51 protein-coding genes and 1 tRNA gene (2 of these 52 only partly in view) are annotated in these 56,742 nt (G+C 68.0%); 31 read left to right on the top strand and 21 right to left on the bottom strand.

Features of this window, described 5'->3' with window-relative positions:
• Positions 1–1,423: the final stretch of a bifunctional [glutamine synthetase] adenylyltransferase/[glutamine synthetase]-adenylyl-L-tyrosine phosphorylase gene (locus tag EBE87_RS06975; protein WP_120639267.1), read on the top strand. 1,547 nt of this gene lie to the left of the window's left edge; only the last 1,423 of its 2,970 coding nucleotides appear in the window; its start codon lies off the left edge, out of view; the stop codon is at positions 1,421–1,423.
• Positions 1,420–1,887, top strand: coding sequence for a peroxiredoxin (locus tag EBE87_RS06970; RefSeq protein WP_120639268.1), 468 nt, complete (start codon positions 1,420–1,422; stop codon positions 1,885–1,887). Before EBE87_RS06975 ends, EBE87_RS06970 begins: the two co-directional genes overlap by 4 nt.
• Here the strand turns inward: EBE87_RS06970 and EBE87_RS06965 are convergent.
• From EBE87_RS06965 to EBE87_RS06955, 3 genes are all read right to left on the bottom strand, one after another.
• Positions 1,884–2,462, bottom strand: coding sequence for a YqaA family protein (locus EBE87_RS06965; protein WP_120639269.1), 579 nt, complete (start codon positions 2,460–2,462; stop codon positions 1,884–1,886). The two genes, EBE87_RS06970 and EBE87_RS06965, sit on opposite strands and share 4 nt — an antisense overlap.
• Before the next feature lie 70 nt (positions 2,463–2,532).
• Entirely contained in the window at positions 2,533–2,997 is a 465-nt protein-coding gene (locus EBE87_RS06960; protein ID WP_120639270.1) for a GlcG/HbpS family heme-binding protein, read from the bottom strand.
• Between the two features lie 14 nt (positions 2,998–3,011).
• Positions 3,012–5,360 (bottom strand): xanthine dehydrogenase family protein molybdopterin-binding subunit, encoded by a 2,349-nt coding sequence (locus EBE87_RS06955; RefSeq protein ID WP_120639271.1) that lies wholly within the window; start codon positions 5,358–5,360, stop codon positions 3,012–3,014.
• A 291-nt stretch (positions 5,361–5,651) separates the two neighbouring features.
• Between EBE87_RS06955 and cydD the strand changes: the two genes are divergently transcribed.
• The 5 genes from cydD to cydX all read left to right on the top strand — a co-directional run bounded on the left by cydD (position 5,652) and on the right by cydX (position 11,979).
• Positions 5,652–7,328, top strand: a complete 1,677-nt coding sequence (gene cydD, locus EBE87_RS06950) for a thiol reductant ABC exporter subunit CydD (RefSeq protein WP_120639272.1) — start codon at positions 5,652–5,654, stop codon at positions 7,326–7,328.
• Positions 7,328–9,019: a thiol reductant ABC exporter subunit CydC gene (cydC, locus tag EBE87_RS06945; RefSeq protein WP_122139941.1), complete on the top strand. Its 1,692-nt coding sequence runs from the start codon at positions 7,328–7,330 to the stop codon at positions 9,017–9,019. The genes cydD and cydC overlap by 1 nt, the downstream gene beginning before the upstream one ends.
• A 73-nt stretch (positions 9,020–9,092) precedes the next feature.
• A complete protein-coding gene (locus EBE87_RS06940; RefSeq protein ID WP_120637261.1) occupies positions 9,093–10,691 on the top strand; it encodes a cytochrome ubiquinol oxidase subunit I in 1,599 nt (532 codons plus the stop codon).
• Positions 10,692–10,697: 6 nt separating this feature from the next.
• Complete coding sequence (gene cydB, locus EBE87_RS06935) at positions 10,698–11,852, top strand: cytochrome d ubiquinol oxidase subunit II (protein ID WP_120637260.1); 1,155 nt, start codon at positions 10,698–10,700, stop codon at positions 11,850–11,852.
• Positions 11,853–11,868: 16 nt separating this feature from the next.
• A complete protein-coding gene (cydX, locus tag EBE87_RS06930) occupies positions 11,869–11,979 on the top strand; it encodes a cytochrome bd-I oxidase subunit CydX (RefSeq protein WP_120637259.1) in 111 nt (36 codons plus the stop codon).
• Between the two features lie 123 nt (positions 11,980–12,102).
• Here cydX and EBE87_RS06925 read toward each other — a convergent pair whose 3' ends face one another.
• Positions 12,103–12,507: a MarR family transcriptional regulator gene (locus EBE87_RS06925; RefSeq protein WP_120637258.1), complete on the bottom strand. Its 405-nt coding sequence runs from the start codon at positions 12,505–12,507 to the stop codon at positions 12,103–12,105.
• Positions 12,508–13,255: 748 nt separating this feature from the next.
• On the opposite strand from EBE87_RS06925, the gene recQ reads away from it, so the two are divergent.
• The 3 genes from recQ (at position 13,256) to bfr (ending at position 15,935) form a co-directional block, all read left to right on the top strand.
• On the top strand, positions 13,256–15,067 hold the full coding sequence (recQ, locus tag EBE87_RS06920) for a DNA helicase RecQ (protein WP_120637257.1): 1,812 nt from the start codon (positions 13,256–13,258) through the stop codon (positions 15,065–15,067).
• Between the two features lie 84 nt (positions 15,068–15,151).
• A complete protein-coding gene (locus EBE87_RS06915) occupies positions 15,152–15,343 on the top strand; it encodes a (2Fe-2S)-binding protein (RefSeq protein ID WP_120637256.1) in 192 nt (63 codons plus the stop codon).
• Between the two features lie 100 nt (positions 15,344–15,443).
• Positions 15,444–15,935 (top strand): bacterioferritin, encoded by a 492-nt coding sequence (gene bfr / locus EBE87_RS06910; RefSeq protein WP_120637255.1) that lies wholly within the window; start codon positions 15,444–15,446, stop codon positions 15,933–15,935.
• Positions 15,936–15,938: 3 nt separating this feature from the next.
• Here the strand turns inward: bfr and eutC are convergent, their stop codons facing one another.
• Both eutC and EBE87_RS06900 read right to left on the bottom strand, forming a co-directional pair.
• A complete protein-coding gene (gene eutC / locus EBE87_RS06905) occupies positions 15,939–16,739 on the bottom strand; it encodes an ethanolamine ammonia-lyase subunit EutC (RefSeq protein WP_120637254.1) in 801 nt (266 codons plus the stop codon).
• The gene (locus tag EBE87_RS06900) at positions 16,690–18,093 is read right to left on the bottom strand and encodes an ethanolamine ammonia-lyase subunit EutB (protein ID WP_120637253.1); all 1,404 of its coding nucleotides are present in this window, start codon (positions 18,091–18,093) and stop codon (positions 16,690–16,692) included. Before EBE87_RS06900 ends, eutC begins: the two co-directional genes overlap by 50 nt.
• 317 nt (positions 18,094–18,410) lie before the next feature.
• Here EBE87_RS06900 and EBE87_RS06895 point away from each other — a divergent pair, with 317 nt between their 5' ends.
• The 11 genes from EBE87_RS06895 (at position 18,411) to EBE87_RS06855 (ending at position 28,887) form a co-directional block, all read left to right on the top strand.
• Complete coding sequence (locus tag EBE87_RS06895) at positions 18,411–19,733, top strand: tyrosine-type recombinase/integrase (RefSeq protein WP_120637252.1); 1,323 nt, start codon at positions 18,411–18,413, stop codon at positions 19,731–19,733.
• Between the two features lie 993 nt (positions 19,734–20,726).
• A complete protein-coding gene (locus EBE87_RS28610) occupies positions 20,727–22,532 on the top strand; it encodes a hypothetical protein (protein WP_147425978.1) in 1,806 nt (601 codons plus the stop codon).
• 102 nt (positions 22,533–22,634) lie between these two features.
• Positions 22,635–22,934, top strand: a complete 300-nt coding sequence (locus EBE87_RS06890; RefSeq protein ID WP_199707186.1) for a helix-turn-helix transcriptional regulator — start codon at positions 22,635–22,637, stop codon at positions 22,932–22,934.
• Positions 22,934–23,227, top strand: coding sequence for a hypothetical protein (locus tag EBE87_RS06885; protein WP_147425976.1), 294 nt, complete (start codon positions 22,934–22,936; stop codon positions 23,225–23,227). The genes EBE87_RS06890 and EBE87_RS06885 overlap by 1 nt, the downstream gene beginning before the upstream one ends.
• A 562-nt stretch (positions 23,228–23,789) precedes the next feature.
• Positions 23,790–24,011 (top strand): hypothetical protein, encoded by a 222-nt coding sequence (locus EBE87_RS06880; RefSeq protein WP_120637250.1) that lies wholly within the window; start codon positions 23,790–23,792, stop codon positions 24,009–24,011.
• A 122-nt stretch (positions 24,012–24,133) separates the two neighbouring features.
• Entirely contained in the window at positions 24,134–24,763 is a 630-nt protein-coding gene (locus EBE87_RS06875) for a hypothetical protein (protein WP_147425974.1), read from the top strand.
• On the top strand, positions 24,763–25,290 hold the full coding sequence (locus EBE87_RS06870; RefSeq protein ID WP_120637248.1) for a hypothetical protein: 528 nt from the start codon (positions 24,763–24,765) through the stop codon (positions 25,288–25,290). The genes EBE87_RS06875 and EBE87_RS06870 overlap by 1 nt, the downstream gene beginning before the upstream one ends.
• Positions 25,287–25,571, top strand: a complete 285-nt coding sequence (locus EBE87_RS28605; protein ID WP_147425972.1) for a hypothetical protein — start codon at positions 25,287–25,289, stop codon at positions 25,569–25,571. Before EBE87_RS06870 ends, EBE87_RS28605 begins: the two co-directional genes overlap by 4 nt.
• Positions 25,568–26,494 (top strand): DUF7146 domain-containing protein, encoded by a 927-nt coding sequence (locus EBE87_RS06865; protein WP_120637247.1) that lies wholly within the window; start codon positions 25,568–25,570, stop codon positions 26,492–26,494. The genes EBE87_RS28605 and EBE87_RS06865 overlap by 4 nt, the downstream gene beginning before the upstream one ends.
• A complete protein-coding gene (locus tag EBE87_RS06860; RefSeq protein ID WP_120637246.1) occupies positions 26,487–28,181 on the top strand; it encodes a hypothetical protein in 1,695 nt (564 codons plus the stop codon). The genes EBE87_RS06865 and EBE87_RS06860 overlap by 8 nt, the downstream gene beginning before the upstream one ends.
• A 172-nt stretch (positions 28,182–28,353) precedes the next feature.
• Positions 28,354–28,887, top strand: a complete 534-nt coding sequence (locus tag EBE87_RS06855; protein ID WP_120637245.1) for a hypothetical protein — start codon at positions 28,354–28,356, stop codon at positions 28,885–28,887.
• Positions 28,888–28,926: 39 nt separating this feature from the next.
• Here the strand turns inward: EBE87_RS06855 and EBE87_RS06850 are convergent, their stop codons facing one another.
• From EBE87_RS06850 to gatC, 7 genes are all read right to left on the bottom strand, one after another.
• Complete coding sequence (locus tag EBE87_RS06850) at positions 28,927–30,630, bottom strand: ATP-binding protein (protein ID WP_120637244.1); 1,704 nt, start codon at positions 30,628–30,630, stop codon at positions 28,927–28,929.
• Positions 30,631–30,642: 12 nt separating this feature from the next.
• Positions 30,643–31,701 (bottom strand): SIR2 family protein, encoded by a 1,059-nt coding sequence (locus EBE87_RS06845; protein ID WP_120637243.1) that lies wholly within the window; start codon positions 31,699–31,701, stop codon positions 30,643–30,645.
• Positions 31,702–32,584: 883 nt separating this feature from the next.
• Positions 32,585–32,677 (bottom strand) — tRNA-Ser (locus EBE87_RS06840).
• Positions 32,678–32,758: 81 nt separating this feature from the next.
• Entirely contained in the window at positions 32,759–33,388 is a 630-nt protein-coding gene (locus EBE87_RS06835; RefSeq protein ID WP_120637242.1) for a glutathione S-transferase family protein, read from the bottom strand.
• Between the two features lie 58 nt (positions 33,389–33,446).
• Positions 33,447–34,898, bottom strand: a complete 1,452-nt coding sequence (gatB, locus tag EBE87_RS06830) for an Asp-tRNA(Asn)/Glu-tRNA(Gln) amidotransferase subunit GatB (protein ID WP_120637241.1) — start codon at positions 34,896–34,898, stop codon at positions 33,447–33,449.
• Entirely contained in the window at positions 34,895–36,376 is a 1,482-nt protein-coding gene (gene gatA, locus EBE87_RS06825) for an Asp-tRNA(Asn)/Glu-tRNA(Gln) amidotransferase subunit GatA (protein ID WP_120637240.1), read from the bottom strand. Before gatA ends, gatB begins: the two co-directional genes overlap by 4 nt.
• Positions 36,377–36,381: 5 nt before the next feature.
• Complete coding sequence (gene gatC / locus EBE87_RS06820; RefSeq protein ID WP_120637239.1) at positions 36,382–36,669, bottom strand: Asp-tRNA(Asn)/Glu-tRNA(Gln) amidotransferase subunit GatC; 288 nt, start codon at positions 36,667–36,669, stop codon at positions 36,382–36,384.
• A 73-nt stretch (positions 36,670–36,742) separates the two neighbouring features.
• On the opposite strand from gatC, the gene ruvX reads away from it, so the two are divergent.
• The 10 genes from ruvX (at position 36,743) to rpmG (ending at position 49,166) form a co-directional block, all read left to right on the top strand.
• Complete coding sequence (ruvX, locus tag EBE87_RS06815) at positions 36,743–37,216, top strand: Holliday junction resolvase RuvX (protein WP_120637238.1); 474 nt, start codon at positions 36,743–36,745, stop codon at positions 37,214–37,216.
• A 21-nt stretch (positions 37,217–37,237) separates the two neighbouring features.
• A complete protein-coding gene (locus tag EBE87_RS06810) occupies positions 37,238–38,380 on the top strand; it encodes a helix-turn-helix transcriptional regulator (RefSeq protein WP_147425971.1) in 1,143 nt (380 codons plus the stop codon).
• Between the two features lie 90 nt (positions 38,381–38,470).
• On the top strand, positions 38,471–39,415 hold the full coding sequence (locus EBE87_RS06805) for an aspartate carbamoyltransferase catalytic subunit (RefSeq protein WP_120637236.1): 945 nt from the start codon (positions 38,471–38,473) through the stop codon (positions 39,413–39,415).
• The gene (locus tag EBE87_RS06800; RefSeq protein ID WP_120637235.1) at positions 39,412–40,695 is read left to right on the top strand and encodes a dihydroorotase; all 1,284 of its coding nucleotides are present in this window, start codon (positions 39,412–39,414) and stop codon (positions 40,693–40,695) included. The genes EBE87_RS06805 and EBE87_RS06800 overlap by 4 nt, the downstream gene beginning before the upstream one ends.
• Positions 40,692–41,282: a glycerol-3-phosphate 1-O-acyltransferase PlsY gene (gene plsY / locus EBE87_RS06795; RefSeq protein WP_120637234.1), complete on the top strand. Its 591-nt coding sequence runs from the start codon at positions 40,692–40,694 to the stop codon at positions 41,280–41,282. The genes EBE87_RS06800 and plsY overlap by 4 nt, the downstream gene beginning before the upstream one ends.
• Positions 41,279–42,376 carry a DNA-processing protein DprA gene (dprA, locus tag EBE87_RS06790; protein WP_120637233.1) on the top strand — a complete coding sequence of 366 codons (1,098 nt, stop codon included), beginning with the start codon at positions 41,279–41,281 and terminating at the stop codon, positions 42,374–42,376. The genes plsY and dprA overlap by 4 nt, the downstream gene beginning before the upstream one ends.
• A gap of 64 nt (positions 42,377–42,440) precedes the next feature.
• Positions 42,441–45,119, top strand: a complete 2,679-nt coding sequence (gene topA / locus EBE87_RS06785; RefSeq protein WP_120637232.1) for a type I DNA topoisomerase — start codon at positions 42,441–42,443, stop codon at positions 45,117–45,119.
• Positions 45,116–47,269, top strand: a complete 2,154-nt coding sequence (gene rnr / locus EBE87_RS06780; protein WP_199707188.1) for a ribonuclease R — start codon at positions 45,116–45,118, stop codon at positions 47,267–47,269. The genes topA and rnr overlap by 4 nt, the downstream gene beginning before the upstream one ends.
• Positions 47,270–47,310: 41 nt before the next feature.
• Positions 47,311–48,846 (top strand): S41 family peptidase, encoded by a 1,536-nt coding sequence (locus EBE87_RS06775; RefSeq protein WP_120637230.1) that lies wholly within the window; start codon positions 47,311–47,313, stop codon positions 48,844–48,846.
• Positions 48,847–48,998: 152 nt separating this feature from the next.
• Complete coding sequence (gene rpmG, locus EBE87_RS06770; protein WP_120637229.1) at positions 48,999–49,166, top strand: 50S ribosomal protein L33; 168 nt, start codon at positions 48,999–49,001, stop codon at positions 49,164–49,166.
• Positions 49,167–49,260: 94 nt separating this feature from the next.
• Here the strand turns inward: rpmG and EBE87_RS06765 are convergent, their stop codons facing one another.
• From EBE87_RS06765 to yidC, 8 genes are all read right to left on the bottom strand, one after another.
• On the bottom strand, positions 49,261–50,640 hold the full coding sequence (locus EBE87_RS06765; RefSeq protein ID WP_120637228.1) for a PleD family two-component system response regulator: 1,380 nt from the start codon (positions 50,638–50,640) through the stop codon (positions 49,261–49,263).
• Between the two features lie 249 nt (positions 50,641–50,889).
• On the bottom strand, positions 50,890–51,588 hold the full coding sequence (locus EBE87_RS06760; RefSeq protein WP_120637227.1) for a glutathione binding-like protein: 699 nt from the start codon (positions 51,586–51,588) through the stop codon (positions 50,890–50,892).
• 55 nt (positions 51,589–51,643) lie between these two features.
• A complete protein-coding gene (locus EBE87_RS06755) occupies positions 51,644–52,183 on the bottom strand; it encodes a hypothetical protein (RefSeq protein ID WP_120637226.1) in 540 nt (179 codons plus the stop codon).
• A 35-nt stretch (positions 52,184–52,218) separates the two neighbouring features.
• Positions 52,219–53,346, bottom strand: a complete 1,128-nt coding sequence (gene dapE, locus EBE87_RS06750; protein WP_120637225.1) for a succinyl-diaminopimelate desuccinylase — start codon at positions 53,344–53,346, stop codon at positions 52,219–52,221.
• Between the two features lie 10 nt (positions 53,347–53,356).
• Complete coding sequence (gene dapD, locus EBE87_RS06745; protein WP_120637224.1) at positions 53,357–54,193, bottom strand: 2,3,4,5-tetrahydropyridine-2,6-dicarboxylate N-succinyltransferase; 837 nt, start codon at positions 54,191–54,193, stop codon at positions 53,357–53,359.
• Between the two features lie 93 nt (positions 54,194–54,286).
• Positions 54,287–55,171 (bottom strand): acetylglutamate kinase, encoded by an 885-nt coding sequence (gene argB, locus EBE87_RS06740; protein ID WP_120637223.1) that lies wholly within the window; start codon positions 55,169–55,171, stop codon positions 54,287–54,289.
• A gap of 94 nt (positions 55,172–55,265) precedes the next feature.
• Positions 55,266–55,940: a ribosome biogenesis GTP-binding protein YihA/YsxC gene (gene yihA, locus EBE87_RS06735; protein WP_120637222.1), complete on the bottom strand. Its 675-nt coding sequence runs from the start codon at positions 55,938–55,940 to the stop codon at positions 55,266–55,268.
• Positions 55,937–56,742, bottom strand: the 3' end of a protein-coding gene (gene yidC, locus EBE87_RS06730) for a membrane protein insertase YidC (RefSeq protein WP_120637221.1). The gene runs 955 nt beyond the window's last position; the window shows 806 of its 1,761 coding nt (coding positions 956–1,761); its start codon lies beyond the right edge, outside the window; the stop codon is at positions 55,937–55,939. Before yidC ends, yihA begins: the two co-directional genes overlap by 4 nt.

The raw sequence follows: 56,742 nt of genomic DNA, 5'->3' as shown, positions 1-56,742 counted from the left end.
GACCCGCGCGACGCGCAGCGAGCGGGCACGGGCGCTGTTGCGTGGCCTGACGCCGCCGATCCTGGCGGCCTTCGCCAGCCAGCGGGAACCGGACGTGGCCCTGGCCCGCTTCGATACGGTGCTGAGCCGGCTGCAGGCCGGCGTACAGGTGCTTTCGCTGTTCCAGCGCAACCCGGCCTTGCTGTCGCGCGTGGCTGGCATCCTGGGTGCGGCGCCGGCACTGGCGGATCATCTCGCGCTCAGCCCCGCCTCGCTGGAGGGGCTGCTCGCGGGCCAGATGCTGGACGGTGCCAGCACCAGCCTGCCCGCCCTGGTGAAAGATGCCCGCCACATGGAGGAAGCGCTCGAGGACGCCCGCCGCCTGGTTACCGAAGGCAAGTTCGAGATCGACGCCGCTGCCCTGGAAGGCCGGATCGATGCTGACGAGGCCGGCATAGCGCGCAGCGACCTGGCGGATGCCGCCATCGGCGCCCTGCTGCCGCATGTGGCCGGCGACTTCACCCGCCGCTTCGGCAAGCTACGCGGCGGCGCGCTGGCGGTGGTGGCGCTGGGCAAGCTGGGCGGGCGCGAGATGCTGCCCGGTTCGGACCTCGACCTCGTGCTGGTCTACGACCACCCGGAGGATGTCTCGGAAAGCACCGGCGGGCCGCGCGCGCTGCCCCCCAGCACCTATTTTGCGCGGCTGGCGCAGCAGATGGTGGCGGCCATCACCGCGCCAGGAGCGGAAGGCAAGCTCTACGAGGTGGACATGCGGCTGCGGCCCAGCGGCAGCAAAGGGCCGGTCGCCACCTCCCTTTCGGCCTTCGAGCGCTATCACGCCGAAAGCGCCTGGACCTGGGAGCGGATGGCGCTGACGCGGGCGCGATGCGTGGCGGGGCCGCCGGGATTGCGGCGGCGCATCGGCGCGGCGGTCAAGGCGGCGCTGATCGAACATGCCGGGCCGCAGGCCGTGGCGGATGCCGTGGCCATGCGCACCCGCATGCTGCGCGACCTGCCGCCCGAGGGCCCGCTGGACATCAAGGCCATGCCCGGCGGGCTGGTGGAGGTGGAGTTCATCGCCCAGGCGCTGCAACTGGCGCATGCCCGCATGAAGCCCGGCATCCTGGCGCCCACCACGCGTGTGGCCTTGCAGAACCTTGGGCGCGCCAAGATCCTGCCGCCCGAGGATGCCGAAGCCCTGATCGCCGCCGACCGCCTCTGGCGCACCACCCTGGGCCTGCTGCGGCTGACCGTCGGGCGCTGGAAGGGCGGCACCCTCCCCGCCGCCACCGCCATCGCCCTGCAACGCGCCACCGCCCCCTTGCTGGACCGCCCGGCGGTTGACCTCTCGGACTTCCAGGCACAGATGCAAGCGCGGGCGCAGCAGGTGCGCAGCTTGTTCGAGCGGCATCTGGGCCGCCTCGATTCCGGAGGAACAGCATGAGCATCGAGGAAGGTCTGCCGGCGCCGGCATTCGAACTGCCGGCCAGCGGTGGCCGCACCGTGTCACTGGCCGCCATGAAGGGCAGGCCCTTCGTGCTGTATTTCTACCCGAAGGCGGATACCTCCGGCTGCACCAAGGAAGCCTGCGACTTCCAGGAGGCGCTGCCGGCGCTGGGCGGGCTGGGGCTGGATGTCATCGGCATCTCGCCTGACCCGATGAAGCCGATCGAGAAATTCGCCGAGAAATACAGCCTGACCTTTCCGCTCGCCTCAGACGCGGAGAAGACGACCGCCGGGGCCTATGGCACCTGGGTCGAGAAATCGATGTACGGCCGCAAGTACATGGGCATGGAGCGCGCCACCTTCCTGATCGACGCGGAAGGCAAGGTGGCGCGCATCTGGCGCAAGGTGAAGGTGCCGGGCCACGCCGGCGAGGTGCTGAAGGCCGCGAAGGCGCTGGGCTAGAGGAAGCGCAGCGCCGCGAAGCCACCCACGATCGCCACCGCCACGACGGTGGTGATCAGGGTCAGGCGCTCCTCGATGAAGCCGCGCACCGGCTCCCCAAAGCGGCGCAGCATGGCTGCCACCAGGAAGAAGCGCGCCCCGCGCGTGATGATGCTGGTGAGCAGGAAGACCCAGGGATCGAAGGCCGCCGCGCCGGCGCCGATCGTGACGATCTTGAAGGGGATCGGCGTCAGGCCCTTGATCAGGATGACCGCCGCCCCCCAGCGGGCGAACCAGCCGCGGAAGCTCTCCAGCGCCTCGGCATGGCCATAAGCGGCGAGGATGGGCTGCGCGATCGCCTCGAACAGGAAGTAGCCGATCAGGTAGCCGAAGATGCCGCCCAGCACGGAGAAGACGGTGCACAGCGCCGCGTAGCGCCAGGCGCGCTCCGGCCGTGCCAGGCACATCGGCACCAGCATGGCGTCGGGCGGAATCGGGAAGAAGCTGCTTTCGGCGAAGGAGACCGCCGAGAGCCAGGCTCCCGCATGGCGATGCCCGGCGAGCCGGAGCACGTAGTCGTAAAGGGCGCGCAGCATTCACCGGCCATCCCATGCGTGGGGTAGCCCTGCAAGGGCCACCCCTGAGCGATTTGGTATAGGTGGAGAGTTATTCAGGATCGCCGGTATCCGCCACCAGCCCGGCGGCCTCGATCCCGGCCACGGCGCAGACCTCATCCTTGTCCGAGGCATCGCCCGAGACGCCGACGGCACCCAGGATGGTGCCGCTGGCATCGCGCACCAGCACGCCGCCCGGCACCGGGACGGCACGGCCGCCGCAGAGGTCGGAGAAGGCATTCATGAAGCCGGGCATCTTGGCCGAGCGCCGCGCCAGCTCCCGCCCGCCGAAGCCGAGGGCCATGGCACCAAAGGCCTTGCCCATGGCGATCTCCGGCCGCAGCAGGCTGGCGCCATCCTCCCGCAGCAGGGCCTTGGGCTGGGCGGCCTGGTCCAGCACCACCACGGTCAGGGGCGCCAGCCCCAGCTCGCGCCCCTTGGCCAGGGTGACCTCCGCGATGCGGCTGGCGGCGGCGAGCGTCAGGCCATGGGCGAAGCCGATGGGCGGGTTGGGCATAAGCGTATTCTCCTTCAGGCGGCCTGCTGGTGGATGGCGCGCCAGACCACTTCTGGCGTCGCCGGCATGTCGATGTGCTTCACGCCGTATTCGCTCAAAGCGTCCACCAGCGCGTTCATCACCGCGGGCAGCGAGCCGGCGCAACCGGCCTCGCCGCAGCCCTTGACGCCCAGCGGGTTGGTCTTGGCCGGGACGGCGTGGGAGATGAACTCGAAGCTCGGCACATCCACGGCGCGCGGCACCGCGTAGTCGGAATAGGAGCCCGACAGGAACTGGCCGTCCTCGCTGTAGTTGGTCCGCTCCATCAGCGCTTGGCCGATGCCCTGCACGATGCCGCCATGCGCCTGGCCCTCAACCATCAGCGGATTCACGATCACGCCGAAATCGTTGACCGTGACATAGCGGTCGAAGTGCACCACGCCGGTCTCAGGGTCCACCTCCAGTTCCACCACGTGGCAGCCGTTGGGGAAGGCGGAGGGCGCCTGGTCGAAGACATGGTCGACGTCCAGCGTATCCGGCACCTCCGGCGGCAGGTCCTTCGCTTCCCGCAGGCGGGCGGCGATGGTCATGATGTCCAGGCCACGATCGGTGCCGGCGATGGAGAAGCGCCCGCCGCCCTCGGCATGGGGGTCGAACTCGATATCCGCCTCGGCCGCCTCCAGCATATGGGCGGCGGCGATGCGCGCCTTGTCCACCACCTTGGCCGAGGCCTCCACGATGGCGGCGCCCGAGGCCATCAGCGACTTGGAGCCGCCGGTGCCGCCGCCGGCGATCAGCTTGTCGGAATCGCCCTGGACCAGCTTGATGCGGTCGAACGGAATGCCGAGCGTCTGGTGCAGCACCTGCGCGAAGGGCGTCCAGTGCCCCTGCCCGTAGTCCAGCGTGCCGGTGATGATGGTGACGCTGCCGTCCTCGCCGAAGCGCAGCCCGCCCATTTCCTTGGACGGCGGCGCGGTGGCCTCCAGGAAGTTGCCGATGCCGCGGCCGCGCAGCCTGCCGCGCGCCTTGCTCTCCGCCTTGCGGGCCTCGAAGCCATCCCAGTCGGCGGCGGCTAGCGCCTTGTCCAGCACCGCGTTGAACTCGCCGCCGTCATACTTGCTGCCGGAAGCGGCGGCATAGGGGAACTGGTCCGGCTTGATGTGGTTCCGCCGGCGCATCTCGATGGCGCTGATGCCCATCTCCTGCGCGGCGGCCTCGATCAGCCGCTCCATGAAGTAGTTGCCCTCGGGGCGGCCGGCGCCGCGATAGGCCGTCACCGGCGGCGTATTGGTGACAAGGCTCTTGGTGGAGACCTCGATCAACGGTGTCGTGTAGTTGCTCTGCACGTTCCGCCCGAAGCCGGCGGTGCCCATCAGCGGGCCGACATTGCTGAGATAGGCGCCCATATTGGCGAAGGAGGTCAGGCGCACCGCCAGGAACTTGCCCTCGGCATCCAGCGCCAGTTCCGCCGTCACCTCATGGTCGCGGCCGTGGTAGTCGGACAGGAAGGAGCCCGTGCGCTCATCCGTCCACTTCACGGGACGGCCGAGCACCTTCGCCGCGTGCAGCAGGCAGATGTATTCCGGGTATGCGCCGGCCTTCATGCCGAAGGAACCGCCGACATTGCCGGTCAGGACGCGCAGCTTGTCGTTCGGGACCTTCAGCAGTTCCTTGGCGATGGCATTGCGCATGCCGAAGACGCCCTGGCTGCCGACATGCAGCGTGTAGCGCCCGCTGGCAGCATCGTACTCGCCCACCGCGCTGCGCGGCTCCATGGCGCTGACAACGATGCGGTTGTTGCGCAGGTTCAGCCGGGTGACATGCGCGGCGCCCGCGAAGGCTTCCGCCACCTTGGTGGCATCGCCGGAATGGAAGTCCTGCACCAGGTTGCCGGGGACGTCATCGTAAAGCTGCGGCGCGCCAGGGGCGGCAGCGGCCGAGGCCTCGGTCACGACGGGCAGCGGGTCGATGTCGGGGAAGACGGCCTCGGCGCCGTCCTTGGCCGCTTCCTTGGTTTCAGCCACCACGAAGGCGATAGGGTCGCCCACGAAGCGCACCTTGTCGGAAGCCAGCACCGGGCGCTGGATATCCTGCAGCCCCGGCGAGGGCATCATGCAGTGCAGGGTGCCGTATTCGGCCATGTCGGCAGCGGTGAAGACGCCGACGACTCCAGGCACCTCCTTCGCCGCCGCCGTGTCGATGCCCTTCAGGATGCCATGGGCATAGGGGCTGCGGACGATCACGCACCAGAGCTGACCGGGGAGCTGCAGGTCATCGGTATAGCGGCCCCGGCCTTGCAGCAGGACAGGGTCCTCGTTGCGCGGGACCGGCTGGCCGATGCCGAACTTGAGGCGGCTCGGGTCAGGAAGCAGAGAATCCGGCATGAAGGGGCCTCTCCGTTGGCAGGCGGGGAACAAGGGTCGCGGTGAATCTAGGCCCAACCGGGCAGGGTGGCGACCCCCCTTCCCGCTGCGATGCGGCAAGGGCAGGCGCCTGGATGGCCACGATAGCGGCAACGCCGCGCCCTTCCTGGCTTGGGCTGGGGAATTGCGGCGCGGCCACCTCCCTTTGCGCCAGGTCAAAGACGCGCCCCCGGCCAGCCGCGAAAAGGAGTGCGGGCGCCAGCAGGGCGCCGAACCGCGCAGAGCTGCACAGAACCACTCCGGCCCAATGACATGACCGCGACTACGCCAAGGCTGGAAGCCCGCTTCCCCAGGGAGATGTCCCGTATCCGCCGTGCCGGCCTGCTCCAGGCCGTCGCCGGCCTGCTCTGGATTGCCCAGGCGGCGCTGCTGGCGCGGGCGGTAGGCGGCATCGCCGCGGAGGCCTCGGCAGACGAGGCACTGTGGCCTGCCATCGCCATCGGCGCCTTGGCGCTGCTTCGCGCCGGCCTGGACGCCCTGGCGGCGCGCGGTGCCTTCCGGGCAGCGCGGGCGATCCTGACAGGCCTGCGGCAGGCGGCGGCGGAAGCCCTGCCCGGTCTTTCACCCTTTGACCGGTCCCGCCCCGCCTCCGGCAGCATCGCCAGCAGCATGGCGGAACAGGCCGAAGCCCTGCTGCCCTGGCTGACCCGCTGGCATCCCGCGCGGCTGCGCATGTCCATCGTGCCGCCCGTCATTCTCCTGGTGATCGCCTGGACAAGCTGGGTGGCGGCGCTGGCGCTGCTGCTGGCGGCGCCGCTGATCCCGATCTTCATGGCTTTGATCGGGATCAAGGCGCGCGACGCCGCCGACCGGCAGATGTCGGCCATGAGCGGCATGAACGGCTTCCTGCTGGACCGGCTGCGTGGCCTGACCACGCTGCGGGCCTTTGACGCGGTGGATGGCACCGCCGGGCGCCTGCGCGGCGTCGCGGCGCAACTGCGCCGCCGCACCATGGCCGTGCTGCGCATCGCTTTCCTGTCCTCCGCCGTGCTGGAGCTCTTCGCCGCGCTGGGCGTGGCCATGGTGGCGACCTTCATCGGCTTCCATCTGCTTGGCCAGTTGCCCTTCGGCGCCTGGGGCGCGCGGCTGGATCTGGCGGCAGGCCTGTTCCTGCTGCTGCTGGCGCCGGAGTTCTTCCAGCCGCTGCGCGACTTCGCTGCCGCCTACCACGACCGCGCCTCCGGCGAGGCCGCGCTGGCCGGGCTGGCTCCGCTGCTCTCCGCACCGGCTGGCGCCGTACTGCTGCCCGCGAAGGGCCAGGCCGCCGCCCCGGCGCCCCGCACCGGCGCCGCCGGGCTGGCTTTCCGCGCCGTCAGCTTCCGCCACGCGGGCGCCACCGCCCCCGTGGTGGAAGGCTTCAGCCTGGAGATCGCCCCGGGCGAGAAGGTGGCGCTGCTTGGCCCCAGCGGCTCCGGCAAGTCCACGCTGCTGGCCCTGGCCGCCGGCCTGCTGCGGCCGGACCAGGGTGACATCTTCTTCGACGATGCCTTCCTCGACGCACAGAGCATCGCCACCGCCCGCGGACGCATGGCCTGGCTTGGCGCGGCGCCGCATTTCTTCGCCGGCTCCCTGCAATCCAACCTGCTGCTGGGGCGTGAACAGCCTGCGGCCGGGGCGATGGAAGGGGCGCTGCGGCTGGCCTCCGCCGACGAGATCGTCGCCCGCCGCCCCGGTGGCCTCCGCAGCCTGATGGCGGAAGGCGGCCTTGGGCTCTCCGGCGGCGAGGCCCGGCGGGTCGCCCTCGCCCGCGCGGCGCTGAACCCCAACGCCGGGCTGGTGCTGGCGGATGAGCCCACGGCGCATCTGGACCAGCACAGCGCCGCTGCCGTGACCGATGGCCTGTTGCGGCTGGCGCAGGGCAAGACCCTGCTGGTGGCCACCCACGACCCCGCTCTGGCGGCCCGCATGGACCGTGTGGTGACGCTGTGATGAAGCCCCTTTCCCCGATCATGGCCCTGTTCTGGCAGGAGCGGCGCTCCGCCCTGCTCGGTGGCGCCGCCATGATGGCCATGACGCTGCTGGCGGGCATCGCCCTGCTGGGCCTGTCCGGCTGGTTCATCACCGCGACTGCCCTGGCCGGTCTTACCAGCGCCGCCCTGGCCTTCGATGTCTTCATCCCGGGCGCGGGCATCCGGCTGCTGGCGCTTGTCCGCACCGGTGCCCGCTATGGCGAGCGTCTGGTGACGCATGACGCCACCCTGCGCGTGCTGGCTGGCCTGCGGGAGCGCCTGTTCCGTGGCCACGCCACCACCGAGGGCGCCGAGGCCCTGCAGCGCCGCCCTGCCCGCCTGCTGTTCCGCCTGACCTCTGAGGTCGATGCGCTGGACAGCCTTTACCTCCGCGTGCTGGCGCCGCTGACCGCTGCCCTTCTGGTGTCCCTGGCGGTGCTGGCCGGGCTGTGGCTGGCCGCGCCCGCGCTGGCCTGGCCGCTGCTGGTGCTGCTGCCGCTGGCCGGCGGCCTGCTGCCCTGGTGGATCGCCCGCGCGGCCCTGCGCCCCGGCCGCCGCCGCGCCGCTGCCATCGAGGCGCTGCGCTCGCGCGCCATTGATGCGGCCCAGGGGCAGGTGGATCTGCTGATGGCCGGCCGCACCAGTGCCCAGGCTGCTTCGATCATGGCCGCCGATACCCGCCTCGCGGCCGCCGAGGACACGCTGAACCGGCTGGAGACACGTGGCGCGGCACTGCTGTTCCTGGCGGGACAGGCGGCGCTGGTAGGAACCCTGCTGATCGCCGCGCCCCTTGCCGCGCAGGGCGTCATCTCGGCCCCCATTGCAGCCCTGGCGCTGCTGGCGGCCATGGCGGTGCTGGAAGCCTTCGCGCCGCTGCGGCGCGGGGCACTGGAACTCGGCCGCGCATTGCTGGCCGCCCGGCGCCTGGCACCGCGCCTGCGGGAACAGGCGGCGCCGGCCCAGCCGCTGCCGGTGGCACCCGCCGGGCTGGCGCTGCACCTGCGCCACCTGCGGCTGCGCTACCCCGGAGCCCGGCAGCCGGTGCTCGACGACTTCAGCCTGGATGTCGGCGCTGGTGAATGCGTCGCCCTTGTCGGCGAAAGCGGCGCGGGCAAGTCCACCCTCCTGTCCCTGCTCTCTGGCGAGATCGTGGCCGAAGGCGGCCATGCTTCCCTGGCCTCCGGGCAGCCTCGCACCGTCTGGATGAGCCAGCGCACCGAACTCTTCCAGGACAGCCTGCGCGGCAACCTGCTGCTGGCCGCCCCGCGCGCGACGGATGCCGAGCTGATGGAGGCGCTGGAGGCCGCAGGCCTCGGCCCCGTGGTGGCCGCGCTGCCGGATGGGTTAGCGACGCAGCTTGGCGAAGGCGGCTTCGGCCTTTCCTCCGGCCAGGCGCGGCGCCTGATGCTGGCGCGTGCCCTGCTGCGCCCCGCGCCGCTCTGGCTGCTGGACGAACCCACCGAAGGCCTGGACCGCGAAACCGCCCTTGCCCTGCTCGGGCGGCTGCGGCCGCGCCTTGCCGGCCACGGCACCCTGGTCGTCACGCATCTGCGGCGGGAAGCGGAGCTGGCCGACCGGCTGGTGCTGCTGCGCGGCGGGCGCGTGGCTGCCGAGGCCCGCCGTGGCACCCCCGATTACCTCGCCCTGCTGGAACAGCTCCGGCCGGATTGAGGCTCTGTCCCCGGCGTCGTCTCCCTGGCGGCGCCACAACACCGAAAGGACGCCGTAGCACGGCGCGGATCGGATGGAACTCGACGTCGTCTCACTCTCGCGATTCCAGTTCGCGATGACAGCTCTCTACCACTTCCTCTTCGTGCCACTGACGCTCGGCCTATCCGTCGTCCTGGCCATCATGGAGACAGTCTACGTCACCACCGGCCGCGCCATCTGGCGGCAGATGACGCAGTTCTGGGGCACGCTCTTCGGCATCAACTTCGTGCTCGGCGTCGCCACCGGCCTGACCATGGAATTCCAGTTCGGCATGAACTGGAGCTACTACAGCCACTATGTCGGGGACATCTTCGGCGCACCCCTGGCGCTCGAAGGTCTGATGGCCTTCTTCCTTGAGGCTACCTTCGTCGGCCTCTTCTTCTTCGGCTGGGACAAGCTCTCGAAGCTAGGGCATCTAGCGACGACCTGGGCGGTCGCGGCGGGCTCCAACTTCTCGGCGCTCTGGATCCTGATCGCCAATGGCTGGATGCAGAATCCGGTGGGCGCCGCCTTCAACCCGCAGACCATGCGGATGGAGATGACGGACTTCTGGGAAGTCATCTTCAACCCCGTGGCGCAGGCGAAGTTCGTCCATACCGCCTCGGCCGGCTATGTCTGCGCCGCCTTCTTCGTGCTGGGCGTCTCCGCCTGGTACCTGCTGAAGGGCCGCCACATCGCCCTGGCCAAGCGGTCCATGACCGTGGCCGCTGCCTTCGGCCTCGCCGCCTCCCTCTCCGCCGTCGTGCTGGGCGACGAGAGCGGCTACCTGGCCACCGAGCACCAGAAGATGAAGCTGGCCGCCATCGAGGGCATGTGGGAGACCGAGCCCGCGCCGGCGCCCTTCACCGCCTTCGGCTTCCCCGACCAGGAAGCGCGTGAGACGCATTACGCCATCCACATCCCCTTCGTGACCGGCCTGATCGCCACCCGCACGCTGAACACCGAGATCCCCGGCATCGTGGACCTGGTGAAGCTGGCGGAAGAGCGCATCCGTGAAGGCATCAAGGCCTATGACGCGCTGCAGGCCATCCGCGCGGCCGGCAGCAGCCAGGTGCCGCAGGCGGTGAGCGAGACCTTCGAGGCCAATGCCCGCCAGCTCGGCTATGCCTATCTGCTGCGCCGCTACGTGGATGACCCGCGCCAGGCCACGGACGCGCAGATCAGCCAGGCCGCCTGGGACACCGTGCCGCAGGTCGGGCCGCTGTTCTGGACCTTCCGCATCATGGTCGGCCTCGGCGTCTTCTTTATCCTGCTGACCGGCACCTTCTTCTACCTCTCGGCCCGGCGCCGGCTGGATGCCCATCCCTGGCTGCTGTGGGTGGCCGTCTTCGCCATCCCGCTGCCCTGGGTCGCCAGCGAATGCGGCTGGTTCGTCGCCGAATTCGGCCGCCAGCCCTGGATCATCGAAGGCGTGCTGCCCACCGCCGCCGCCGTGTCCGACCTCGGCATCACCCAGGTGCTGCTGACCATCATGGGCTTCGTGGTGATCTACACCGTGCTGGCCATCATAGAGATGGGCCTGATGCTCAAGGCCATCCGCAAGGGCCCGACCTTCGAGCCCGCAAATCCCCGCCCCAGCAGCAACGTGCCGCAGCCGGGCGCCGGCATTCCCGCGCCCCTCCCGGCGGAGTGACCTGTCATGATCCTGCACGAACTCCTCGACTACACCACGCTGCGCATCCTCTGGTGGGGGCTGCTGGGCGTGCTGTTGATCGGCTTCGCCGTGACCGATGGCTTTGACCTCGGCGTCGGCGCCCTGCTGCCCTTCGCCGCGCGCACCGATATGGAGCGCCGCGTGGCCATCAACACCATCGGCCCGGTCTGGGAAGGCAACCAGGTCTGGCTGATCCTCGGCGGCGGCGCCATCTTCGCTGCCTGGCCGCCGCTCTACGCCGTGTCCTTCTCCGGCTTCTACCTGGCGATGTTCGTGGTGCTGGCGGCGCTGATCCTGCGGCCGGTGGGCTTCAAGTACCGCAGCAAGCGGCCCGAGGCGCGCTGGCGCAATGGCTGGGACTGGGCGCTCTTCATCGGTGGCTTCGTGCCGGCGCTGATCTTCGGCGTTGCGGTCGGCAATGCCCTGCAGGGCGTGCCCTTCCGCTTCGAGGACACAATGTTCGCCCGCTACGAAGGCTCCTTCTTCGGGCTGCTGAATCCCTTCGCCCTGCTCTGTGGCCTGCTGTCGCTCAGCATGATGGTGATGCATGGCGGCGCCTGGCTGTCGCTGAAGGCCAGCGGCCCGGTGGCGGCGCGTGGCCGTGCCTATGGCAGCATCGCGGCGCTGGCGGTGGTGGTGCTCTTCGCGCTCGGCGGGCTGGCGCTGTGGCTCTTCGTGGATGGCTACCGCATCACCAGCCAGGTCGTTACCGACGGCCCCTCCAACCCACTGCTGAAGAGCGTGGTGCGCGAGGGCGGCGCATGGTTCGCCAATTACGCGGCGCATCCCTGGATGCTGGTGGCGCCCGCCTTCGGCTTCCTGGGTGCGCTGGGCGCCTTCCTGGGCATGCGCGGCCAGCGCGAGGTGCTGACCCTGCTGAGCAGTAAGCTCTCGGTCTTCGGGATCATCTCGACCGTCGGCCTGTCGATGTTCCCCTTCATCCTGCCGTCCTCGATCGACCCGCGCTCCAGCCTCACGGTCTGGGACAGCTCCTCCTCCCACCTGACGCTGTTCATCATGCTGGTGGGCGCCGTCGTCTTCATGCCGATCATCCTGGCCTACACCACCTGGGTCTACCGGGTGCTCTGGGGCAAGGTCGATGAGACGATGGTCCGCAGCAACAGCGAAACCGTCTACTGAGAAAGGATCGAAAGCGATGTGGTACTTCGCGTGGCTGCTGGGCCTTCCCCTCGCATACGCCTTCGCCGTTCTGAATGCGATGTGGTTCGAGCTGATGGAAAGCGGCGAACTGCGCCCCGAAGAATGAGGCAGCGTTCCGGCTCAGGCTGTGGCCGCTGAAAACAAAGACGGCTCCGGAACACCGGAGCCGTTTTTGGTACAAGAACTGTCGCGAGGACAGCCAGAGGTTGTAGAACTGAATCCCGCCGCTTCAGACGGCGCGGCGGGTCGCGCTCTCGGTATTGGCGGGCAGAGAAGGCGCCACCATGGTGCGGGCGGTGCTATCGGCTTCCACCATCACCGAGCGGATGTCGCGCAGGAAGGCAGAGCCCTTGGTGGTACGCTGCACCAGCACGCTGCGGCGGTCCTGGGGGTCCGTCTTGCGCTTGGCGAGGTCGAGTTCGCCGAGGCGGTCCAGGGCGCGGGTGATAGCCGGCTTCGACACGTTCAGTGCCGCTGCAAGACCACGCACGGTATGCGGCCCCTCACCCAGATAGACGGTCAGGAACACGCCGAGCTGCCGAGCCGAAAGGTCATGCCCGTCCCTGCGCACCAACGCCACCACTGTGTCACGCAGGATCCCGACCAGCTGGTCCGGGCTGTTTTGAACGGCCATCGCATATCATCCTTGTCGAAGGAGGTCGGCAGCTTTTGCCGGCAGAGAAATGAAAAAACAGGACTGCTGGTTGGCCCAGCAGAAGGTGTCGTCTTTTTTTTGAAACAAGTCTTAGTTCTGAATCGAAATTCCAGCCGGCGATGCGTCTGAAGCGATCGGGGACAGCGTTGGCTTGACAACTCTTACCACCGAAATCGGCCTTCCTCAGCATATTAGGCGTAGAACATACGGCGCTATGTAAGCCGTTACGTGGCTATTGCAACGCCACATGAGCCGGCTTGGTCCGGGCGGATTGCAAGAGCTTTACGGGGCTTTTGTCCAGCTTCAAATCGTAACAAACACAAATCATGACATCAGCAGCGGCAAGAGAGGATGCCGTTTCGATGCCGAACCTTAAACGAATTGCCGTGGAAACAGTCGCTTGTCAGTTTCGTTTAACGATATCCACCCATGGTTGCCCTGCTATTTCCAGCGTTGACTTCAGTAACACTCGGCTTGTCTGACTCGTGACTGAAACGCCGGGGAAATGTCCTGCCTGCCGCCGAATCGCAGAGATCAATGCCCGAAACCTGGTATTTTGCCGTTCCGATGCGCGTCCAGAACATGGCAATTATACCAACTTGGCTGGCCATAAAGCGGCTCGCCTGCGGCCACCGGCCACGGGCTGCATGACAGCATCCGGCCAGCCGCAGGGAAGCATCGAATTACGCGTGGGCGGCGACCTGCCGCCGCGCTAAAAGCCCTCGGCATGAGTGAATACGGCGAACCGCTCGACGTCCTGCATCGTGTCTTTGGCTATACCGGCTTCAGGGGCCTGCAGGAGGAGGTGGTTCGCCACGCCGTGGCTGGCGGCTCCGGACTGGTGCTGATGCCGACAGGTGGCGGCAAGAGCCTCTGCTTCCAGATCCCTGCCCTTTGCCGGCCCGGCCTCGGCGTCGTGGTCTCGCCTTTGATCGCCCTGATGGAAGACCAGGTGGCGGCGCTGCGGCAGCAGGACATCAAGGCCGCCGCCCTGCACTCCGAACTGCCGCCGGACGAAGCGCGCGCCGTGTGGCGCGACCTCGATAGCGGCGAGCTGAAGCTGCTCTATGTCTCGCCCGAGCGCCTGACCCTCGACAGCACGCTGGCGCGGCTGGATGAGATGCGCGTCGCCCTGTTTGCCATCGATGAGGCGCATTGCGTCAGCCAGTGGGGCCATCACTTCCGGCCGGAATACCGCGCCCTACCGGTGCTGGCGCAACGCTTTCCGCGCGTGCCGCGCCTGGCGCTGACCGCCACCGCTGACCCGCGCACCGTCACGGATATTCAACGGCAGCTGGGGCTGGAAGACAGCCCCCTGTTCCGCGCCAGCTTCGACCGGCCCAATATCGCCATCTCCGCCCAGCCGCGGGACCATGAGCGGGGGCAGCTACGGCGCTTCATCAAGACCGCCTCGGACGGCACGGGCGCCGGCCTGATCTATTGCGGCACCCGCCGCAAGGCGGAGCAGACGGCGGATTGGCTGAAGCAGGATGGTTATGACAGCCTGGTCTTCCATGCTGGCCTGGAGCCTTCCGCCAAGCGGGAGGCGCACCGGCGCTTCGCGCGCGGCGATGCGGTGGTGATGGCGGCAACCATCGCCTTCGGCATGGGCATCGACCGCCCGGATGTCCGCTACGTCGCCCATACCGACCTGCCCCGCAGCCCGGAGAGCTGGTACCAGGAGATTGGCCGCGCCGGGCGCGACGGTCTGCCAGCCCAGGCGCAGCTTCTCTACGGCGCCGGCGACATCGCCCTGGCCCGCCACCGCATCATGGAAAGCGGCGCGAGCGACGAGCAGAAGCGGGTGGAGCGGCAGCGGCTGGAAGCCATGGTCGGCATCGCCGAGGCTTCCACCTGCCGCCGCCAGATCCTGCTGCGCTGCTTCGGGGAGGATGCGCCGGAGCCCTGCGGGGCCTGCGATATCTGCCTGACGCCACCGAGGCTCTTCGATGGCACCGTGGCGGCGCAGAAGATGCTGTCCGCCGTGCTGCGAACCGGGCGGCGCTTCGGCCTTGGGCATGTGGTGGATGTGCTGCTGGGCAAGGCGACCCAGAAGGTCACCCAGTTCGGCCACGACCAGTTGCCCACCTTCGGCGTCGGGCGAGACCTGACCGAAGCCGCCTGGCGCGGCGTCGCGCGGCAGCTGGTGGCTCAGGGGGCGCTGGACGTGGCGGTGGAGAACCATGGCGAGCTGGTGCCCACCGACGCCGCCCGCCCGATCCTGAAGGGTGAGCAACCGGTGATGCTGCGGGAAGAGCTGGTGACACAGCCTGCCCGCGGCAGCCTGCGCGCGCGCGGCAGCATCGAGGCGCCCTCCGACCCCCGCTTCGCCGCCCTGCGGGAATGGCGTAAGCGCACCGCCCTGGCGCAGGGCGTGCCCGCCTATGTGATTTTCCAGGACCGCACCTTGGTGGAGATTGCAGCGGAGCAGCCTGAAACACTGGACCAGCTCGGCACCATTCCCGGCGTCGGAAACACGAAGCTGGAGCGCTACGGCAAGGACGTGCTGCGCGTGCTGCGGGAACACGCCGCGGCCTGAAAGCCCGTCTTTCTATTGAGAGTGAGTTGCATCTGGCATTGCGAGCAGTTATCAGTCGCAGCAGACCAGCAAGCGGTTCACGACATGTATGTCTGCATCTGCAATGCCCTGACCGATACCCAGATCCGCGACGCGATCGCCGGCGGGGCACAGCGGCCCAAGGAAGTCTATGCGGCCTGCAATTGCGCGGCACAGTGCGGGTGCTGCACCGGCACCATGCTCTCCATCATCCGGGAGCAGCCGCCGGGGGCTGATCAGGCGATGGCCGGCGACTGAAAGCGTCTCGCAGTCGCATTTTCACGCAAAAACAATGGCTTGACGTGTTCACCCTGTTTCCGCAAGGTCTGGCGCAGATCCGGATGGAGAACAGGCCACCATGCTGCGCGACCCCAAGGTCATCGAATACCTGAACACCCAGCTCACCAATGAGCTGACGGCCATCAACCAGTACTTCCTGCATGCCCGCATGCTGGACGACTGGGGCGTGACCAAGCTGGGCAAGCACGAATACGCCGAGTCCATCGAGGAGATGAAGCATGCGGATGACCTGATCACCCGCATCCTTTTCCTTGGCGGCCTGCCCAACGTGCAGCGGCTGAACCAGATCCTCATCGGCCAGAATGTCGAAGAGGTGCTGAAGTGCGACCAGAAGATCGAGGAAAAGGCGATCCTCGACCTGCGTGACGGCATCGCCCATTGCGAGAGCGTGCGCGACTTCGTTTCCCGCGACCTGCTGATGCGCATCCTGGCGGATGAGGAAAAGCACGCCGACTTCCTCGACACGCAGTTCAAGCTGATCGAGCAGATCGGCGTTTCCGACTACATCCGCCTCAACAGCGACGCGGCGCCGGACCAGAACAAGGGCTGAGGTTCAGCCCTCGATCACCGGAGGGGCGGCGGCATCCAAGGCGGGTGCGTCGTCCTTCAGCTCCACGCCGGTCAGGCGGCGGTGGCGGGCCTCGGTCATCAGCCAGGCCAGCTTCGCCGCGGCAGCCTCCGGCGACAGGCCGCCGGCGGGATGGATGTTGGAGATGCAGTTGCGCTCCGAATCCCGCCGCCCCGGCCGGGGCTCATAGGTTAGGTAGACACCGAGGCTGTCGGCCACGCTCAGCCCTGGCCGTTCACCGATCAGCACCGCGCAGAGATTGGCGCCCAGCGCGCCGCCGATCTCATCGCCCAAGGCCACGCGCCCCTGGGTGGCAATGACCACCGGCGCCACCTTCCAGCCGGAGAGCTTCGGCATGAGGGCCCGCAGCAGTTTTGGTGCATGCTGCTGCACAGCCCGGGCGGAAAGCCCATCGGCCAGGACCAGGACCAGGTCCCAGTCGCCTGCCGGCAGTTGCTCCAGGCCATCAGGGTCCAAGCTGCGCCCCAGGTCGGGCCGGCGCAGATAGGTGGCGCGGTCCGGCGCCAAGCTGCGGACGGTGACCTGCGGCAGGCCGTCCAGCGCAGACTTCAAGGCTTCCACATCCAGTGGCGTATGCACCGCGTCCCGCGCGCGGGCATGGGCCAGCTGAAAATCCAGCATGGCGCTCACCGGCGGCGCATCGCCGACACGGCCAAGGCCGATACGTGCCGGCGTTGCCTGCCGCAGCCGGCCCCAGGGATCGCGGGTCGGGGGATCAGCCGCCACCGCCGACGCCCCCTGCCAGCAAGCGGCGCATGGCCCCATCTTGCGGCGCCAGTTCCTTGATGCGCCCTTGCCGGTCCAGCATGTCCATCCGCTCCAGCCAGGCCTCGAACTCGGGCGCGGCGCGGAGGCCGAAGGTGGAGCGCAGGTAAAGCGCGTCGTGGAAGGAGCCGCTCTGGTAATTCAGCATCACGTCGTCGGCCCCCGGCACCGTGATGAGAAAGGACGTGCCGGCCGCGGCCAGCAGCGTCATCAACGTGTCCATGTCGTCCTGATCGGCCTCGGCATGGTTGGTGTAGCAAACATCCACGCCCATCGGCACGCCCAGCAGCTTGGCGCAGCAGTGATCCTCCAGCCCCGCGCGGATGATCTGCTTGCCGTCGTACAGGTATTCCGGCCCGATGAAGCCCACCACCGTATTCACCAGCAGGGGTGAGAAGGCGCGGGCCACGGCATAAGCGCGGGTTTCCACGGTCTGCTGGTCCAGTCCGTGATGCGCATTGGCGGAGAGTGCCGCCCCCTGCCCCGTTTCGAAATACATGACATTGTTGCCGACGGTACCGCGCTTCAGTGCCAGCGCGGCGTCCTGCGCCTCCCGCAGCACGGAAAGGCTGACGCCGAAGCCGGCATTGGCCGCCTCCGTCCCCGCGATGGATTGGAAGACCAGGTCCACCGGTGCGCCGCGCTCGATGATGCGGATGGCATTGGTCACATGCGTCAGCACGCAGGTCTGGGTCGGGATCTCGTGGCGTTCACGCAGCCCGTCCAGCATCTCCAGCAGCGCGATGCAGTTCGGCACGTTGTCGGTGGCGGGATTGATGCCGATCACCGCGTCGCCGCAGCCGTAGAGCAGCCCATCGAGCGTGGCGGCGGCAATGCCGCGCAGGTCATCCGCCGGGTGGTTCGGCTGCAACCGGGTGCCGAGCCGCCCTTCCAGCCCGATCGTGTTGCGGAAGGCGGTCACCACCCGGCAGCGGCGCGCCACCGAGATCAGATCCTGGTTGCGCATCAGCTTGGACACGGCGGCCACCATTTCCGGCGTCAGGCCAGGGGCCAGGGCCGCCAGGGCCTGTGGTGTCGCGGCATAGGATAGCAGCCAGTCCCGCATCCCGCCCACGGTCAGATGGCGGACAGGCGCAAAGGCGGCGTCGTCGTGGCTGTCCATGATCAGCCGCGTCACCTCGTCCGCCTCATAGGGGATCAGCGGTTCCTCCAGGAACCGGGTCAGCGGCAGATCGGCCAGGGCGGCGCGGGCGGCGACGCGCTGGGCATCGCTTTCCGCCGCCAGCCCCGCCAGTTCGTCGCCGGAGCGCGCGGGCGAAGCCTTGGCCAGCAGATCAGCCAGGTCGCGGAACACGTGACGCTCACCGCGGAAGTCGCTGGCATACCGGCTCATCGGCTTCCTTTCCGCCACGCTACCCGAGGGCGCATGGCAGCAGCATCGCTGCCGGCTGGCAACAGGAAAGCCTTGATGGGGAAAGGGAAACTGGCGGAGGGGATGACCGCCATTGCCGAATCTCCCCGGCTATCAGAGCGTGTCACGGCGTGTCGGAAACACCTTACTACTCAGAGCCTTATCATCTCCTCTAATCTCAGACCGTGCCATTGAGTGTCAGGCAAGCCCATGTCCAAATGGGGGTAGAGATGGGGGTAGGTTCGGCCTACCCCCATCTCTACCCCCATCTGGGGCGGCAGTTGAGTGGAGGCGGTACCATGGGAAACCTGACGGCGCGGGCGGTGGCGGCGGCGCGTCACTCCGGCAAGAGCAAGAGGCCTGAGCGAGTCGGGGATGGCGAAGGGCTCTATCTTCAGATCAGCCCGGCCGGCGGGAAGTCTTGGCTCTTCCGCTATGCCCTGCGGGACCGAAGCCGGGAGATGGGCCTCGGCACCGCCGATCCGGACGGCCGCAGCGGCGGCGTCACCCTGGCAGAAGCACGCGACAAAGCCGCCACTGCCCGCCGGCTGCTGCGGGATGGGATTGATCCGCTGGCCAACCGCCGAGCCATGGAAGAGGCCGCCAGGGCAGCCGAGGAAGCTGCGCAGCGCACCGTGCGCCGCACCTTCCAGGAAGTGGCCGAAGCCCTGCTGGTGGAGCGGGAGAGCGGATGGAGCAACCCGAAGCACCGCGCCCAGTGGGAGGCCACCCTCAAGGCCCATGCCTTCCCTCACATCGGCGCGGCGGCGGTGGCGGAGGTCAGCACGGATGACGTGCTGGACGTACTGCGGCCGATCTGGAACCTGACGCCGGAGACGGCATCCCGCGTCCGGGGGCGCATAGAGGCGGTGCTGGACTTCGCCAGGGCGCGCGGCTGGCGCGAAGGCGAGAACCCGGCCCGCTGGCGCGGCCACTTGGCAGAAGTCCTGCCGGCACCGCAGCGGGTGCAGCGGACCCAGCACCATCCTTCCCTTCCCTGGCGTGAGGTGCCGGCCTTCATGGCGGCGCTGCGGAAGCGGGAGGGCGTGGCCGCCCACGCGCTGGCCTTCGCCATCCTGTGCGCCGCCCGCACGGGCGAGGTGCGCCTGGCCCGCTGGCGCGAGGTGGATCTGGACCATGCCGTGTGGACGGTGCCGGCCGAGCGCATGAAGGCGCGGCGGCGCCACCGCGTACCCCTGTCGGCCGAGGCGGTGGCGGTGCTGCGGGAGATGGAGGCAATGGGGCGCGGCCCAAGCAGCCTGATCTTCCCCAGCACGGCGCGCAGCTCGGCGGCGCTGTCGGACATGACCATCTCCGCCGTCATCCGCCGCATGAACGAGGGCGAGGGCCTGCCCCCCTGGTGCGACGGCGAGGGCCGCCCTGTGGTGCCGCACGGCTTCCGATCCAGCTTCCGCGATTGGGCGGGCGAGACTCGGCCAGAGGGGCGCGAGGTAGCCGAGGCCGCCCTGGCGCATGTGGTGCGGGATAAGGTGGAGGCGGCTTACGCCCGTTCCGATCTGCTGGACCGGCGGCGTGGGCTGATGGACGCCTGGGGGCAATGGTGCAGCAAGCGGCCTGCCGAACTAGTGCAGCTACCCAGCCGGAGTCAGGGGACCGGCTGAGCCGCCACCGCCGCCGGCCTACTTCCTGATCGACCCCCTCCCCGTGCCCCTCCCCTGGTACGCCTTCGGCTGATCCAGAAAAGGTGGAGTGGCAATCTCGCGTGCCGGCGCGGGTGGAGGCGCGCCCTTATCCTCTCTTTCTTCTTTATGCCTAAAGAGAAGGAACAGCGTTCCAGCGTTCCCAGCGTTCCCCCACAGGATAACCAACTGAAAAGACACAACCTTCCGGGAACGCTAAATTCCTTGTTAGCGTTCCCAGCGTTCCCGCCAGCGTTCCGCTCACTCGGCCTATCCAGCTAACAGACTGAAATCGTTGGGGTAGTTCTTGTCCCTGGTAGGGGTATGGGGGGTGCAATCTCTGGCGGCCGATGAGGCATGGACCGTGTGGAGGGCATCCGCACGCCGCCGCGATATCGGAGATTCTTTTTTCGTGGTCCCGCCTCGGCCGGGCGGAGGTGCCGCCTCTCCGGCAGCGGGTCCCTCCTGGCAGCCACGCCTATACGGGCCGCCAGCGCGTGCGACCGCGCGTGTTGCGCAACCGTGCATTGGCGCAACATGCAACTGCGCAACAGGGCTGCCGCCGGCATAGACCCCCACCCCCATGGGTCCTTGCCGGCTCCCCAGCATATACGGGCAGCCAGCGCGTCCGGGTTCGTTAGTCCGAGGTTCAGCGGAGAGGTTCAGCGCGGTTCAGTGAACCATGGATCGGTAGGGGGTACCCCCCATGTGGGTCCTTCCTGAGGGGGCACCCCTACCGGGGGTAATTCGCGCCCCGGTGTCAGCCTTCCTGTTTGAAACAAAAACACCCCTTCTGTTTCTTCTCCTGTTTTGGTCCGGGGCTGCTGGTGCCAGCGAGCTGTTCGCTTCTCGTTCCGCTGCTAGCAGGATAAGCTCTTGCTTGGCGCGGCTAGGTTTGGCCGCCGAAAGCCGGTTCCTCATGCCCGGCCCGCCGCGCCGTCTCGCTCTGCATGAGGGGGCCGGCATGAGGCGGCGATGGAAGATGACGAGTACCAGTGGCGACCATTCGCCGCTGCGGCGCTTACGTTGCTCTCGGCGGAGGAACGCGCCGAGCTGGTAGAGCTGGAAGCCGCATTCCCTGCCGCTGAGCGGAAGCGGCTGAGCAACGATCTACAGCGCCGCATCAGCGATGCAAAAGCTTCAGGCGCGCGCGTTTGCCGTGACGATGCAGAGCTGCGGCTGCGCATCGCCGGGGAAGTCGGCCCAACCGTCACAGCGCATATCCCCCGCGAGCCTTGGGAACGAGCGAGCCACAGGATCGCCACGATCAAGGGCCGCGCCCGTGATGAGGCCGTCCGGCGCTTGGTGACTGGCGAGTGGGAAGCTGAGGGCTGCCATCGCGGCTGGGGCGCGAGGATGAAGATCGCGTCGAGCGAGTGGATGGAGGAAGTGACCGAGACGCTGGATGCCCGGCTTATTGGGCGCGGCCGGTGGGGGGACGTTCGTGTGCGGCGCCGACTGTCGCAGCTGCCTGCGGCTGCTGCCGCCCTGATGCCTTATGGCCTGATGATCTCGGGCCGTTCCGCTTTGGCGGACTCCATCACGGCCGGGGCGATACCCACTTTGGAAAGCATCAGTGCTGCGGACAGTGCTTCAGGAGCAGCGGGATCAGCTTGCCCACCCTCTCGATCGATGGCCGACAACGGCCTGCCGGTAGGGTGGCGGCCAGCAGCCGAGTTCAGCCTGGCTGACAAGATGTCCGGCGGCGAAGCGGCCCATCGCTCTGCATCGGAATACACCGAGTTGGTGCGCCAGGCGCAGCAGGAGGCAGAGCTTCGGCGTCGAGGTCTGGAAGAGGATAAGCTGCGCGAACGGCTGCGGCAGGAAGAAACCGAACGGGAGGCACGCTGGGCGACGCAAAGCTTTTTTGACCCTCTGCGAGACGGCCCTCTGCCGCCGCGTGTGGAGCCGCCACTGCCGCCAGCGCCACAAACCCGCACCCCTGCTGCACGGCCCACTCCGGCCGCTGTCGCGCCCTACGCTGCGCCAGAGGTATGGCCGACCGAAGGCTTACCGTTCCGAGCGGCGGTGGCGATGATGCTGCCGCAGGCTCAACGTGATGCCCTGCTGGCGCTCTATGCACGTGGCTTCCCACATGGGCCTGTCGGCTTCCTGGCCCGCAGCGCGGCAGAGGTGGAAGCCGAGAAGCAAGCCAGCCCTTTGGCTGACGCCGGGCACCAGGCGCTCTTGGTGGAGCTGGAAAGCGGGGTCAGGACCGCCATCGCCTACGACCCAGCGAAGATGGAGCGCCGTCCTGTGCCCTCCGAGATATGGAGGCTGGTGCCGGCTGGGTGTGCGCACCTGCGCATGGAGCCCCTCCCCTGGCCTGGTGCATCGCATCCAGTTGCAGGTGGCGCTGACGCGATGCTGATCATCAGCCGCACCGGGCGGCCGACACGTGAGGTGCCCAAGGATCAGCTCATCTACTGGCGTGAGGTGCGGGTACTACCACGCACTTCGCTGTCCACTGCACCGCCTGCCGGTCCAGATACCCTGGCGGCCGAGCTGACTGCCGACGCGGCAATTTCTGCCCGTGACCCAGCCGGAGGCGATAGGCGTAACTGCACGGATGCGGAACTGACCGCTACTGTCCTCCGCTTGGCCGAAAGGCATCTAAAGGATGTTGGCGAGCCGCCAACTGAGGATGAACTCGAGCCGCAGATTCATGACGCGCTGCCCGGCATAGGAGTGGTCCGTGCTCGGAAGGCGATGCGGGATAGACCGGAGCGACTCAAGGCCCCGGTGGGGCGAAGGAAGCGTAGAAAGCCGCCTCTCACCTAATTCTAATGGTATTTTTTCGGTTCGAATTATTCGATTTCGACATTCGCATTAAGCCCGGCCCTTGATCCGGTCCCGTCAACTCAGAGGGACCCGATCAAGGTCATGCATAGCCAACCTGAACCAGCGCCCAAGCGGCGGGCATCTTCCCGCCATGTGCTGGAAGGCTCCTACCCCGCCGTAGTGGCCGCCGCCGCCGCGCCTGAGAAGCCAGCCTACGTCCCGGCTGACCCGCTGCTGACCGTCCGCGAGGGTGCGGCCGAGACGGGCCAGTCCATCAGCACCTTCTGGCGCAATGTGCGCGCCGGCCGGCTGCCGCAGCCCATCTATGTCTCGCCCAAAGGTCCGCGCTGGCGTCTCAGCGAAATCCGGGCGGCCCTTGATGCCCTGCGGGGTGCCCGCTGATGGGCGTCGCCAATAGCCCAGACCTGAGCTTCGACAACCTCCACACCACCGCGAGTGAGCATTGTGGGTGGATGGGCGGGCTGATCCTGGATCACGTCCTGTCCATCCAGCCGAGCGGCGGCGAGCTGGAAGCCACCTTCGGCCTGATCCGCCGGCTGAGCGTGGAAGCGGCCGACTGCATCATCTTCCCGGTTGCACCGGATGACACGCGGCGCCTGGCGCTCTGCGAATCCATCGCGGACGGCGCGGCCAAGGAAGCACGCGGCCGGGCGGCGAAGGCGGGTCGGGAATGACCGCCCTGCCCCTCCTGGCACTCCTGGCCCGCGATGCTGCCCGTGCCGAGGCGTGCGCCTGGCTCCGCCGACAGATGGCGGCGCGGGATGCCCTGTACCGTGAGTGCGGCCGGCCAGATTACCGGCCCCTGGTACGCTCGCAGCGCCGTTCGGCGGAGGGTCAGCGGTGATGCCCGCCACCGCCGCCCCGCCTGCCTCCACCGTGCCGCTGCTGTCCTGCGGTCATGTCCGCATGCGGGAGCACGGGCCTGTTGCCATGGGGTGGTGCCCGCGTGCTGGCATGCCCGCACGCGGCGCGATGCCGCTTGACGCCGCCACTGCCGCCGGGCAAGGCTCGATCCCGGAGCCTGAGAAACTCCATTGCTGCCGTAAGCGCAACGCCGCGATAGTGCGTCCACACGCATCCATCGTCCGGGGGGCGCATGATCATGTCCGAGGGTGTCGCGAAAGCGGCCGCCTAAAGTCATGCGCGCCCGACTTACGGCGGGTTTCTCACCCCCGGACGGCCTGCGGTCTGAGAAGCCGCCTGCCTTCCGGCAACTTGAACCGTAAGGACCCCACCATGTCGCATGGTGATTCCGGGCGTGCGAGCGCGCGCCTTGCTGCCATCCCCACGGCCTCCGCTTCGGCCGGTGCCATCTACCGCCCCAACTATCCCCGCCGTGCCCTGGCCTATGCCGCCACGGGCAGCCTGCCGCCCCTGCCCGTGCCGCAGGACTTCGCCACGCTGACTTTGCCGGCGGTGGCGGCGCTGCTGGGCTTCCTGGCCGGAGGGCATCTGTGATGGCTCCCCGCCCCTTCTCCCGCCGCGCCGCCCTGGCGGCTGCCGCGCTGCTGCCCGCCACCGCCACAGCCGCCGTGTCGGGCACTCCGGCCGCACCACTAACGGACCTGCTGCTGCTGGACTTGGCCCGCGCCATCCATGCTGCGGACGATGCCCTGGAAGCCGCCTGCCGCGCCGCCAACCATGCAGAGGACACGCCGAACGAAGCTGCATTGAATCTGGCTGTTCATGCCGCTCATGAGCGGTTGGAGCGCCTCATTTCGCAGGCAGCCTCCGTCCCTGCCGCTGGCTCAATGGGCTTGGCTGCAAAAGGCATGATCGTCGGACGCGCCATTGCAGGCGGCACCACCACTGCGGAGCGTGAGCTTGGAAACAGCCTGCGGCGGGATGCCGTGCGTCTCTTCCCTGAGATGACGGGGGGAGTGGGCCCCGCCAGTACACAGGTGGCTCTCCGCATCCATCCGGACGGCGCTCTGATCTCGGCATGCGCTGAACACGTTGCAAACGTCGAAGCGTATGACATGGGCGATGGCGAGGTGGAGTGTGATCCCCTCTGGCTCGCCTATGCGCAAACCCGCGACACCATCACCGATGCCAAGCCGCAGACCATGGCGGGCGTGCTGGCCAAGGCCCGCGCGGCCAAGGCGGAAGCCATGACACTGGCCGGAAGGGAGGATCCACAGAACGGGCCGGCCGCCGGCTGGGCGTGGGACCTGGTGGGCGACTTGCTGCGCCTGGGGGAGGCACGGTGATGGCTACCACCAGCAAGGCCATTCGGCAGCGCCCCTCACTGGAGAAGCGCAGCACCGCCACCGTCGCCAGCGTGACTGCGCCCCTGGATCGGCCAGAGGCGCCGGCTATTCCTGGCCATGCCTCCCTGGCGCGCGAGATGGCCGACCTGTGGAAGCGTCAGGCGCATCATGATCAGGAGGAAGGCCGTCTGCGGATGGCAGGTGATAGCGCGACGGCTTCCCGCCACGCCGCTGCCGCCCGTGCTCTGGCTGATCGCGCCCTCGCCCTGCATGACTTCGCGACCACGGGGCAGCCGGCCACCGCTGCCGATGCCGTGGCGCAGCTCTCCACCATCTGCATCGCCCTGCGGTGGCAGGCGGAGAGCCTGGGCCGCGAGGAAGGCAAAGAGCTGCTCCGCCTCCTGGCCCGCACCTTGCCGCCGCTGGCAGTGCTGGCGCGGAGCGCAGACTTCGATCTGGCGCGAGGCGCAGAGGTGCATCTCACACCGGACCAGCGGGCCTTCCTGCGTGGCGAGGTGCCGGAATGATGCCGGCTACCGCCCCGTCAGCGGGCGCGCTGCTGCTACCGTCGCGCGTCCCCACCCCGCAGGATGCCGGCCAAGCGCTAGCCCGCCTGTGCCATGGCCTGCCGGAACGGCTGTTCCTCGAAGCCCTCGCCAGCGTGGCGGGGCAGATTGAGGGTGCGTTGGTCAAGGCTGGGAATGACCGCGGCACGGCTCTGCGCCTCGCCGGCGCGGTGCAGCTTGCCGCCTGCCAGGAATGGCGGCGCCTGCATGCCTTCCCCTGCACCCCTGGAGGCCGCGCATGACCGCCGCCAGTGCCCGCGAGCTGGCCGAGCGGCTGAACCTGCGACGGGCTACCGGCGGCGTCTGGCGTGGCGCCTGCCCGGCCTGCGGCTACCCCACCACCTTCACCGTGCGCGAGCGTGACGGCCGCGCCCTGTGGTGGTGTGCGAGCTGCCAGGACAAGGCCGGCCTCGCCGCTGCCGTGCGGGCCGCCATGGGCGAGGATTGGACGCCACCGCCGCCGGCCGAGCGCCGACCGCCGGATCGGGGCTCTTCCCCCGCCCGGCGCAGCGCCTTCGCCCGCAAGCTGTGGGAAGAAACCGTGCCCATCACCGGCACCCTGGCGGAGCGATACCTGGCCGCCCGTGGCGTCCTGGGCGCATGGCAGGCGCAGCCGATGCCGCAGCACGGCGACCAGCTCCGCTTCCATCCCTCGGCGCCGCATCCCGCCGCCGAGGGCCGGTTCCCCGCCTTGGTGGCGCTGGTGCGCCGGGCAGAGGACGGGGAGCCGGTGGCGGTGCATCGGACCTACCTCGCCGCCGATGGGCGCGCGAAGGCGGCCGTGGAGCCGCAGAAGGCTACGCTGGGGCCAGTGGCCGGCGGCGTGGTGATGCTGCACCGACCCGCCCCCGCCGCGCCGCTGCTGCTGGCGGAGGGGATCGAGACGGCCTTGGCCGCCTCTGTCCTGATGGATGCGCCCGCCTGGGCGGCGGTGGCGGCCGGCAACCTCGCCGCCCTGCCGCTGCCGGCGCTGCCCTCCGCCCCTGACCTGCTGATTGCGGCCGATGCCGATCCACCGGGCCAGGAAGCTGCCTGGACCGCTTCGCGGCGGTGGCGGGCTGAGGGACGCCGGGTGCGGGTGGCCACACCCGACGCCGCCGGCCGCGACTTCGCTGACGTATTGGCCGCCCGGCTGCGGGCGGCGGGGGAGACTTCCCGTGAGTGACGATGGATTCACCATCTCGGAAGGCGACCAGCCGCCCTCTAACGTGGTGCAGCTGGACAAAGGCCGCCGCAAGCGGGCGAGTGGCGGCGGCGGTGCCAAGGGCAAGCCCGAGCGCAAGGCTGAGCCGCCGAAGGGCGCCAGCCGCGACAATGCGCGGGAACAGGCCATCGAGGCCATGCTGGACCTGGGCGCCACCTTCTGGCGCGACCCGCGCGGCGACGCCTATGCGACTATCCCGCAGGCTGGCCGGTTGGAACGGTACGCGGTGCGCGGGCGGGACTTCCGCAACACGGTGCGGCTGACCTATGGCGACCGCTTCCCCGTCGAGTCGGAGGTGGAGGGCCGCGCCGCTCGCCCCGGCTCCATTCCAGATCAGGCGCTCAACGAAGCTATCGGCACCTTCGAGGCCATGGCGCTGCGTGGCCAGGTGCGTGACCCGCGCCCGCGCCTGTGCCGGGATCAGGGCGCCGTCTGGTTGGACCTGGGCGCAGATGACTGGCGGGTGGTGCGGGTGGATGGTGACGGTTGGGCGGTGCAGGACTGTGCGGATGTGCCGCTGGTGCGGCCGCAGGGCCTGATGCCATTGCCGCCGCCTGAGCGAATCGAGGCCGCCGCTGGCCTTGTCACCCTGGCCGGCCTGCTGAACCTCCGACCTGGGGCGGATGGCCTGGCGAGCGCGGATGTGAAGCTGACCGTGGCTTGGCTGGTGGCCTGCCTGCATCCAGAAGGCCCCTTCCCTGTGCTGGCGGTGGACGGCGAACAGGGCAGCGGCAAAACCACGTCTAGCAAGATGCTGCGGCGGCTGGTCGACCCCAACCACGCCGATGCCCGCGCCGCGCCGCGCGAGGAACGCGACCTGCTGCTCTCCGCCCGCAACGGCCGCGTGGTGGCGCTGGACAACCTCTCCGGCCTGGATGCCGCCATGGCGGATGCGATCTGCCGCGTCGCCAGCGGTGGCGGCTTCGGCGAGCGAGCGCTCTATACGAACGGCGAAGAGCATACCGTGTTCGTGCAGAACCCCGTCCTGCTGAACGGCATCCCCTCTCTGCTGTCGCGCGGCGACCTGGCGGACCGCGCCATCGCCATCACCCTGCCGCCCATCCCGGATGATCGGCGCAAGCCGGAGGCGGAGGTGTGGCGGGACTTCGAGGCCGCCCGGCCGGGCCTGCTGGCCATGCTGCTGGACGGACTAGCCTGCGCCCTGCGGCGCCTGCCTGGCCTGCATGTGGAGCGCCTTCCCCGCATGGCCGACTTCGCCCGGCTGGCAGTGGCGATGGCGCCGGCCTTCGGGTGGTCGGAAGCCGACATGCTGGGCGCTCTGGAAGAGAACCGAGCTGCGGCGGTGGCGGGCGTGATCGAGTCAGACGGCATCGCCGTGGCGGTGCAGGCGATCACGGAAGAGAAGGGCCGCTGGTCCTGCACCGCGAGCGAACTGCTGGGCGCCATCAATGACCGGACGCCGACCGACCGGCAGCGCCAGCGCGACTGGCCGAAGGACGCCACGCGCCTGTCGCAGAAGCTGCGGCGCGTCGCCCCTGCCCTCCGCCGCGTGGGGATCGAGGTGATTCTGCCGGCCTCGGGTGGCCGCTCCGGCCGGCTGATCACCTTGGAGAAGCGCGGGCTGACAGAGACGCCGGAGGCGGCGCAGGACCAGTCGGCGGGGGTGGCATGGGAAGGCGAGCTGTAGGGCATCTTTACGCCCTGACCGTCACACCAGGCGGCGCCTCTGCCGGTAACCGGCTGATATTCCTGCACCCAGTGATGCGGAACGCTTGGAACGCTGCCGGCTCCTTCCTCTGGCGCTTAGAGGGAGGCGCGCGGCGCGGATTACTGCGGATACGCTGGCGAGGCAGTTCTACATGACGCGCAGCGCCCTTCTGGCCCGCGCCACCGCCGCCGGCATGACACTCTGGCTCGACGGCGACCGGCTGCGCTGGCGGGCGGATCGGCCGCCAGCGCCCGAGCTGCTAAGGGCCATGCGCGACAGCCGCGCGGAGCTGGTGGAGGCCCTGCGCCCCACGTCGCAGGCTACTGCGCTGCTGGTGTTCATGGAGGCGGCTGCTGCCGCCTTGGCTGAGCGCAAGCCGGATGCTGAGGAAGAAGCCGAGCGCGCCGCCATCTTCGGACTGCCGCCACCGGCCGACTTAGTGAGCCTGGCACCGGCAGGGCAGATCCAGCACCAGCCGGGAACAAAGCGCCCCCTGTGGGAGTCTAGGACGATGGAGGGCCGCACGCTGGAGATGCTCCGCACCCCTGGTGTGGAGGTGGTGCTAGAGCGGGATGGCTGGCTGCGGATCAGCCTGCCGGATGGCTCCTGTGCGTTTGCCCGTAGGAAGACAGCCGAGCAGGTCGGATGGTACGGCGCAATGGGGGCGGCACCTCCAGCCAAGTAGCTGCTCCCCAATGTTGTGTAGGACAGACAGAGGGCGATGCTATGAGACTGTCTGCGCTCTCCATGCAGCGAGAACCGAATCCACATCCAGATCTTGCGGATCCTTCGCCCAGCTAGTCGCGAAGGATGCGTCGGCACTCTGTGGTTGTGGCTCAGGCTTTGTAATCCTGATCCGGGTCGGCATCATCACCGAGTCGCCCAGTAGAATGGCCTCGCCACGTCGCAACGTCGAAAACATCGAAGTAATGCCACGCACGGAATCCGGAAGAAGATTACGAACGTATGATTGATCGTCTGGGTTCGAGATGCGCAGGCAAAGAAAGCTTCCGCACTGGGAAAGGATCGTGCTGGAGAGTTCGCGCGGCCGCTGGCTTATTACTGTGAGGCTAATGCCGTACTTACGTCCTTCCTTCGCAATCCTCTCAGCCGATTTTCGTGCTGGCTCACAAGCTGGATCGCTGTCGGACAGGTAAATGTGAGCTTCATCAGCGAAGACAGCAATCGGATATCTCTCGCCCTTCAGCCTCCGATGCCAGTAGGCGAAGTCAAATAGGCAACGCTGGATCAGGGAAATGACAGATGACCGTACATCGAAGGGCGTTGAGCTGAGATCGACGACCACAATTTTACGACGGTCACCGATTTTCTCGCCAAGCAGCCGCCGGAAGAGATCTGACATCGACGCTGATGAGAGATACGTTTTGGGCTTGAAAATTAGGTCGTAGCGACGGTCGTTCATGCGCGAATCGAGTCGCATCAGTAGGCGGGTGAACTGCCCGTGAAGCGGCCCGTTAACCGGCTTTCCCTGCGCACCGGGTGGCCTTTCGGTGTCCAGCCTCCGGAATTCCTCGACTATCGCATCAAGGTCGAAATGGACAGGAGTATCAATGGTGATCTTGGGAAGGCCAAGCGATTGATTTTCCGGATCGTCTTGCTTGGCTGCCTGCAATAGCTCCTTAAATTTGGCCACTTGATTAGGTGCAGCAGACTCAGCGCGATCGACCATCAAGCCAAGAAGCTCTTCGGAGTTCATCAACCAGTACGGAAGTTCAAGATCTGTCGCGGAGATTACCTCCGCGTACTCGCCAAAGGCGGATCCATATTCCCCGTGAAGGTCGAACAGCACCACCGTCGCCTGGGGAAACTCACAAATCCGCTGGATGATAGACGCCACTGTCCACGATTTTCCGCCACCAGTTTGCCCTAAGATCGCTGCATGACGAGTAAGTAGGGCGTCGAGATTTATTTTTGCGTCCTGCTCTGGGATAAGAGAGAGACGGCCCAACGAGAAATCGCCTTCAGCATACCCCGCATATATTTTGTCGATCATTTCTGCGCCGACCGCAAAGACTGGAGCGTTCACTGTCGGCATCACATCAGTGCCGCGCTCAAAATTTGCAGAGACGTCTAACGTGCCAACGGGAACCGTTGATAGCGTTCGAGAAACACGATCAATCAGAGCCATCTCTGTGTCAGCGGCCTGCCGCAATTCTGGTGCCGAGATGCGCTCTTCCTTCATCTCGATTCCGGTCACCATGCAGAGAAGGTATCCTGCTGGAAGCGACACGAGGACGAAGGTACCGGGTTGACCAATGAGCACGGGCACCGGCCCGGCGGCACTGGGCATGTCGACTGTCATGCTTGCGGGGACGCCACCAGGACCATCTACGTCATGATCAAGAAGCGAGACGAAAACCTGGTCCCCTGTTACGGCCACCGCCTTGCCGATCCGGTAGTGCGACATAGCCTGCTTCCCCTATGCAAACATTTCGACGAACTTGCTGAACTTCCAGCAGTCAGTGCCTTCGGTGTGAATCACGCCGTTGGTGATCCCGCCTGCGGCAAAACCCGCGCTAAAAGCCCCAGCGGTCTTAAAAACCCGCATGCCGTCCGTCTCCCGTTCGCAGAGAGCGGTCAGTCGTATCCGATTAGCGGCGACCGCCGGTGACAGAAGGTTGTCGTTGATATGATCGTCGCCGAAGCTGAATCCGCAGCTTACCAAATATCGGCACTCTGCTCCCAAAGCTCTGCTCGCCGCAGTGAAGAGAGCATCGTGGGGCGCTTGTAGCGTGTCCATGACCTTGCGACGGCGGGGCAAAATCATGACGCGGCGATCAGAGGCGTTGAAGGAATCTGGATGGCGTTCGAAAAATCGCCCGTTCCTTGAAATCCACGATACGGATCCGTGGAGCTTGATAAGCCGTACCGTGAGCACTGGATGCTCTGAAAAGCGGCTCTGCTGCGGATGGAGAGTTCCGCAGGCAGTACCGAACCTCATCGGGTCAAAAAAGCGCTCCACTGAGCCGATAAAGCCTGTCTCGACGACTACTCCTGCCTCTGCGCCGGCCAGTTCGAAGAGCAAGTCGTAGTTGGTCGTGAAGATGTACACGCACGAAGGCCGACCAAACGCGCGATTCTTCAAGGCGGTCAGGAATGCCACATGCCTGTCAAGGACTGGCGACGAAACTGAGAGGATGGCCTCTGTGATCAACTCACGAAGCCTGATCTCTAGTGCGTGGAATCGGGCCAGCTGTGCCGACAGAGCGTGCGAGATAACCTGGTCGGCGATCACTTCGACATTCGGATCCCCCCTGGCTGCATCGTAGGTCAGACCAGCAACTGCAAGTGCCTCGTCCAACGCCTCACGTTCCGGGGCGGTAAGGGCGTTAATGACCTGCTTGGTTAGGCCCGGCATCATTGGATAGCCGGCCTCAACGGAAGTACCCGCACCAAACAGAAAGCCGGTAGTAGATAGCCCACCAGTCTTCAGGTTCGGCAGAATCTGATCCAGCCGCACGTAGATCCCCAGCTCCAATTCCGCTTCATTCCACTCCTATAAGATTTTCACAGAGCCGTGAAGCCCGTGTAGGGTTGCTGTGGAGCTGGCTCTGCTCAGCCGGCCAACTTGATCGAGATGCACTACCCCTTCCGCGCATGCACTGACTGGGTAAAGAAATGCGCCTAGCCGGAGGAACGCTGGCGGAACGCTGTGGCTACGCGTAGCGTTCCAAACTTCCACCTTTTGGATCAGCTACTTAGATCCATCGGGAACGCTGGGAACGCTGGAACGCTGAATTCGGCTTCCTCAGCACGGCAAAGCTGCGGCACATGACGCGCAGCGCCTTCCTGGCCCGCGTTACCCATGCCGATATGGCGCTCTCGCTGGACGGCGACCAGCTGCGCTGGCGGGGGATCGGCCCCCTTCTCCTGACTTGCTGATAGCTAAGCGCGATGGCCGAGCCGGATTGGTGGAGGCCCTGCACCCCACAGCCTGCGGCGCTGCTGGCATTCATGGAGGCATCCGCAGGCGCCCTTGCCGAGCGCGAGTTAGGCACCGAGGAATAGCCGAGCAGGCCACCATCTTCGGATTACCGCCACCGCCGCCTGCTGAGATGGCCAAGCTGGCACCGGCAGCACCAGCCGCAGGCCAAGCGTCTCTTGTAGGAGTTAGGCAGGATGGGGCGGGCCGTACGCTGGCGATACTCCGCGCTCTTGGCGCCGAGATAGTGCTGGAACGGGATGGTTGGCTGCGGATTAGCCTGCCGGATGGCTCTTACACCTCTGCAAACCGGGGGCAGCGGGGGCGTGTTGGGTGGCGCGGCTGAGGGCCTGAACTACCCTCGCCGTTGCATGGATGGGGGTAGAGATGGGGGTAGATTGAGGCCACCACCAAAAAATCACATGAAATCAAGGGGAACTGGCGGAGGGGATGGGATTCGAACCCACGAAAGGGATTATCTCCCTTTAACGGTTTAGCAAACCGCCGCCTTCGGCCACTCGGCCACCCCTCCGCAGGAGTGGAAGTTACACGGCGTATGCAGGCGTGCTTCTAGCGGCGGCCGAAGGGTTCGTCAAATGGCAAAGGGCCGTGTTTAAGCCAGTTTTACCTCGAATCCACGCGCCACCCCCGGCCGGGCCATCATCCGGTCGTACCAGGCCCGCACATTGGGGTAGTCCGCGAGGTCGATCTGGTGCCGCTCATGCCGCCAGACCCAACCGATCACCGCGAAATCGGCGATGCTGGGCTCGCCTTCCGTGGCCAGGAAGTTCCGGCCCGCCAGATGCTTGTCCATGACGCCGTAGAGCCGGCGGGTTTCCTTGCCGTAGCGCTCCAGGCCGAACTCACGGGCCGGGCCTTCCGGCTGGCCGAGGAAGAAATGCACCTGCCCGGGCATCGGGCCGAAGCCGGCCATCTGCCACATCAGCCATTCATAGACGGCGGTGCGGCCTCGTGGGTCGGCAGGGAGGCCCTTGCCGGTCTTCTCCGCCAGATACAGCAGGATGGCGCCGGATTCAAAGACGCTGATCGGCCGCCCGTCCGGCCCCTCGGAATCGACAATGGCCGGGATCTTGTTGTTGGGCGCGATCTTCAGGAATTCAGGGTCGAACTGCTCGCCCTTGGTGATGTCGATGACCTTCACCTCGTAAGGAAGGCCCATCTCCTCCAGCGCCACGCTGATCTTGCGGCCGTTGGGGGTATTGTAGGTGTAGAGGGTGATCATGCCGTGCGCTTCCGTCCCTGCGAGTCTCAGGGGCGGAAGCGTCGCACGGCATGTCCGGTCAGGCCAGCTTGCGCTTCAGGAGGTCGTTCACCAGCGCCGGGTTGCCCTTGCCCTGCATGGCCTTCATGGTCTGGCCGACGAAGAAGCCGAAGAGCTTGTCCTTGCCGCTGCGGTATTCGGCGACCTTGTCGGCATTCTTGGCCATGACCTCGTCGATCATCGCCTCGATGGCGCCGGTATCGGTCACCTGCTTCAGCCCGCGCTCCTCGACGATGGCGGCGGGCGGCTCGCCCGTCTCGAACATCGCTTCCAGCACTTCCTTGGCCAGCTTGCCGGAGAGCGTGCCGTCCTTGATCAGGTCCAACAGCCCGCCGAGGTTCTCGGCAGAGACCGGCGAATCGCCGATGCTGTGGCCGGTGCGGTTCAGGCCCGCGAAGAAATCGCCGGTGACCCAGTTGGCCGCCATCTTCGGATCGCGGCCCGCGGCCACAGTCTCGTAGAAGGCCGCCGTTTCCTTTTCCAGCGTCAGCACATGGGCGTCGTAGGGAGTCAGGCCGTAGTCGCCGACATAGCGGGCGCGGCGCGCATCCGGCAGTTCCGGCAGGCCAGCCTTCAGCTGCTCCACCCAGCTCTGCTCCAGCACCAGCGGCGGAAGATCGGGGTCCGGGAAGTAGCGGTAGTCATGAGCATCCTCCTTGGAGCGCATCGACCGCGTCACGCCGCGGGAGGTATCGAACAGGCGGGTTTCCTGCACGACTTCCTCGCCCGCTTCCCAGACTTCCACCTGCCGGCGCGCCTCGGCCTCCACGGCCTGCATCACGAAGCGGATGGAGTTGACGTTCTTCACCTCGCAGCGCGTGCGGAATTCCTCGCCCGCCTTGCGGACGGAGACGTTCACGTCGGCACGCAGCGAGCCCTGCTCCATGTTGCCGTCGCAGGTGCCGAGGTAGCGCAGGATCTGCCGCAGCTTGGTCAGATAGGCACCCGCTTCTTCCGGCGAACGCAGGTCGGGCTCCGACACGATCTCCATCAGCGCCACACCGGACCGGTTGAGGTCGATGTAGCTCTTGGTGGCATGCTGGTCGTGCAGCGACTTGCCGGCATCCTGCTCCAGATGCAGGCGCGTGATGCCGATGTTCTTGGTGCTGCCGTCCGCAAGTTCGATCTCGATCTCGCCCTTGCCGATGATCGGGAACTCGTACTGGCTGATCTGATAGCCCTGCGGCAGGTCCGCGTAGAAGTAGTTCTTGCGGTCGAAGCGCGACCACAGGTTCACCTGCGCGTTCAGGCCGAGGCCGGTGCGCACGGCCTGCGCCACGCATTCGCCGTTGATCACCGGCAACATGCCGGGGAATCCGGCATCGATGAAGCTGACCTGGCTGTTGGGCTCGGCGCCGAATTCGGTGGCGGCGCCGCTGAACAGCTTGGCCTTGGAGGTGACCTGGGCGTGCACTTCCAGCCCGATCACCACTTCCCAGGCGCCCGTGGCGCCTTCGATCGTGTAGCTCATGCCGCGGCCTTCAGGGCGGGGGTGGCGGTAAACTTGGCGGCCTGCTCGATGGCACGGCCGACCGCGAAGACGGTTTCCTCATCGAAGGACTTGCCGAGTACCTGCAGGCCCAGCGGCAGCCCCTGCGCGTCCAGCCCGGCGGGCACGGAAAGGCCCGGAATGCCGGCGAGGTTGGCCGTCACGGTGAAGACGTCGTTCAGGTACATCGCGACCGGGTCGTCCCGCTTCTCGTCGCGGCCGAAGGCGGCGGAGGGGGTCGCCGGCGTCAGGATGGCGTCCACCTTGCCCCAGGCCTCGTCGAAGTCGCGCTTGATCAGCGTGCGGATCTTCTGCGCCTTCAGGTAGTAGGCGTCGTAATAGCCGGCGCTGAGCACATAGGTGCCGATCATGATGCGGCGGCGCACTTCCTCGCCGAAGCCGGCGCGGCGGGTGCGCTCATAGAGGTCCTTCAGGTCCACGCCGTCCTCGCGCAGGCCGAAGCGCACGCCGTCATAGCGGGCAAGGTTGGAGGAAGCCTCGGCCGGGGCCACGATGTAGTAGGTCGGCAGTGCGTACTGCGTATGCGGCAGGCTGATATCGACCGTCTCGGCGCCCGCTTCCTTCAGCCAGGCGATGCCCTGCTGCCACAGCGCCTCGATCTCGGCCGGCATGCCCGGCAGGCGGTATTCCTTCGGGATGCCGATACGCAGGCCCTTCACGCCACGCTTGCAGGCCGCCGCGAAATCCGGGACCGGCATATCGGCGCTGGTGGAGTCCTTGGGGTCGAAGCCGGACATGGAACCGAGCAGGATGGCGCAGTCCTCAACCGTGCGCGCCACCGGCCCCGCCTGGTCCAGCGAGGAGGCGAAGGCCACGGTGCCAAAGCGGGAAACGCGGCCATAGGTCGGCTTGATGCCCGCGATGCCGCAGAAGGCGGCCGGCTGGCGGATGGAGCCGCCGGTATCGGTCGCCGTGGCGCCCAGTGCCATGCGCGCCGCCACCGCCGCGGCGGAGCCGCCGGAGGAACCGCCTGGCACCAGCGCGGCATCGCTGTTCTGGCGCTTCCAGGGGTTTTCCACACCGCCGAAGGCGGAGGTGGCGTTGGAGGAGCCCATGGCGAACTCGTCCAGGTTCGCCTTGCCCAGGAACACGGCGCCATCCCGCAGCAGGTTGGCGGTCACGGTGCTCTCATAGGGCGGCACGAAGTTGCCCAGGATCTTGCTGGCCGCCGTGGTGCGGATGCCGGTGGTGCAGAAGAGATCCTTGATGGCCAGCGGGATGCCGGTCAGCGGCTTGGCCTCACCCTTGGCCAGCGCGGCCTCGGCGGCCTTGGCCTGTTCCAGCGCGGCCTCGGCCGTGACGGTGATATAGGCGTTGATGCGCGGGTTCAGCGCCTCGACGGCGGAAAGGTAGGTCCGCGTCAGCTCAACGGCGCTCAGGTCGCGCTTCACCAGCAGGTCGCGGGCCTCAGCCAGCGTCAGGTCGAAAATGCTGTCCATGGCGATCACTCCACCACCTTGGGAACCGCGAAGAAGGCACCGGCACGGTCCGGCGCATTGGCCAGCACCTTGTCCTGGATGCCACCGTCGGTGACCTCGTCGGCGCGCATGCGCAGCGCCTGGGTGCCGCCGCCGGCCATGGGCTCAACGCCGTCGGTGTTCACGGCTTGCAGTTGCTCGATCCAGCCCAGGATGCCGTTCAACTCGGATTGCAGGCGGGGCAGCTCGTCTTCCTCGACCCTGATACGGGCAAGCGACGCGACGCGCCGAACGGTGGCGGTGTCGAGCGACATGTGTGGTCTATCTTTCAGTGTGTGTTGGCACGTGGTGTTGGCACGCCTGAGTGGCCGGACCATAACCACCGGCATGCCCTTGTTCAACCTGAGCGACCTTCGCGCCGGCCTCGTGCGTCATCAACGGCTGATCGGCCTGGACCCCGGCAAGCGGGTGGTGGGGGTCGCGCTGTCGGATGTCACGCTCATGCTGGCCAGCCCTTATGGCGGGCTGAAGCGCGGCAAGCTGGCCGCCAATGCGGCCGAGATCACCGCCATCGCCCGCAAGGAGGGCGCGGGCGGGCTGGTGGTCGGCCTGCCCCTGGGGCTGGATGGCAGCTTCGGCCCTGCGGCACAGGCGGCAAAGGACTGGGCCATGGCCCTTTCCGAGGCCACCGGCCTCCCGGCCGCGCTCTGGGACGAGCGGCTATCCTCCTCGGCCGTCAACCGCATGCTGATCCAGGAAGCGGACATGACGCGTGCCAAGCGTGCGCAGGTCGTTGATGCGGCGGCCGCCGCCTATATGTTACAAGCAGCGCTGGACGCCACTGCCTCATCCTCCCCCTGACCCGCCGCCCGTCGAGAGGACATGCCTGACACTCCAGCTGATCTGATCGCCGATCTCTACGACATGGCCACCGGCGGTTCCTTCGGCGGCCCGGACTGGCAGGCAGTGCTGGACCGCATCGCAGGCTTCAGCAGGTCACAGAGCGGCGCGCTGCACGTCACCTCGCCGGCCGGGGAAGCCACGATACTGGGCGCCTATGGCTGCGACAGTTCCATGGCAGAGGCCTATACGGCTCATTTCCACCAGCTTGATGCCTTCCGCCAACCCTTCCGCAGCTTCCAGCCCGGTGAGCTGATGCTGAGCCACGAGTACCTAATGGACGCCGAGCTGAAGGCCTCGGAATTCTATAACGATTTTCTCCGCCCCAAGGTCGGCGATGCCTTCTATAACGCTGGCGCCTACTGGGCACTGCCGGGCAAGCGGTGGCTCTTCCTGGGCATCGCGCGAACCCGGCGCGCGGGTCCGGTATCCCGGCGCGGCACCGATCAGCTGCGACAGGTCCTGCCGCACCTGCCGCGTGCGTTGCAGCTGGCCGAACGAACCGGCGCCAACCAAGCAGTGCGGGACCTCGGCCTCGACGCCCTCGACCTGCTGCCCAGCGGCGTAATGGTGCTGGAAGCGGACCGGCGCGTCGCCTTCGCCAACCGCACGGCAGAGCGGCTGATGCGCCAGGCCGGCATCACGCTGAGCCCCGGCGGCCAGTTGCGGCTGCGCGCGACGGAGGAGGACAACCTGCTGGCCCAATTGGTCTGGCAGGCGACGCGGCAGGAAGGCGGCACGCCCCCCTTGCCCGGCACCATGCTCTGCGCCTGCGATGCCGCGGGCAGATTGCAGCGCACCTTGCTGGTGGCGCCCTTCCAGCCCCGGCAGCATCACCGTGGCGAAGGTAGCCGTCCCCTGGCCCTGGTGCTGATGACCGACCCGCCCGGCCAGCCGGCGGACCTCGCGGGGCGGTTGGCACAGTTGTTCGGCCTCAGCCCCTCCGAGGCCGAGGTAGCGGTGGCGCTGGCCGCCGGCCTGAGCCCGGAGGACATCGCGCGGGAGCGGGCGGTGCAAACCAACACCATCCGCGGCCAGATCAAGTCAGCCATGTTCAAGACAGGCACCCGGCGCCAGGGCGAGTTGATCCGCCTGCTGCTCTCCCTGCCCCGGCTCGCTTCCTGAGCCTCAGCGGGGCCGAGTTGTCGGAGGGGACTTTCGGTGCGGCGGCGGCACCGTTATGGTCGCGCGCCTCTAGCCGGACTGATCCTTGCCATGGTCGCTTATCCGCACCGGCATCTCCTCGCCCTTCAAGGGCTGGAGCCGCCTTACATCGCCGATCTGCTCGATCTGGCCGAATCCTATGCCCTGTTGAACCGCAGCGGAAAGACGCAGCGGGACCAGCTCAAGGGCCGCACGCTGATCAACCTGTTCTTCGAGGACAGCACCCGCACCCGCACCTCCTTCGAGCTGGCGGGAAAGCGGCTGGGCGCGGACGTGATCAACATGTCCGTCTCCCAGTCCTCCGTGAACAAGGGGGAGACGCTGCTCGACACCGCCTCCACCCTGAACGCCATGCATTGCGACCTGCTGGTGGTGCGCCACGCTCAGTCCGGCGCCCCCGCCCTGCTGAGCCAGAAGGTGGATGCGGCGGTGATCAATGCCGGCGACGGCACGCATGAGCACCCCACCCAGGCGCTGCTGGATGCGCTGACCATCCGCCGCCACAAGGGCGCGCTGGAGAACCTGACCGTCGCCATCTGCGGCGACGTGCTGCACAGCCGGGTGGCGCGTTCCAACATCCATCTGCTGTCCGCCATGAACTGCCGCGTGCGCGTGGTGGGCCCGCCCACCCTGCTGCCCGCCGAGGTGGAGCGGATGGGCGTGGAAGTCTTCCACGACATGAAGTCCGGCCTGCGGGACGCCGACGTGGTCATGATGCTGCGCCTGCAGAAGGAGCGCATGGCCGGCGGCCTGGTGCCTTCCGCCCGCGAGTATTTCCGCTTCTTCGGCCTGGATGCCGCCAAGCTGGCCGTGGCCAAGCCGGACGCCATCGTGATGCATCCCGGCCCGATGAACCGCGGCGTCGAGATCGACAGCGCCGTGGCGGATGACCCGGTGCGCAGCGTCATCGGCGAACAGGTGGAGATGGGCGTCGCCGTGCGCATGGCGGTGCTCGATATTCTTTCGCGTAACCTGCGGCGGAACGCCCGGCCATGATCCCCTCCCCGGACATCCTTTTCACCAATGCCCGGCTGGTGGACCCCGCCTCCGGCCTGGATGCGGCGGGCAACCTGTTGGTCAGCCGTGGCGTCATCGCCGACCATGGCGGCTCGCTGGGCGTGCCCGATGGCGCCACGGTGGTGGACTGCGGCGATGCCGTGCTGGCCCCCGGCCTGATCGACCTGCGCGCCAGCCTGGGCGAGCCCGGCAACGAGTACCGCGAGACCATCGACAGCGCCGCCGAGGCGGCTGCGGCGGGCGGCATCACCACCCTCTGCGCCCTGCCCGATACGCTGACGCCGCTGGATGACCCGGCGCTGCTGCAATTCGTCTGGCGGCGCGGCGAGGCTGGCGGCAGCCTGTCCATCCTACCCTATGGCGCCGCGACCAAAGGCTGCGCTGGCAAGGACCTGTCGGAATTCGGCCTGCTGCGGGAGGCCGGCGCCGTGGCCTTCACGGATGGCTCCCGCGCCATCGGCAATGCCCGCACCATGCGGCTGGCGCTGTCCTATGCCCGCGCCTTCGGCACCTTCGTGGTGCAGCACCCGGAGGAGCCGGACCTCGCCCGCGGCGGCGTCGCCACCGAGGGCGAGATGGCCAGCCGGATGGGCCTGCCCGGCATCCCGGCCGCCGCCGAGGCGATGATGGTGGCGCGCGACATCGCGCTGGCCCGCATCACCAAGGGCCATGTGCATTTCGCCCATGTCTCCACCGGCGCCGCGCTGGACCTGATCCGGCAGGCGAAGGATGAGGGCCTGCGCGTCACCTGCGACACCGCGCCCCCGTATTTCGACCTGAACGAGACCGCCATCGGCGACTTCCGCACTTACGCCAAGCTCTCGCCCCCGCTGCGGCGGGAGGAGGACCGGCTGGCGGTGGTGGCCGGGCTGAAGGATGGCACCATCGACGCCATCGCCTCCGACCACCAGCCGCGCGACGCCGATGACAAGCGCCTGCCCTTCGCCCAGGCCGAGGCCGGCGGCGCCGGGCTGGCGACCCTGCTGGGCGTGACCCTGGCCCGCGTGCATGGCGGCGACCTGACGCTGCCGCAGGCCCTGGCCTACATGACGCAGAAGCCCGCCGAGCTGCTGGGCCTGGAGACCGGCCGCCTGACCCGCGGCGCCCCCGCCGACCTCGTGCTCTTCGACCTGGAGCGCGGCTGGAAGGTCGAGGACGGCAAGCTGCCGGGCAAGGCGCAGAACACGCCCTTCGACGGACGGCCGCTGGAAGGCCGGGTTCTGGGCACCTGGAAGGCCGGGCGGCGCGTCTTCGGATGAACACCCCGCTCATCGCGGCCGCCGTCATCGGCTACCTCTCCGGCTCCGTGCCCTATGGCCTGCTGCTGACGCGGGCGGCGGGGCTGGGGGATATCCGCTCCATCGGCAGCGGCAATATCGGCGCCACCAATGTGCTGCGCACCGGCAACAAGAAGGTCGCCGCCGGCACGCTGCTGCTGGATGCGCTGAAGGGCGCCATCCCGGTGCTGGCCTTCACCGCCCTCTGGGGCCGGGATGCCGGGCTGCTGGCGGGCATCGCCGCGCTGCTGGGCCATGTCTTCCCGGTCTGGCTGCGCTTCAAGGGCGGCAAGGGCGTGGCCACCGGCGCCGGCATCCTGCTGGCCGCCTCCTGGTGGATCGGGCTGCTCTGCGCCCTGGTCTGGGTGGCCATGGCCAAGATCACCCGCATCTCCTCGGCCTCGGCGCTGACGGCCTGCGTGGCGGCGCCGGTGATCGCGCTGCTGGCCGGGGACAGGCTGCTGGCCGGCTTCGCGCTGGTCGTGACCCTGATCATCCTCTGGCGCCATGCCGACAATATCCGCCGCCTGCTGGCGGGCACCGAACCGAGGATCGGCAAAGGCAAGTGACCCGGGCCGAGACCCTCGCCCTGCTGCGGCTGACGCGCACCGAGGGTATCGGCCCCCTCACCTGGCGCCGGCTGCTGGGGCAATACGCCACGGCCAGCGCGGCGCTGGAGGCCCTGCCCCGGCATGCGGCCCGCCGCGCCGCGCCCTTCACGCCCTATCCGGCCGCCGAAGCGGAGCGGGAGCTGGACCGGCTGGAGGATCTCGGCGGCCGCTTCCTGGTATGGGGCGAGGAGGATTACCCGCCCCTCCTGGCCCTGCTGGAGGATGCGCCGCCCCTGCTGGCGGTGGTGGGCGATGCTGCCTGCCTGCATGCCCGGCAGGTCGCCATCGTTGGCGCCCGCAATGCCTCCGCCCTCGGCCGCCGCATGGCCGAGGAACTGGCCGAGGCGCTGGCGGAGCAAGGCATCGTCGTGACCTCCGGCCTGGCGCGCGGCATCGACGGCGCGGCGCATGCCGGCGCGCTGCGGACGGGGCAGAGCATCGGCGTGGTTCCCGGCGGCCTCGATGTCGCCTACCCGCCCGAACACGCGGAATTGCAGTCGGCCCTGGCGGAAGGCGGCGCCGTAGTGGCCGAGGCGCCGCTCGGCACCGCGCCGATCGCCCGGCATTTTCCCCGCCGCAACCGCATCATCGCCGGCCTGAGCCTGGGCGTGGTGGTGGTGGAGGCTGCCTATCGCTCCGGCACCCTGATGACGGCCCGGCTGGCATTGGAGGCGGGCCGCGAGGTCTTCGCCGTGCCCGGCAGCCCGCTGGACCCGCGCTGCGCCGGCTCCAACGACCTGATCCGGCAGGGCGCGCACCTCACCGGCACCGCCGCGGATGTGCTGGAGCACCTGCCGGACGCCCCTCATCCCATGCCCCTGTTCCGCCCGATGACCCCGCAAACCCGCGCATCAGCGCCGCAAGCGGCGGTTGTGACGGAAGGCGCCCCTGGCCAACTCCTTGATTTGATAGGGAACAGTCCGGTTGCAGTTGACGAGTTGCTTCGGCGCTGCCACCTCTCGCCTGCTGCGGTGCAGGGTATCCTGCTGGATCTGGAGCTGGAAGGGCGTATCGAGACCCTCACCGGCAACCGTGTCGTCCGCAGCGTTTAGTGACTGAATCCGCCTGGGTCCGGCCCGCCCCCATCGTGGCCAGAGAGAGCACGCGACACCTGCCATGACCGACGTCGTCGTCGTCGAATCGCCGGCCAAGGCGAAGACCATCAACAAGTATCTGGGCGAGGACTTCACTGTCCTGGCCAGCTTCGGCCATGTGCGCGACCTGCCCGCCAAGGACGGCAGTGTGCGGCCAGATGAAGATTTCGCCATGGACTGGTCCTCCGAGGACCGGGGCGAGAAGCAGGTCTCGGCCATCGCCAAGGCCGTGAAGGGCGCCAAGCGCCTCTTCCTGGCCACCGACCCGGATCGCGAAGGCGAGGCCATTTCCTGGCACGTGCAGGAGATGCTGCGGCAGAAGGGCGCCCTGAAGGGCGTCGAGGTTCACCGCATCACCTTCAACGAGATCACCAAGCGCGCCGTCCAGTACGCGCTGGAGCATCCGCGGGACCTGGATACGCCGCTGATCGAGGCCTACCTAGCCCGCCGCGCGCTGGACTACCTGGTGGGCTTCACGCTCTCCCCGGTGCTGTGGCGCAAGCTGCCCGGCAGCCGCTCGGCCGGCCGCGTGCAGTCGGTGGCGCTGCGCCTGATCTGCGAGCGCGAAGCCGAGATCGAGGCCTTCAAGGCGCGGGAATACTGGACCGTCGAGGGCAAGTTCCTCACCGTCAACAGCGCCCCCTTCACCGCCCGGCTGACGCATCTGGAGGGCAAGAAGCTCGACCAGTTCGACCTGCCGGACGAGGCCAGCGCCATGCGCGCCCGCGCCGCCGTGGAGGCCGGCAGCTTCACGGTCGTCAATGTCGAGAAGAAGCGCGTCCGGCGCAATCCGCCGCCGCCCTTCACCACCTCGACGCTGCAGCAGGAATCCTCGCGCAAGCTGGGCTTCGGCGCGCAGCAGACCATGCGCCTGGCCCAGCAGCTCTACGAAGGCGTGGACATGCAGGGCGAGACCGTCGGCCTCATCACCTACATGCGTACCGACGGCGTGCAGATGGCGCGGGAGGCGATGTTCGCCATCCGCGACCATGTGAAGGATGCCTTCGGCCCCGACTACGTCCCGGCCGCGCCGCGCGAATACTCCTCCAAGGCCAAGAACGCGCAGGAAGCGCACGAGGCCGTGCGCCCCACCGACGTGCGCCGCACGCCGGAACAGGTCGCCCGCTTCCTGAGCCCCGAGCAGCGCCGGCTTTACGAGCTGGTCTGGAAGCGCGCCGTCGCCAGCCAGATGCAATCCGCCGAGCTGGACCAGACGGCGGTGGATATTGCCTCCGGCGGCACCAAGCTGCGCGCCACCGGCAGCGTCATTGCCTTCGACGGCTTCCTGAAGCTGTACCGGGAGGACGTGGACGATGCCGTGGGCGATGACGAGGAAGGCCGCACCCTGCCGCCCATGCGGCAGGACGACCCCTCCAAGCTGACCGCCGCCCAGGCGGACCAGCACTTCACCCAGCCGCCGCCGCGCTACTCGGAAGCCTCGCTGGTGAAGAAGATGGAGGAGCTGGGCATCGGCCGCCCCTCCACCTACGCCTCCATCCTGCAGACCCTGCAGGACCGCGATTACGTGAAGCTGGACAAGCGCCGCTTCATGCCGGAGGACCGTGGGCGGCTGGTCACCACCTTCCTGGTCTCCTTCTTCGAGCGCTACGTGGACCCGCATTTCACCGCGGGGCTGGAAGAGCAGCTCGACGACATCTCCGGCGGCCGGGCCGACTGGCGCGCGGTGATGCGGGCCTTCTGGGACGAGTTCAACGCCGCTGTCGCCGCGACCAAGGACCTCACCATCACCGAGGTCATCGACGCGCTGGACGAGGAGCTGGGCCGCCACTTCTTCCCCACCCCGGCGGATGGCGGCGACCCGCGCGCATGCCCCAACTGCCACACCGGCCGCCTGGGCCTGCGCCTGGGCCGCAACGGCGCCTTCATCGGCTGCTCCAACTATCCGGAATGCCGCTACACCCGCCCCCTGGCGGTGCCGGGCGGCGAGGCTGAGGGCGAAGGCGGCGGCCTTGCCGGCGGCCACAGGGAGCTGGGCGTGGACCCGGTCTCCGGCCAGGATGTCACGCTGCGGCGCGGCCCCTACGGCGTCTATGTGCAGCTTGGCGAGGGCGGCACGGATGCCAAGGGCAAGCCGACCAAGCCACGCCGAACCAGCCTGGCACGCGGCATGGACCCGGAGACGCTGACGCTGGAGCGCGCCCTGGCGCTGCTTTCCCTGCCGCGCGTCGTCGGGCTGCATCCGGAAAGCGGCGACGAGATCACCGCCGCCATCGGCCGCTTCGGCCCCTACGTGAAGATGGGCAGCATCTTCAAGTCGATCGACAAGGATGACGATGTCCTGTCCATCGGCATCAACCGCGCGGTGTCACTGCTGGCGGATGCCGCGGCGCGGGTGCGGAGCCTGGGCCCGCATCCCAAGGATGGGGAGCCGGTGGAGGTCAAGAAGGGTCGCTTCGGTCCCTTCGCGCAGCATGCCGGCTTCGTTGCCAGCCTGCCGCGCGACATGACCATGGAGGACATCACGCTCGACCAGGCGGTGGCGCTGCTGGCCGAGAAGGGCAAGAAGCTGCCGCCCAAGGGCAAGAAGGGCGCGGCCAAGAAGGCTCCGGCCAAGAAGGCTGCCGCCACGGATACCGAGGCGGCACCGAAGCCGAAGAAGGTCGCTGCCAAGAAGCCGGCGGCGGCGAAGAAGCCCGCGGCCAGGAAAGCGGCCGCCAAGCCTGCGAAGGTGAAGGCCTGAGCGGCGCCTCGGATAGCGGCGACAGCAGCGGCGCCCTGCCGCCGCTGCCGACGCGCGAGCAGCTTCGCCGCTTCCTGCGCGATGCGCCGGGCGATGTCGGCAAGAGCGACATCGTCCGCCACTTCGGCCTGTCGGTAGACCAGCGCCCGGCCCTGCGCGCCCTCTTGCGGGAGCTGGAGGCGGAAGGCGTGGTCGCCCGCTCGGGCCGCCGCCGCACCCGTGACATCCAGAAGCTGCCGGAAATCGCGGTGGTGGAGGTCTTCGGCACCGATCCCGATGGCGATCCCCTCGCCCGCCCGGTGGAATGGGCCGGCGAAGGCCGCCCGCCGCTGGTCTATATGCGGCCCGAACGCCCCGGGCAGCCCGCCCTGGCCCCCGGGGAGCGGGTGCTGGCGCGCCTCCGCTCCATGGGTGGCGGCAAGTATGACGGCCGCACCTTCAAGCGCCTGGGCGCCGCCGGGCCGGCGCGCGTGCTGGGCATCTTCGCCAATGGCCGCGTGGTGCCGGTGGACAAGCGCCAGAAGGCAGAATGGTCCGTGCCTGCCGGCGAGGATGGCGGGGCCGAGCCCGACGAACTGGTGCTGGCCGAGCCCATCACGCATTTCGGCGCCGGGCTGCGCCCGGTCCGCATCATCGAGCGCCTGGGGCGGATGGACTCGCCCCGCGCCGTCTCGCTGATCTGCATCCACCAGCACGGCATTCCCGAGACCTTCGCGCCCTTGGCCCTGGCCGAGGCGGAAGCAGCCGGCCCGGTGGACCTGCAAGGCCGCGAGGACCTGCGCGAGATCCCGCTCGTCACCATCGATGGCGAGGACGCGCGCGATTTCGACGATGCCGTCTGGGCGGCGGCGGAAGGCACGGGCTGGCGCGTCATCGTCGCCATCGCCGATGTGGCGCATTACGTCCGCGGTGGCAGCGCGCTGGATGACGACGCCCGCACGCGCGGCAACAGCGTCTATTTCCCCGACCGCGTCGTGCCGATGCTGCCGGAGGCACTGTCCAACGGCTGGTGCAGCCTGAAGCCCGGCGAGAACCGCGGCTGCCTCTTCGTCGAGATGCATTTCGATGCCGCCGGAACCAAGACCGCGCACCGCTTCGGCCGTGGCCTGATGCGCTCCGCCGCCCGGCTGACCTATGAGCAGGTGCAGGAAGCGCATCTGCGCGGCGAGATGACCGAGACCCTCGCCCCGCTTTTCGGCGCCTATGCCGCCCTGCTGGCGGCGCGGGAGAAGCGCGGCACGCTGGACCTCGACCTGCCGGAGCGCCGCGTGCTGCTGGACGAGAACGGCCAGGTGCGTGACGTGGTGCCGCGCCAGCGCCTCGACTCCCACCGGCTGATCGAGGAATTCATGGTCGCCGCCAATGTCTGCGCGGCCGAGACGCTGGAAAAGACCGGCCAGCCCTGCATGTACCGCGTGCACGACCGGCCTTCGGACGAGAAGCTGGAAGGGCTGCGGCAGTTCCTGGACAGTTTCGATCTCGACCTGCCGGCGGCGGGCGAACTGCGGCCCCGCCACTTCGCCGACCTGCTGGAAAAAACCAAGGACATGCCGGAAGCCCGGCTGATCCATGAGGCCGTGCTGCGCGGCCAGTCGCAGGCCGAATACAGCCCGGAGAACATCGGCCACTTCGGCCTGGCGCTGCCGCGCTACGCGCATTTCACCAGCCCCATCCGCCGCTATGCCGACCTGCTGGTGCACCGCGCGCTGATCGCCGGCCTGAAACTGGGGCCGGAAGGCATTCCGCCTGCGGATGCCGAGGAATTCGCCGCGATCGGCGAGGCCATCACCCGCACCGAACGCCGCGCCGCCGCCGCCGAACGCGATGCCGTGGACCGCTTCCTGACCGGTTTCATGGCGACACGCACCGGCAGCATATTCGCCGCGCGTATTTCGGGGGTGACACGCTTTGGCCTCTTCGTCACCGTAGAGGAGAATGGCGCGAGCGGAATCGTGCCATTGTCATCCCTGCCGGACGATCGATGGATTCACGAGGAGGCCGAGCGTCGGCTCTCCGGCCGCCACACGCGGCTGGCTTTCAGCCTGGGACAGGCCGTCGAGGTCCGTCTGGCCGAAGCGGCGCCCCTGACCGGCGGGCTGGTCTTCCACATCATGCAGGGCGTGCCGCCACGCGGCGCGAGGAAGCGGTAGCGGCCGCCGCGGTCCTGCTCCGGCGCCTGGGCCTTGTCCTGGTGCTGCTGGCCCTGCTGCTCGCGGCTCCCGCCCGCGCGCAGGAGGCGCCCTTCCCGCGCTCCGTGGTGCTGCCGGCGCTGCAGCAGGCCTTCACCGCCATCATCGAACGCCACCTGGAATCCGCGGCACCCGCCGACATGGCCTTGTGGTCGCTTCGGGGCCTTGGCGCCGTCGATATCCGGTTGAGCACGGAAGTCTCGGCCGGTCAGATGCGGTTGAGGATCGGCGACCGGCTGCTGCTCGAACAGCCGGTGCCGCTGTCCCTTCCCGCGCCGCCGCCGCAGGGCCGCCGGGGCATCCGCCAGCCCCCGGCCGAGGAACCCGCCGCCGAAGTACTGGCCGGGCTTCTGACGCGCTTCTACGCCGCTGCCTGGGCCGCCTCGCCCCTGCTGCAAGGTGCCGGCATCGAGCGCGTGTTGCAGGCCGGCTTCGACGAGCTGTTCAACCACCTCGACCCCTATAGCCGCTACGTCACCGCCGATGAGGCCTTGCAGGCGCGTGAGCGGCGGGTCGGGCAGTCCTCGCTGGGCCTGCGGCTGGCGGGCGGGCGGCGGGGCTCCGTGGTGGTCGCCGCGGTGGTGCACGATGGCCCCGCGGCCCAGGCCGGGCTGCGGGAGGGCGACCAGTTGCTCTCCATCGACGGCTATGCCGTCTCGGCCCGCCGCATCACCGACGCTGCGGAACTGCTGGAAGGGCTGACCGGCACCGAGGTCACGCTCGTGCTGCGGCGGGGCAACCAGCGCCATGTCGTCACCCTGCTGCGCAGCGCCGCGCCGGGTCGGACGCTGCGGGCGGAGCGGCAGGATGGCATCCTGTGGCTTCGGCTCACCGCCTTTTCCTCCCACACCACCGAGGCCCTTTCCGAACTGCTGAACGAAGCCTTCGCGGAGCCGCAGCCGCCCCGTGGCGTGGTGCTGGACCTGCGCGGCAATCGGGGCGGCGTGCTGTCCCAGGCCATGTCGGTGGCCGATGCCTTCCTGATGGATGGGCCGATCGCCAGCAGCCTGGGCCGGCACCCCGATTCCGTTCGGGTCTGGAACGCCGCGGGCACCGACCTCTCCCAGTCCCGGCCGCTGGTGATCCTGGTGGATGGCCGCACCGCCTCCTCGGCCGAGATCGTGGCGGCGGCGCTGTCCGACCGTGGGCGGGCGGCCGTGGTGGGCAGTTCCACCCTCGGCAAGGGCCTGATTCAGATCGTTATCCCGCTGACCAACGGCGCGGAAGTGCTGATCTCCTGGTCCCGCGTGCTGGCGCCGCAGGGCTGGCCGGTGCAGGGCCTGGGCGTGCAGCCCACCATCTGCACCAGCCTGGGCCTGGAAGCGGTGCGGACGGAGCTGGCGCAGCTTGGCAATGGCCAGGCTCCCCGCGCGCCAGTGCTGGCCCGGCTGCGGGCCGCCCGCCCGCCGGTGCCGGCCAGCGAGGTCGCCGCCCTGCGTGCCACCTGCCCCCCGGCCGAGGAGCGGGAACTGGATTCGGAGGTCGCGAAGGCCCTGATCGACCATCCAAGGCTGCTGGCGACGGCGCTTTCCCCTTGATTCCGTGCCAGATGCAAGGATCTGCTTGACTGTAGCGGGTGGCGCGCTAGGTTCCGCCCCCTGATCAGACCCCCGGGAATGCGGCTCCGTATCGCCCGGCTCAGCCTGCACCCCGCCCGGTTGACCACTGGGGCGACCACGGAAGAATAGACATGGCCAAGTCCAACACCATTCTCATCAAGCTCATCAGCACCGCCGATACCGGCCACTTCTACGTGACGAAGAAGAACACGCGCTCCACGACCAACAAGCTGGAGTTCAAGAAGTACGACCCCGTCGTGCGCAAGCACGTCGTGTACCGCGAAGGCAAGATCAAGTAAGCAGCGCCGCCCGCCATCTGGCGGGCGCAGCGATGCTGCTTCGAAGGGCCGTTCCCTGCCGGGACCGGCCCTTTTTCGTGGCCGGACCCGTTCCTCAGGCCACGCCGGCGTTGCGGCGGCGCCAGTCTTCCGGCACGGCCAGTTCCACCCGGTTGCGGCCATTGGCCTTGGCCCGGTAGAGTGCCGCGTCGGCGGCCGAGGTCAGGTCGTCCAGCGTATCCCCCGCCCGGCTGACGGCCACGCCGATGCTGGCGGTGATGGACAGCGGCTTGTGCTGCTCCAGCGTCACCGGGGAGTCGATCAGGGATTCGCGCAGGCGCTCCGCCACCTGCAGCGCTTCCTCCTGCCCTGCCCCGGCCATGGCGACGACGAATTCCTCGCCGCCGAAGCGCGCCACCACGTCCACGGCCCGCAGGTGCCGCCGCATGCGCAGGGCCACGTCCTGCAGCACCTGGTCCCCGGCGGCATGGCCATAGGTGTCGTTGACCGTCTTGAAGCGGTCCACGTCCAGCATCAGCAGTGCCACGCCACCGGCGCGCAGCAGCCCTTCCAAGTGGCGGGTGATGTAGCGGCGGTTGCGCAGCCCGGTCAGGCCGTCCGTCACCGCCATTTCCAGCGAGCGGTTCAGCTCCGCCTGGAGCCGCTCCTGGTAGCGTTTGCGGCGGATCTGGTTGCGTGCACGGGCCCGCAGCTCATTGGGGTCCACCGGCCTCAGCACATGGTCGTTGGCGCCCAGGTCGAAGCCGCGCAGGATCAGGTCCTTCTGGTCCGCATCGCCGATCAGCAGCACCGGCAGGTCCCGCGTCGGGGCCTGGGCGCGCAGGCGGGAGGCAAAGCGCAGCCCGCCGCCTTCCATCGACAGGCTCAACAGCGCCAGGTCGTATTGCTCATCCTCCAGCATCGACCAGGCGGTGGCGGGGTCGGAAGCCAGCCGGATCTGGATGCCATCGCCGGACAGCACGCTGGAGAGCAGCTCCGCCTCGTTCACATCCTCCGTCACCAGCAGCGCCTCGGCGCCGGCGAGGTTGGTGGACGGCTGCGGCTCGGGCGTAAAGCCCAGTTCCTGCGCCGTCTCGGCCCTCAGGCGGAAGGCGTCCAGCACCTGCTTCATGCGCAGCAGCGCGCGCAGCCGGGCAAAGAGCGTCGGGTGATCGACGGGCTTGGAGAGGAAGTCGTCCGCCCCGGCCTCCAGCCCCCGCACGCGCTCCGCCGGGTCCACCAGCGCAGTGATCATGACAACGGGAATATGCGCGATGTCGGGATTGGCCTTCAGCCGCCGGCAAACCTCGTAGCCATCCATGCCGGGCATCATGACGTCCAGCAAGATGACATCCGGCATCCATTCCGCCGCGCGCTCCAGTGCCTCGGGGCCTGAGGAGGCCAGCGCGACCTCGTAGTATTCGGCATTCAGCCGCGCTTCCAGCAGACGCAGGTTGGCGGCGATATCATCCACCACCAGGATACGCGCACTCATGCCGCCGGCTCCTCCGCCGCAGGAAGACAGCAAGGAACCGCCAGGGCTCCCCACCGGGTTGTCACAGCGCCGCCGCACCGCCTTTGTCCGACATCATAGGAGCGACAGGGGCAGTCTTGCCAGCCGGAGTGACAACAGCGCCACCTCCTGTCTGGCAAGATCCACGCACGGTGCCTAGCGCTGTTCCCGCTCAATCAGCATCGCCCGCAGTGGGTGAACATTTTCTTACCAATGCGGTCTCGAAACAGATCAACGTGCTTGAAACTGCGTCTTGCCGAAAAGCTGCTCGCGTTCCGCATCGCTCATCGGACCGCTTCGCTGATTCTCGGACAACACGGCAACACCGCGTTGCACCGCAGGCCGCGCGGCAATGGTGTCATGCCAGCGCTTCACGGCCGGATATTCCGACAGGTCGATGCCACGCCGATCCGGATTACGGACCCATGGAAAGGTGGCGATATCGGCAATGGAATATTCGTCGCCAGCCAGATAGGCGCTGGTGCCGAGGCGCTTGTCCAGCACGCGATGCAGGCGCCTCACCTCATTCCCATAGCGCTCGATGGCATAGGGCAGCTTCTCGGGCGCATAGGCGGCGAAATGGTTGTACTGGCCAAACATCGGCCCGACACCGCCCATTTGGAATATCAGCCACTGCAGGCAGGTATAGCGCGCCGCCGCATCGGCCGGGATCAGCCGCCCCGCCTTCTCCGCCAGATAGATCAGGATCGCGCCGCTTTCGAAAAGCTGGATGCGCTGACCGTCGGGCCCGTCCGGGTCCACGATGGCGGGGATGCGGTGGTTGGGCGTGATCTCGAGGAATTCCGGATTGAACTGCTCGCCCTTGCCGATGTTCACCGGCACGACGCGATAGGGAAGCTCCAGCTCCTCCAGCGCGATATGGACCTTGTGGCCGTTCGGGGTCGGCCAGCTCCAGACGTCGATGGTCATGCTCTACCTCGATCCTTGCAGCGGGCAGATGGGAATCGCAGCCCTGGCCACAAGCCTAGCCGCCGGCGATGTCGGACACGAAGCCCGAGAGCACCATGCCGAGGATCAGGTCCAGCAGCACGAAGCCCAGGGCCCGGCCACTACCCACCTGCAACGCCAGCCCGGTGCCGAACCATTGCAGCCACAACGCATATCCGAGCCCTGCCAGCTCCAGCGTCTGCCCCAGCCAGCTTGGCAGGCCAGCACCGGAGAGCAGCCCCAGCAGCAGGATCAGGCCGTACTGCACCAGGCTGATCCAGTTCCAGGTAGCCAGGAAGCGCGGCCAGAGCGGCGCACGGCCCGCGGCCATCGCCATGGGCAGGGTGGCCAGGGCATAGCCGGCCCAGCCCGTCGCGAAGCCGCACAGCTCCGCCGTCAGCGCGCGGCCGGACAGCGGCTGGTCGTTCAGCAGCAGGCGCATGATCAGAAAGATCGGCAGGCAGAGCGCCGTCGCCCAGAAAGAGCGGGCAGCGCCTTCCGCCGAGATCGGCATCAGCATGATGCCTTCCACACGCCCCCGCGCGAGCAGCAATGCCCCACGCAGGCCCGCGCGCATCTCCGCCCGCCCGGCGGCGCTCGGCAGGTGCAGGCTCAGGCGGCGGTCCGTGCCGGCAGCAGCGCGGCGATCACGGTGGCATAAAGGCGGGACAGGGCCCGCAGCTCCTCCACCGGCGTGGACTCATTGGCCTTGTGCATGGTGGTGCCCACGGCGCCCAGTTCCGCCACGGGGCAGTAGCGCGCGATGAAGCGGGCATCCGAGGTGCCGCCGCCCGTATCCAGCGCAGGCTCCACGCCGGTCACCTGCCGGGTGGCGGATTGCAGGGCGCTGACGAAATCACCCGGCTGCGTCAGGAAGGATTCGCCGGAGCAGGAGACATCCAGCTCATAGCGCGCGCCCTCGGCCTCCAGCAGGTCGCGGATGCGGGCGGTCAGCTTGGCGCTGCTGTGCAGGTCGTTGAAGCGGATGTTCATCCGCGCCCGCGCCACCGGCGGGATGACATTGGTGGCCGGGTTGCCGACATCGAAGCTGGTGACCTGCAGGGTCGAAGGCTCGAACCACTCGCTGCCGGCGTCGAGCGGCTCGGCGGTCAGCTGGTGCAGCACGCGCACCAGCCGGTGGATGGGGTTGTCGGCGCGCTGCGGATAGGCGCTGTGCCCCTGCACGCCATGCAGCGCGATGGAGACATTCATGCTGCCGCGCCGGCCGATCTTGATGGTGTCGCCCAGCACCGCCTTGCTGGTCGGCTCCCCCACGATGCACATGTCGGGGATCTGGCCATTGGCCTCCATCCATTCCAGCACGCGCACGGTGCCGTCGGTGGCCGGCCCTTCCTCATCGCCCGTGATCAGCAGCGACAGGCTGCCGGGCAGGTCCCGCGGCAGGGAGGCCACGGCGGCGATCCAGGCGGCAATGCCGCCCTTCATGTCCACCGCGCCGCGGCCATAGACGGTGCCATCCCGCACTTCAGCGCCAAAGGGGTCGGTGTTCCAGCCGGCGGCATCGCCCGGCGGCACCACATCCGTATGGCCGGCGAAACAGAGATGCGGCGCCTCCGTACCACGGCGGGCAAAGAGATTCTCGATCTCGCCGAAGCGCAGGCGGGTGCAGGTGAAGCCCAGGGGCACCAATGCCGCCTCCAGCACCGCCATCGCGCCCGCATCGGCGGGCGTCACGCTGGGGCAGCGGATGAGATCCTGGAGAAGCGGCAAAGGGTCCATGGAAGGATACTTAGTCCCGCAGCAGCTCGTTGATGGAGGTCTTGCTGCGCGTCTGGGCATCCACGCGCTTCACGATCACGGCACAGTAGAGGCTCGGGCCCGGCGTACCATCCGGCAGCGGCTTGCCCGGCAGCGAGCCCGGCACCACCACGGAATAGGGCGGCACGTGGCCGACAAAGACCTCGCCCGTCGCGCGGTCGACGATCTTGGTGGAGGCGCCAAGGAAAACGCCCATGGAGAGCACGCTGCCCTCACCCACGATCACGCCCTCCGCCACCTCAGAGCGCGCGCCCACGAAGCAGTTGTCGCCGATGACCACCGGGTTGGCCTGCAGCGGCTCCAGCACGCCGCCGATGCCGGCGCCGCCGGAGATATGGCAGTTCTTGCCGATCTGGGCGCAGGAACCGATCGTGGCCCAGGTATCGACCATCGTGTTCTCATCGACATAGGCGCCGAGATTCACGAAGGAGGGCATCAGCACCACGCCCTTGCCGATGAAGGCGGAGCGGCGCACCACGGCGCCCGGCACGGCGCGGAAGCCGGCCTCGCGGAAGCGGTTCTCGCCCCAGTCCTTGAACTTCAGCGGAACCTTGTCATAGGCGCCAAGGCCGACATCCATCGGCGCGCTGTCTTCCAGGCGGAAGGAGAGCAGCACCGCCTGCTTCAGCCACTGGTTGACCTTCCAGCCACCCTGCCCGTCCGGCTCCGCCACACGGGCCTTGCCGGAATCCAGCAGCTCCAGCGCCGCCTCGATCGCCTCGCGATCCGCGCCCTGCGTGGCGGGGGAGATCTCGGCGCGGCGGGCCCACAGGCCCTCGATGGTGGAGGAAAGGCTGGCGAGGTCCATGGAATGATCCCGATCGGCGCGAACTGAAAAAACGTCCGCGCCGGTATCGGGTGGGTCCGGGCCGCTGTCAACAACGGCCCGGGCAGGCGAGGCTCAGGGGCGGATCAGCGTGCCCGCGCCGCCTTCGGTGAAGAGCTCGATCAGCACCGCATGCGGCACCCGGCCATCGACGATGACGGCAGCCTTCACGCCCTTCTCAATGGCATAGATGCAGGTCTCGATCTTCGGGATCATGCCGCCCGAGATCCAGCCGGCGGCGATGCCGGCGCGCGCCTCGGCCACCGTCATCTCCGGGATCAGCTTCTTGTCCTGGTCCAGCACGCCGGCGACATCGGTCAGCATCAGCAGGCGGGATGCGTTCAGCGCGCCCGCGATGGCGCCCGCCGCCGTGTCGGCGTTGATGTTGTAGGTCTGGCCATCCACGCCCACGCCCACCGGCGCCACCACCGGCACGATCTGCGCGCCGATCAGCAGCTCCAGTACATGCGGGTCCACATGCTCCGGCTCGCCGACGAAGCCGAGGTCCAGCACCTTCTCGATGTTGCTCTCAGGGTCCAGGTAGGTGCGGGCCAGCTTCCTGGCGCGGATCAGCCCGCCATCCTTGCCGGAAATGCCGACAGCGATGGCGCCGGCGCGGGTGATGCAATCCGCCACCTGCTTGTTGACGGTGCCGGAGAGCACCATCTCGACCACGTCCACGACATTGCCGTCCGTGACGCGCAGGCCGTTGACGAACTGGGACTGCACGTTCAGCCGCTTCAGCATGGCGTTGATCTGCGGGCCGCCGCCGTGCACCACCACGGGGTTCACGCCGACCTGCTCCAGCAGCGCGATGTCGCGGCCGAAGCGGTCTGCCGCCTCGGTCTCGCCCATGGCGTGGCCGCCGTATTTCACGACAATGGTCTGGTCGTCGTATCGCTTCAGCAGCGGCAGTGCCTCGGCGAGGAGTTCCATCTGGTTGCGCGCGTCTTGGTCCATGACGGTCCCTGTGCTGGCGAGGCTGCCTTCGCGCCGCCTCTAGGATGTCAGGGCCGAGGGGTCAAGCTCGCGCCCTGGCAAGGGCGCGAGGCATTCAGGCGAGATCGGGAGGCGGCGCCGCCAGGGCGGCCAGCTCGGCGCGCAGTTCCGGGATGCCGAGCCCGGTCTCGCTGCTGGTGGTGATCACCAGCGGATGCGCGGCGGTGTATTTCTTCACCAGCGCCTGTGCTTCCTCCTGCCGCTTGGCCAGCGGCCCCGGCTTCACGTCATCGGCCTTGGTCAGCACGATCTGGAAGGTGACGGCGGCTTCCGTCAGCAGCTTCATGGCCGCGTGGTCGGAAGCCTTGGTCTCGATCCGGCTGTCCAGCAGCAGCACCACGCGCCGCAGCGTCGGGCGACCGCGGAGGAAGTTGAACATCAACCCCTGCCAGTCCTCCTTCACGCTCTTCGCGGCCTGGGCGTAGCCGTAGCCTGGCATATCGACCAGCACCAGCCGGTCGCCCAGATTGAAGAAGTTCAGCTGCTTGGTGCGGCCCGGCGTGTGGGAAACACGCGCCAGGCTGTTCTGCCCCGTCAGCGCATTGGTGATGGAGGACTTGCCGACGTTGGAGCGGCCGCAGAAGGCCACTTCCGGCAATCCGACCTCGGGCAGCTGATCGATGGACTGGGCGGCGTAGAAGAAATTGCAGGGGCGGCAGAACAGCAGCCGCCCCTCTTCCAGCGCCGCCGCGCGCTCGTCCTCGTCGCGCGCGTCGGCGAAACCGGTCATCGCTTGGCCTTCGCCAGCTTCTTGGCCTGCGCCTGCTCGGCACGCTCATGCCGGCTGATCCAGCCCTGCTGCGCCACGGAGAGCAGATTGTTCCAGGACCAGTAGATCACGAGGCCCGCCGGGAAGCTCGCCAGCATGAAGGTGAAGATCACCGGCATCCAGGTGAAGATCTTGGCCTGGATCGGGTCCGGCGGCTGCGGGTTCATCTTCTGCTGCAGGAACATCGTGCAGCCCATGATGATGGCCCAGACCGGCATGTGCAGCATGGCCGGCGGATCCCACGGGATCATGCCGAACAGCGTGAACAGGTTGGTCGGGTCCGGCGCCGAAAGGTCATGGATCCAGCCGAAGAACGGCGCGTGCCGCATTTCGATGGTGACGAACAGCACCTTGTAGAGCGCGAAGAAGACCGGGATCTGGATCAGGATGGGCAGACAGCCGGAGGCGGGGTTCACCTTCTCCGTCTTGTACAGCGCCATCATCTCGGCCTGGGCCTTGGCCGGGTCGTCCTTATACCGCTCACGGACCTCGGTCATCTTCGGCGCCAGCATCTTCATGCGGGCCATCGACTTGTAGGCCTTGGACGCCAGCGGGAAGAACAGCGCCTTCAGCGCCACCGTGAAGACCAGGATGGCGATGCCGAAGTTGCCAAACAGCTTGAACAGCCAGTCCAGCGCATAGAAGAACGGCTTGGTCAGGAAGTAGAACATACCGAAATCGATCGCTTTGTCGAAATCGGTGATGTGCAGCGTGTCCTGGTAACGGTCCAGCAGATGCACTTCCTTGGCGCCCGCGAAGACGC

Source organism: Teichococcus wenyumeiae, assembly GCF_003696345.1.
GTDB lineage: Bacteria > Pseudomonadota > Alphaproteobacteria > Acetobacterales > Acetobacteraceae > Pseudoroseomonas > Pseudoroseomonas wenyumeiae.
Note: the sequence above shows the minus strand (reverse complement) of the source record. Positions and strands in the feature narration are given on the sequence as shown.

Bases quoted from the DNA above. Each gene is read 5' to 3' on its own strand.
- EBE87_RS06880 (WP_120637250.1), top strand. From the start codon at position 23,790: ATGTCGCATGGTGATTCCGGGCGTGCGAGCGCGCGCCTTGCTGCCATC.
- argB (WP_120637223.1), bottom strand. From the start codon at position 55,171: ATGGACCAAGACGCGCGCAACCAGATGGAACTCCTCGCCGAGGCACTG.
- EBE87_RS28610 (WP_147425978.1), top strand. From the start codon at position 20,727: ATGGAAGATGACGAGTACCAGTGGCGACCATTCGCCGCTGCGGCGCTT.
- EBE87_RS06765 (WP_120637228.1), bottom strand. From the start codon at position 50,640: ATGAGTGCGCGTATCCTGGTGGTGGATGATATCGCCGCCAACCTGCGT.
- cydC (WP_122139941.1), top strand. From the start codon at position 7,328: ATGAAGCCCCTTTCCCCGATCATGGCCCTGTTCTGGCAGGAGCGGCGC.
- dapE (WP_120637225.1), bottom strand. From the start codon at position 53,346: ATGGACCCTTTGCCGCTTCTCCAGGATCTCATCCGCTGCCCCAGCGTG.
- cydX (WP_120637259.1), top strand. From the start codon at position 11,869: ATGTGGTACTTCGCGTGGCTGCTGGGCCTTCCCCTCGCATACGCCTTC.
- EBE87_RS06835 (WP_120637242.1), bottom strand. From the start codon at position 33,388: ATGATCACCCTCTACACCTACAATACCCCCAACGGCCGCAAGATCAGC.
- gatB (WP_120637241.1), bottom strand. From the start codon at position 34,898: ATGAGCTACACGATCGAAGGCGCCACGGGCGCCTGGGAAGTGGTGATC.
- EBE87_RS06925 (WP_120637258.1), bottom strand. From the start codon at position 12,507: ATGGCCGTTCAAAACAGCCCGGACCAGCTGGTCGGGATCCTGCGTGAC.
- plsY (WP_120637234.1), top strand. From the start codon at position 40,692: ATGAACACCCCGCTCATCGCGGCCGCCGTCATCGGCTACCTCTCCGGC.
- EBE87_RS06960 (WP_120639270.1), bottom strand. From the start codon at position 2,997: ATGCCCAACCCGCCCATCGGCTTCGCCCATGGCCTGACGCTCGCCGCC.
- EBE87_RS06810 (WP_147425971.1), top strand. From the start codon at position 37,238: ATGCCTGACACTCCAGCTGATCTGATCGCCGATCTCTACGACATGGCC.
- EBE87_RS06885 (WP_147425976.1), top strand. From the start codon at position 22,934: ATGGGCGTCGCCAATAGCCCAGACCTGAGCTTCGACAACCTCCACACC.
- EBE87_RS06865 (WP_120637247.1), top strand. From the start codon at position 25,568: ATGACCGCCGCCAGTGCCCGCGAGCTGGCCGAGCGGCTGAACCTGCGA.
- yihA (WP_120637222.1), bottom strand. From the start codon at position 55,940: ATGACCGGTTTCGCCGACGCGCGCGACGAGGACGAGCGCGCGGCGGCG.
- EBE87_RS06895 (WP_120637252.1), top strand. From the start codon at position 18,411: ATGGGAAACCTGACGGCGCGGGCGGTGGCGGCGGCGCGTCACTCCGGC.
- EBE87_RS06890 (WP_199707186.1), top strand. From the start codon at position 22,635: ATGCATAGCCAACCTGAACCAGCGCCCAAGCGGCGGGCATCTTCCCGC.
- EBE87_RS06940 (WP_120637261.1), top strand. From the start codon at position 9,093: ATGGAACTCGACGTCGTCTCACTCTCGCGATTCCAGTTCGCGATGACA.
- EBE87_RS06965 (WP_120639269.1), bottom strand. From the start codon at position 2,462: ATGCTGCGCGCCCTTTACGACTACGTGCTCCGGCTCGCCGGGCATCGC.
- bfr (WP_120637255.1), top strand. From the start codon at position 15,444: ATGCTGCGCGACCCCAAGGTCATCGAATACCTGAACACCCAGCTCACC.
- cydD (WP_120639272.1), top strand. From the start codon at position 5,652: ATGACCGCGACTACGCCAAGGCTGGAAGCCCGCTTCCCCAGGGAGATG.
- cydB (WP_120637260.1), top strand. From the start codon at position 10,698: ATGATCCTGCACGAACTCCTCGACTACACCACGCTGCGCATCCTCTGG.
- EBE87_RS06855 (WP_120637245.1), top strand. From the start codon at position 28,354: ATGACGCGCAGCGCCCTTCTGGCCCGCGCCACCGCCGCCGGCATGACA.
- EBE87_RS06760 (WP_120637227.1), bottom strand. From the start codon at position 51,588: ATGACCATCGACGTCTGGAGCTGGCCGACCCCGAACGGCCACAAGGTC.
- topA (WP_120637232.1), top strand. From the start codon at position 42,441: ATGACCGACGTCGTCGTCGTCGAATCGCCGGCCAAGGCGAAGACCATC.
- dapD (WP_120637224.1), bottom strand. From the start codon at position 54,193: ATGGACCTCGCCAGCCTTTCCTCCACCATCGAGGGCCTGTGGGCCCGC.
- EBE87_RS06850 (WP_120637244.1), bottom strand. From the start codon at position 30,630: ATGTCGCACTACCGGATCGGCAAGGCGGTGGCCGTAACAGGGGACCAG.
- eutC (WP_120637254.1), bottom strand. From the start codon at position 16,739: ATGGGGCCATGCGCCGCTTGCTGGCAGGGGGCGTCGGCGGTGGCGGCT.
- EBE87_RS06870 (WP_120637248.1), top strand. From the start codon at position 24,763: ATGGCTACCACCAGCAAGGCCATTCGGCAGCGCCCCTCACTGGAGAAG.
- gatC (WP_120637239.1), bottom strand. From the start codon at position 36,669: ATGTCGCTCGACACCGCCACCGTTCGGCGCGTCGCGTCGCTTGCCCGT.
- gatA (WP_120637240.1), bottom strand. From the start codon at position 36,376: ATGGACAGCATTTTCGACCTGACGCTGGCTGAGGCCCGCGACCTGCTG.
- recQ (WP_120637257.1), top strand. From the start codon at position 13,256: ATGAGTGAATACGGCGAACCGCTCGACGTCCTGCATCGTGTCTTTGGC.
- EBE87_RS06900 (WP_120637253.1), bottom strand. From the start codon at position 18,093: ATGAGCCGGTATGCCAGCGACTTCCGCGGTGAGCGTCACGTGTTCCGC.
- EBE87_RS06970 (WP_120639268.1), top strand. From the start codon at position 1,420: ATGAGCATCGAGGAAGGTCTGCCGGCGCCGGCATTCGAACTGCCGGCC.
- EBE87_RS06805 (WP_120637236.1), top strand. From the start codon at position 38,471: ATGGTCGCTTATCCGCACCGGCATCTCCTCGCCCTTCAAGGGCTGGAG.
- ruvX (WP_120637238.1), top strand. From the start codon at position 36,743: ATGCCCTTGTTCAACCTGAGCGACCTTCGCGCCGGCCTCGTGCGTCAT.
- rpmG (WP_120637229.1), top strand. From the start codon at position 48,999: ATGGCCAAGTCCAACACCATTCTCATCAAGCTCATCAGCACCGCCGAT.
- EBE87_RS28605 (WP_147425972.1), top strand. From the start codon at position 25,287: ATGATGCCGGCTACCGCCCCGTCAGCGGGCGCGCTGCTGCTACCGTCG.
- EBE87_RS06755 (WP_120637226.1), bottom strand. From the start codon at position 52,183: ATGCGCGCGGGCCTGCGTGGGGCATTGCTGCTCGCGCGGGGGCGTGTG.
- EBE87_RS06955 (WP_120639271.1), bottom strand. From the start codon at position 5,360: ATGCCGGATTCTCTGCTTCCTGACCCGAGCCGCCTCAAGTTCGGCATC.
- EBE87_RS06915 (WP_120637256.1), top strand. From the start codon at position 15,152: ATGTATGTCTGCATCTGCAATGCCCTGACCGATACCCAGATCCGCGAC.
- EBE87_RS06800 (WP_120637235.1), top strand. From the start codon at position 39,412: ATGATCCCCTCCCCGGACATCCTTTTCACCAATGCCCGGCTGGTGGAC.